Genomic DNA, 57,671 nt, shown 5'->3' on the forward strand with positions numbered 1-57,671 from the left:
CGGGTGGGGGGGGGTGGGGGGGGGGTGGTGGCGGGGGGGGGGGGGGGGGGGGCCCCCCCGCTGCGCGGGGCATTCCCCTACCCGCCCCTTCCCGAAACCGGGGCTCCGCCCCGGACCCCGTACGGCCTTCACGTCGCCCGACCGAGGTCGCGGGCGCCAACTCGGCGGGGCGCGTCCCCGGTGCTGTCAGTGGGCCGCCGGTGCTTCCGCGGTGTTCGGGTCCGGGATCGGTGCCGGTTCCGCCGCAGGGGACTCCGGGTCCGCCGACGGTTCGCGTTCCGGGTTCGTGCCCGGCTGTTCCTGGGCGCTCAGGCGCTGGGTCACACCCACGTTGCGGGCCGCTGCCTTGGCGGCCAGGGCGGACACCGCCGCGTTGAACTGTTCGATCGACGTCGGCTCGTCGGGGCCCAGCAGATACGTCTTCAGCTCGCGCCTCGCCGCCGCCAGCCGGTCTGCCGCCGGGTCCGCGACCGCTGTCAGCAACTCGTCCAGTTCTGCCGCGCTGTTGGACAGGACGACCGCGGCCCGCACCGCGGTGTTCTGCCGCTTGAACTCCTCGACACCCAGCTGCGCCGAGTCCGTCACCGCGTACGGCTTGCCGCTCGCGATGAAGTCCGACACCACGCTGGAAATGTCCGAAACCATGCCGTCGGACTGGTTGAAGCAGTCGTACAGCTTGGGCTCGGCGCCCGTCACGACCTTGTGCTCCCACCACCCGAACGTCCGCCAGTACGCGTCGTTCCACTCCGCCCGCAGCGCCTTCGCCCGGTCCAGGCGGTCGTGGTCGGCGAGCGAGACGCGGGACTCCTCCGACTCGTCGCCGCCCGCGCGGCCCGGGGCCGTGAGCGCGGCGAGGCGCTCCTCGATACCGGTCAACTCGGCCCGCGCGGCGGCCTGTCCGGCCTGCGCGTCGGCGCTCTCCTTCGCCCAGCGGGGCTCCGCCGCGCGCGCCACGTTCGCCGCGTTCACCATCGCCGTGATCCGGTCGTGGACGGCCTTGGCCTTCTTGTCGCGGATCCCGGTGAAGGGGTGCGGCTTGTAGATGACCCGGACCGGCTTCTCGGCCTTCAGCAGCCCCTTGACGATGTTCTCGCCGGCCAGCAGGAGCGAGGTGTTGCCGGGGTTGTCGTCCCAGCCCTCCCACGTGGGCGCGTACAGGATCGTCGGTACGGGGTGCCCCGGCGCGCCCGCGCTCGTTTTGATGGGCGCGAGCTGCGGCCGGCCCACCTCGACGATGTCGTCGTCGCGGACCCCGACGTCGGCCAGCGCGTAACGGTCGCGCCCGGCCCGCCCGGCGGTCCACACCTCGTCGTACACCTTGCTGAACGGGTTGACGCTGGCGATCTTGTCGCTGTCGCCGTGGCCGATGAAGACATGCTTCATGGTCGGGACGCGCAGCAGGTGGATGTTCTTGCCCACGTTGGCCGCGTAGAGCGCGACCCGGACCGACGACAGGTCGAGGTTCATCAGGTGCGTGCCCCCGGGGACGCAGAGCACCGGCAGCCACGTCGGGGCGAGTTGGGTCATGATGGCCCGCTCGCGCAGCAGGACCAGCGGCCGGCCCTCGGACTGCTCCAGCGTCTCCAGCCACATGTTGACCTGGTACGCGGACTCCTTGGAGCCGGAGAAGTACAGGACCACCGAAGGCTGGTACTCCCGCAGCCAGTTGTCGACCGCGCCGAGCACGATCGGCGGCTGCGGCACGCGGCGGCTGCGGCGCAGGTAGGGCACGAGCAGCAGGAGGTAGCCCAGGCCCAGCCCGAGGGTGATGCCGAGCCCCGCGTACCCGTACGCGTCCGTGCCGGACTCGGCGGCGACCAGCAGACCGGCCATCGCGAACAGGTCGAGGTGGAGCATCTTCTCGGCGGAGCGGTTGACCAGGTAGTTCGGCGGGGCGTCCGGGATACGCAGGGCGTGCAGGTCCACGTTGCGGGCGACGACCGGCATGCCGCGGCGCAGCCGGATCAGTGTCGCCAGCGCGCCCTGCGGTGCCTGGACGCCGTAGAAGAGCAGGAAACCGGCGACCGCCGCGTAGAACAGGGGCTGCTCGGCCAGGCCCATCCGGGCCAGCAGCAACACGAGCAGCAACTGGCGCACCAGGAAGCGGATCGACAGACCGGCCCGGACCTTGTTGAGCCGGTTGACCAGATAGCTGTTCCGCTGGTGCAGATATCGGTCCGCGCCGTAGGTCACGGCGCAGGCCGCCGCGAAGAACCAGAGGTTCGGGATCAGCGCTGCGAGCATGACGCACGGGTATCCCAGCCCCAGCAGGGCCGCCGCGGCCAGCTCGGCGCGGCTGCCCACACGGGCCAGGCGAATTGCGGTCGAAATCACGAAGAACCTGCTCCAGGAGAGGGTGCCGGTTATTTCACAGTTGGCGGAAATTGTGAAGTCGGGGCTTCACGCACACGGGCCTCTGCAATTCGCCGAATGGCGACCGCAAAGGCCCGTTTAATGCAAACTTATGGTGAATTATTACACATCTTCCTGGCGGTCAAGGACGGAGGCCAGCGCCTGCTCGAATCCCGACGCCTCGGAAGACGCCTCCCTGGTCGGGTCCTGCTGCCTGACGTCGATCACATGACCGGTCAGCTCGGAGAGCAGAACGTCCAGCGACGTACGGGCCACGGCCTCCGACGAGAGCAGCGAGCCGGCGGGCTCGGTACCGAACGCCTTGGTGCGCATCGGCGTCGCGGTGCGCTCCGGATTGACGCAATTCACCCGGATGCCGTCCCCCGCCCATTCGTCCGAGAGGGCCTGGGTGAGATTCACCATGGCCGCCTTCGTGGACGAATAGAGGCTGTATTCGGCGCGGCCCCTGGTGTAGCTGCTCGATGTGTAGAGGAGCAGCTGGCCCTGGGTCTCGGCCAGATACTTGTACGAAGCGCGGGCGATCTGGACGGGCGCCAGATAATTGACGTTCAGCGCTTCCTGGATCGTCGTGTTGTCCGTCTCGGCGAGTTTGCCGATGCGCAGGACACCCGCCGTGTTGATGACGTAGTCGATGCGGCCCGTCGCCGAGTACGCCTTCGACAGCGCGTCGTCGACATGCTCCGGGTTCTCGACATGGGTGCCGGTGGTGGAGCGGCCCAGCGCGTACACCTTCGCCCCGTACCGCTCGGCGAGGGCCGCGATGTCCGCGCCGATGCCGTACGAACCCCCGAACACCACCAGCGTCTTGCCGGAGAGCAGTTCGCGGTAGGCCGCCTCGTCCGCCTGTACGGGGGCCGCGGTGGAGGCGAGTTGGAACAGCTTGTCGGCGATGAAGACGTCGACCGGCTGCGTCACCTTCATGTTGTACTCGTCACCCGCGACGACGTAGATCGGCACGTCGGGCAGATAGCGCAGGACCACCGAACAGTCGTCGGTGGCCTGGAAGTTGGGGTCGCCCGCCGCGATCTCGTACGCCTTGCGGATCGTGGAGAGCTTGAACGCCTGCGGCGTCTGGCCGCGCCGCAGGCGCGAGCGGTCGGGGACGTCGGTGATGAACTCGCCGTCACCGCCGTGTGTGCGGGTCACGATGATGGTGTCGGCGGACGGGATGGCGACGTCGACGGCCTGATAGCGGCCGAGCGCGTCCACACAGTCCTTGATGACGCGCTGTGACAGAAGCGGACGCACCGCGTCATGGAACAGGACGTTGCGGTCCTCCCCCTCGGCGAGCCCCTCGCCCAGCGCCGAAATGGCCCGCTCCGTCGTCTCGTTGCGGGTCTGGCCGCCCTCGATGACCTTGGTCACCTTGGTGAGGCCGGCCTTGGCGACGATCTTCTCCACGTCGGGCACGAAACCCGGCGCCATCAGCACGATCACATCGTCGATCGAGTCAGACCGCTCGAAGATCGACAGCGTGTGCTCGATGACAGCCTTCCCCGCGATCTTCAGCAGCTGCTTGGGGATCGACAGGCCCACGCGCTGGCCGGTGCCACCGGCGAGCACGACTGCCGTGGTGCGGGGATGGGCTGCATGCGGCACAGACACAGAACGACCTACCTTGAGACGAGTGGGGGACGCTGTGATGGTCGCACTCTCCGTGACCGTCTCGCAAGGCGGACGCCGGATGCCCCTCACCTACAGGAAACCATCTGTTCACCCTCTGGCCAGCCAGATTGGGACCGAGCCCGGCCAACTGCGGCGTGACCGACACCACATCACCACGACCACCAGGCAGTTACCTGCACCGGACCTTTACTTCGCGTCCGCGATTTCCCGAACTCGGTCCATCCGCGATCCGACCTCGGTCCGACCGCCATATAAGCGCTACGTAAGCGAATTCCGCCGCACGTGAGCGGCTTCCGCGATTACCACGCTATTTCTGCGGAGCGTCCGCCACGTTGACGATGAGGTCGTTGGTCCCCATGTACATGATCCGCACCCGCACCCACTGGGCCGGCCGGCTCCTCAGTTTACGGACCACTCGGCGCACCGGTCCCCACGGCCTCCTCTTACGGACTTCCGTGACCGGGTATTCGTAGATCGGCCGCTTCTCCACGACGTCGTCGAGCACCCGCGCGACCTTCACCGGCGCGGCGTCCGGAGCGTACTTGAGCAGCAGGTCCCACGACTCCGACCTGGCCACCTGGCGTCCGGCCGGTCCCGAAGCGGGGAAGGTGAAGCGGAATCCGCGCTCCCCCTCCCGGCTGCCCGCGTACGTCAACTCGACGGCGGGCTTGCTCCGTCGGCGTACCACCAGCGAAGGCTCCTGCGCCATCGTGCCCGCGCCCAGCAACTCGCCCGCGACCGTGATGCGTTTGCCGTCGACACGGATGTCACCGGCCTCCGCGTGGACCGGCCTGACCCAGGCGCGGAGCGCGAGATGTTTCTGGGGCCGTGTCGCGTACGGGACAAGATTGTGGACGGGCTCACCGTGCCGCGCGCGTTCGCTAGCGCTCATCGCACCGCGCTGGTCGATGGAGCGCGCGGCGATCCGTACCCGCCGCCCGGATTCCGGGAGTTCGGCGAAGCACTCCCAGACACCCTCGCTGAACTCCGCGTCCGCCGGAATCGTGACCGAGCCGTTGCCGGACAACGGGAAGACGCGCTCCTGGGTGCGGACATCGGCGCGCACACAGACGAGCTTCAGCCCCTCGTGGACGACGGCCGCCGCCTGCGGCGCGACGAGCGAGAAGGCGAGCGCGCCGCCGGACTCCACCACACAGTCGGCGACCGGCATGAAATCGCCCACGGCCGCGCGCTGGGCGGCGACGGTCCGCAGCTCGCCGAAGAGCTCCTCGTACTTCTTGGCGACCTGGCTCGGATCGAACCGAGAGGCGTTCCGTACGGCCGCCGCGCTCATCCTGCGGCGCAGCGGCTCGTCGTCGATCAGCTTGAGCAGCGCGTCGGCGACCGCGCCGGGGTCCGAGACGGGCACCAACAGGCCGTCCACACCGGGCTGGAGGATCTCCCGGGGGCCGTAGTCGCAGTCGCTGCTGACGACGGGCAGGCCGCAGCGCATCGCTTCCACGAGGGTCATGCCGAAGGACTCGTGGCGCGAGGTGGACGCGGCGATGGCGCCCTTCGCCCACTCAGGCTCGATGGGCGAGACGGAGCCCATGAGCCGCACGCTGTTGTAGAGGCCGAGCCGGTCGATCTGCCGGCGCAGGTTCTCCTTCTCCGGGCCGCCGCCGTAGATCCGCAGGTCCCACTCGGGGCGTACGGCGACGACCTTGGCGAAGGCGTCGACCAGCACGCTGTACTGCTTCTCGGCGGAGAGCCGCCCCGCGGCGACGACCGTCGTGCCCGAGCCCGTGGACGGCTGGATCGACGGCTCGGGAACGCTGTTGGAGATGGCGAGCACACGGGTCGCGGGCAACGGCATCTGGGCGCGGTAGACGGCGGCGTCGCCCTCGGAGACGGTGACGTACGCGTCGAGCGCGTCGATGTGCTGGTACATCTCGTTGCGCAGCGCGGGCTTGTGGTGGTTGTACGTCATGTGCTCCTGGCCGATGAGCACGGCGCTCGCCGGGGCGAACTGGGCGACGTACGCGGCGAGTCCGGGTCTGGTGCCGATGACGACGTCGGCGTCCGAATCCGCGTAGTGGTCCCTGACCCGTTCGTCGGTCAGCTTGCTGTACTCGCGGTAGCGCGCCTCGTTCCGGGGGAAGTACTCGGCGGGCTGGAGATGGAGCGGGTGGTCCTTCTCGTACGCCGGGGACTCCTTCCAGGTGTGGATGAGCGGGACGAGCGTGATGCGCGGGTCGACGTCGAAGAGCGGGACGAGCCGGTGCCTGAAGACCGAGACGATCTCCACCTCATGCTGGTCGGCGAACTCCTCCGCGAGGTTGAGCGTGGTGCGGATGGTGCCGCCGATGCCATAGATGGTGTGGATGAGGAAGGAGATCTTCATCAACGCTCCGTTCGGTGTTCGGAATCCTGGGCGGTCATCCCAAGTTCCCCTTCAGGTCCGGACGGGTTCACGCAGCCGTCACGGCTGTGCCCCGCATGCAAGACGGGTGAACGCGGCCGACGGTTGTGCGAGTACTTGAAAAGAAACCGCATGAGCCATTATTCCGCCCAAATCCGTCAATGCGCGCAGTTGACTTTCGGCCATCCGGGCGCGTTAGGCCGTATGCACATGACGAAGGCCGTGGTCCGCTCCGGATGGAGCGGACCACGGCCTTGGTGACGGCAGAGGGCGGATCGGGGTGCCGGGGGGCGCGACGGCGCGTAATCGTATCGTCACCACTCGAATTCGATGCTTACGGCACCGAACGGGTTCGCACGCGAACAGGCCGGAGCCCGGCCGGAATCGCTAGAACGGCCTGAACTCGTCGTACTCCTTGTCCGCGTCGTCCCGCTCCGCGTCCCGGTCCCTGCGCCGTACGGCGGCCGGGCGCGGCGCGTCGAGCCGGTGGTCCTCGCCACGCCGGCCGAGCATCTCGGCGCCGGCCATCACGGTCGGCTCCCAGTCGAAGACGACGGCGTCGTCCTCGGGGCCGATCGCGACGCCGTCGCCGGAGCGGGCGCCGGCCTTGACGAGTTCGCCCTCGACGCCGAGCCGGCTGAGCCGGTCCGCGAGATAGCCGACCGCCTCGTCGTTGCTGAAGTCGGTCTGCCTGACCCAGCGTTCGGGCTTCTCGCCCCGTACGCGGTAGAGGCCGTCCTCCTCCAGCCCGACCGTGAAGCCCGAGTCGTCCACCGCCTTGGGCCGGATGACGACCCGGGTCGCCTCCTCGACGGGCTTCGCCGCGCGCTGGGCGGCGATGATCTCGGCGAGCGCGAAGGAGAGCTCCTTGAGACCGGTACGGGCCACGGCGGACACCTCGTACACACGCAGGCCGCGCGCTTCGAGTTCAGGCCGGATCATCTCGGCGAGGTCCAGACCGTCCGGGATGTCGATCTTGTTGAGGACCGCGATGCGCGGGCGGTCGTCGAGGCCTCCGTACTGCTTGAGCTCCTCCTCGATCATGTCGAGGTCGGAGATCGGGTCGCGGTCGGACTCCAGCGTGGCCGTGTCCAGGATGTGCACGAGGACCGAGCAGCGCTCCACATGGCGCAGGAACTCCAGGCCCAGGCCGCGGCCCTGGCTGGCGCCCGGGATCAGACCGGGGACGTCCGCGATGGTGTAGACGGTCGAACCGGCCGTGACGACACCGAGGTTGGGGACGAGCGTGGTGAACGGGTAGTCGGCGATCTTGGGCTTGGCCGCGGAGAGTACGGAGATCAGCGACGACTTGCCGGCGCTCGGGTAGCCGACGAGCGCGACGTCTGCGACGGTCTTGAGCTCCAGGACGATGTCGCCCGACCGGCCGGGCTCGCCGAGCAGCGCGAAGCCGGGGGCCTTGCGGCGGGCGGAGGCGAGAGCGGCGTTGCCGAGGCCGCCGCGACCGCCGTCGGCGGCGACGTAGGTGGTGCCCTGGCCGACGAGGTCGGCGACGACGTTGCCGCTCTTGTCGAGGACGACCGTGCCGTCGGGAACGGGCAGGACGAGGTCCTGACCGTCCTTGCCGGAACGGTTGCCGCCCTCGCCGGGCCGGCCGTTGGTGGCCTTGCGGTGCGGCGAGTGGTGGTAGTCGAGAAGCGTGGTCACCGACTGGTCGACGACCAGGATGACGTCTCCGCCACGGCCGCCGTTGCCGCCGTCCGGGCCGCCGAGCGGCTTGAACTTCTCACGGTGGACGGAGGCGCAGCCGTGGCCTCCGTTACCCGCGGCGACGTGCAGCTCGACGCGGTCCACGAAGGTGGTCATGGTGGTGCCTCCAGTACAGACGGAAAATCCTGCGTTCAGACAGTTGAACAAGCGAAGGGCGGACCCGCTTCCCCTACGGGAAGTGAGGTCCGCCCTCGCGAGAAACCGATCGAAATCGCTCTACGGGTACCGAATTACTCGGCGACCGGAACAATGTTCACGACCTTGCGGCCACGGTGGGTGCCGAACTGGACCGCACCCGGGGCCAGCGCGAACAGCGTGTCGTCGCCACCACGGCCCACACCCGAACCGGGGTGGAAGTGGGTGCCACGCTGACGGACGAGGATCTCACCGGCGAGCACGACCTGACCGCCGAAGCGCTTCACGCCGAGCCGCTGAGCGTTCGAGTCGCGCCCGTTACGGGTGGACGATGCGCCCTTCTTGTGTGCCATGTCTCCTCAGTCCCTTACTTCTTCGCGGCCGCGGGAATAGCGGTGACCTTGATCGCCGTGTACTGCTGGCGGTGGCCCTGGCGACGGCGGTAACCGGTCTTGTTCTTGTAGCGAAGGATGTCGATCTTCGCGCCCTTGTGGTGGTCCACGACCTCGGCGGTGACCTTGATGCCGTTCAGGACCCACGGGTCGCTGGTCACGGCGTCGCCGTCGACCACGAGCAGGGTCGAGAGCTCGACCGTGTCGCCAACCTTGGCAGTGGGAATCTTGTCAACCTCAACGATGTCGTCAACAGCAACCTTGTGCTGACGACCACCGCTGCGCACGATGGCGTACACGCGGATCTCACTCTCGCTCGGAACGGGACTCCTGATGCCAGCCGCCACATCCGGATGGGACGAGCGGCCTCCGCCGACGGCGTCGATGACAGCCACCGGCAGGTGAGGTGCTCAGGAGCAGGCGCGCAAAGAAACACGCCGAGGGTCAAGAGTACGGGGCGGCTGTGTGGGGGGTCAAACCAGGCCTTGGCGCCCCAGCCAGGGATCTACCGGCGGCGCCCCGGCGCGGCAGGCAGATGCCCCGGCTGGCTGGACGTGTGGCTCGCAGAGTCGCCGGGAGATCCGGACACCGTGCTGGCGAAGACGGAGCGCAGAGCCGGCAGGGGTGGCAATGGCGGCGGCGGTTGGGTAAGCCGTGGTGCCCGACGACCCGCCGACGGAGGACGGCCGCATCGACGCGTGGGGGCGGCGGGGCGGGCCATGAAGGAGTGAGCGTCGCCCGCGCCGTACCCTTTCAGTCGAGTCGCTCGGCTACGTCGAGCAAATACCGGGGGAGCTTTGAGCGGGCCGCCAGCACCTCGATACCGACGAGACACCCGTCCTCGTCGAAGTCGAGGTTGATCATGCCCCCGACCTCGACCGGATCGCAGGGATACATGCGCGCCACGTTCGGCCGCGCTTTCGGATCGGCGAGTTGGACGTAGGCCGCATTCGCCTTCTGATCATAAGTAACTCTGACGTCGGTCATGATCAGCTCTCCCTCCGAAGGCGGCCGATGTACGACTGCTCCACATTGGTCATCACGGTGTTTATGTTCCCATCGACGGTCTTGGCGACAAACATCTTGGAATTAGGATCGTAGTAGCCCAGATTCCACTGATCCTCGTGCTTGTAAGAGAAGGGCTCTCTTCCAAGAACGGACTGAGCATCCGCTGCCGAATCCCCACGCCGCCTCCGCCGGTGGGCCCTGCGCATCGCGGCGCTACTGCTGTTCACCCCAGTGACGGCCTACGCCTGGTAGTCCCCGGACACCGACTGGCTCCGCGCCTCCCTGTCGATGATCGCGACGTGCTACATCTCGGGGCATCTGGTGGGGGCGGGGGCGAGTGAAGAAGGGCTGACCGGGGGGACTCGGACTTCCCAGAGACAGGAACTCACTACCGGATCCTAAACACCCCTTGCGTATCCACCCGCGCGTAAGGTTCTACCTTATCCGGATGGACAGCTTCAGGAATGAACTCGACTATCTTTCGTACCGATGCGGCGATGTTTCGCATAAACTCCGACAAGAACTGAATCTCAGTTGGGTCTGAGATGAGGCGCGGGCTGCACTGGAAATCAATCAGGTCCAACCTCACAAAATCCGTCGCCCACACCTGGGAGCCTACAGCAACCTCAAGCGAGTAGACGCTGTCGAAGCTCTTACCGAAAGTCTCCGCGCTTAGATTGAGCGCGGCCGGCTCCCCATGAAAAGAGAATTTCATGGGGTAGCCGGATGCGAGCAGCCCGCCAACTGCCGCCTGCCAATCTTTGAGCGTGGTTGATTTCACACAAATTTCGACCACACCTCCTTCCTGACTGAGCCGTTGGAGAAGTGATGATTCCTTTCCCACGCCAAACACCACCTCAAAGCAGTCCCGCTATCTATAACTGGGGTGATCAATGAAACCGATGAAATTTCCACCGCTGGTCCATCGCGCACCCACATCGGGCAACGAAATCTCGATGATATCGCCGTGGTCTGAATGCGTGTAGTCTCGCCTGGCCGACTTCGGATTGATAAGAATATCTTCAAGCAGATATTCCGAAATATCCTTGCGATCTTTACCGGAGTTCAACGGAAGGAGCGTCGAGTCACCGCGACCTGTCGCCTTCGTATGCTTCTGATAGGAACGGGAAGCCTCATGATCGCCTCCCGGTTTCCGGAAAGGCTTGAGGGCACTGCTATAAAGGTCGTCGTTGCTCGGGCCGCAATTGTGCACCAGGACCGGTGTAGCCCCCGCCAGCACATAGTACGTATGCACGCCAGCGACAGTCAGGTTGTACACCGTCGCCTGCTGCGTCCAGCGCGCCACCGCCGTGATCTGGACGTGTGTGCCCGCGCTCGTCCTGAGCCACTGGCCTGGCTTCAGGGCCGTCGCCGTGATCCACTCGTTCAGTTCGGGGACCCAGAAGGGGTGGCCGTCGGTCGCCGTGACCGTGGCCGGCCCGGTGGCCTTCTTGCCGTCCGTGTCGATGGTGACCTTGACGAGGTTCTTCGCGCCCTGGCCCTTGATCTCGGCCGTGACCGTCTTCGCGTAGGTCTTGCCGGTCTTCGGGTCCGTGGCGAGGACCTTGTCGCCGACCCGTACGTCTTCGATGGACTTCGAGGTGCCGTCCGCGAGAAGAACCCGGGTCTCAGGTGTGAAGCTGTTTTTGGTGCAGCTCCCGAGAGCCCCCGCCCTGGGGCCGCCTACCGCGGCCGCCGCCGCGGCTTCGAGGAGGAAGCCCGCGGACATCGACCCGAACTTGGCCTTCACATCCTTGGGGCAGTTCCCCGTGAGCCTGCAGGCCTGCAGGGCCCAGTAACCCAACTGTTCTTCCGCGGCAGCCGGATTGTAATCGGGATTCGTGGGGTCTTCCAGAAACCGCGGCAGACTCCCATTGGTTTGACGGGCAGCGTCCAGGTATTTGTAGAAGCGCTGGGTGAATTCTTTCTTACCGTCCCAGCCCTTCGGGACGACGATGGTCGGGTACACGATCGTCGTGTTCGTTCCGACGACAGACCCGTCACCGTTGATGCCGGCCCCGATGGCGAACTGCCGTCGCGGATCAGGCGCGTTCTTCGCCTGGACATAGCGGACCGGGTTGTTCTTGCCGATGCCGGTGCCGCCGATCGCGACGCCCGCGCCGCAGGACTCGGGCCGGCACAGGCCGGTGGGGTCCGAGGACGTCACGGGATTGCTGCCGGCGTAGGTGTAGCCGTGGAGCGATTCCGAGTCGCTCAGGTTCATGAGCGGGTCGACGCTGATGAAGCGGCCGATCAGCGGGTCGTACTCTCGGGCGCCGAGGTGGACAAGGCCGGTGTCGGCGTCCTTGGTGCCGCCGACGAACCCCTTGTCGCCTGCCCAGTTGCTGGGCTGGGTGCCGCGGGGGGCGCCGAAGATGGTGGTCTTGCGGCGAGTGACCTGCTGGGCGGCATCAGTGGTGACCTGGGTGGTGCCGGTGCCGTGGTGGTCGCTGAACAGGAGCGTCAGCTTGCCGCCCTTGCGGACCGCGATGGGCGATTCTCCGGCGGTGTAGTAGCGGGTGCCGGTGACAGTGCCGTTCTTGGCCAGGTGCAGTTCGTTGCCGGCGGGGAGGTAGAGGGTGGTGCCGGTGGAGTCCTTGCGGATCATCCGCTGGCCCTCGGTGTCATACAGGTAGCTGCTGTCGGCAGTGCCCTGGGTGACGGACTTGAGATGGCCTTCGTCGTCCCACTTCAGGCTCTGGGACTCGGCGGTGCCGATCTTGCGGGTCTCGGTGTTGCCGGCGCTGTCGTAGGTGTATGTCGCCTCGTGCGGGTTGGTGCCTGTCTGGGTGACCTTGGGCAGGTTGTGCGTACCGGCTTCGGGAGCCGCGTATGTGCGCAGGGTGTCGCCGGTGGGGCCGGAGGCGGTCTCGTGCTGGGTTTCGGTCTTGCGGTTGCCGAGCGCGTCGAAGGTGTAGCTGGTCCAGTACGCGTCCTGGCCGCCGACCACGGAGGTGGACGGTGTACCGGCGCACTGCTCGCCCGTGTTGGTCCAGGCTTCGGTGATACGCCGCAGGGCGTCGATGTTGAAGCACTGGGTATCGGTGGTGCGCGTGGCGTCCTGGCCGTAGGCCGTGGCGACAGAGGTGACGTTACCCGCGGGATCGTAGGCGTACTTGGTGTCGTCGATGCGCTGGGGCGCGACCTCACGGTCGGTGTAGGCGCGGGTCAGCGCACCTGTGTGCTCGTCGTACTCGCTGGTCGCCCACAGGTGCTTGCCGAACTCGCCGTATTCCTGGCGGATGTTGCGGCCGTAGTGGTCGTAGGTGTTCGCGGATATGAGCGCGGCGTCGGGCACTCCGACGGTGCTGAGCAGACCGGTGACCGCGGTGTAGGTGGTACTCACCCGCTCCGCCTGCAGGTCACCGATCGCCGGCTGCTCCTGCCGTGTCACCTGGCCGGTGTTGACGTTGTAGGCGGTGGTCCACTTGTAGGTTCCGGCCAGGGCGCCTTCGCTGTCGGGGATGGTGACCTGGGTGAGGACCGGCTGGTAGAGCGAGTTGTACGAGGTGATCGCGCTCTCGTACGCCTTGCCACCGATGTAGCGGGTTGCCTTGGACAGCTGCCCCTTGGCCGGGGTGTCGTAGGTCCAGCCCGCGAGGGCGGTGGAGCCCTTTTTCAGGGAGGTCTTACGGCCGAGGTCGTCGTAGTCCGTGTGGAGAGTGATGCCACGGGCGACATCTGTCGTGTCGGTGGCCCGGTCTCCCTTGTCGTAGACGGTGGTGGAGACGCCCTTGTCCGGGTCGTCGAGCTTTGTCTGGCGGCCCCGGACGTCGTAGGTGTACGTCCACTTCGCACCCGAGGGGTCGGTGACCCGCTCCAGCAGTCCCCGCTCGTTGTGCGTGTACGTGATGGACTGCGACTGCGTACGATCGGCGTTGGTGTACTGCTTCACCTCCGTCGTACGTCCCAGCGCGTCGACCACCTCGGTCGTGGCGGTGCCGCCCTCGGGCGGGACAACCGTGGTCGTGTCACCGGTATAGCTGGTGGTGGTGCGCTTGGTCTCGTCCCCGAACTTCCGCGCGATCACCGCCGTGACACGGCCGGCACCGTCGTACAGGGTGTCGCTGGACGACGGGAACTTCAGCTCCTGGCCCGTGACCGCTACCGGTTCGGGAGCTCCCTCGGCGTAGTACACCCCGGAGGTGCGCCAGGCCAGGCCACGCGTGTCGTAGAGCGTCTCGCTCACCAGACGGCCCGAGCGGTCAGGGGAAAGCTCCTGCGTCTGCACAGGACGCAGCAGACCGTCGGAGAACGCGTATGACGTCTGGTACTGCGAGTCGTGCGTAAGGGACTTGGTGGTGGTGACGACCGGACCGTCCCGCCGCACCAGGTAGTCGTACGCCCGGTTCGGCGAGTCCGGGTAGGTGGCGGCCGAACGGGTGGGAAGCCATGCCTTGGTCACCCGGCCCAGGGCATCGTAGGCGGTGGTGGTCACCTTGTTGTTCGCGTCGGTGACCTGGGTGGGCTGGCCCCGCAGCGGCTCCAGGACCGTGATGGTCGTGTGTCCGAGCGGGTTGGTCTCCACCCTCTGGGTCGGCACCTCGCCACTGGCGGGGGTGACCGTCGTGGTCGTCGTCTTGCCGTAGGCATCGGTGGCGGCGAGAGCGCGGCCGTACTGGTCGTAACAGAGCTCGGTCTTGGACGTACCACAGGTGCTGGGCACCGAGGCGCTGGTGTCGTAGCCGCTGCCCGTGCCAGTGATCCGCTCGGTCTTGGTGACCAGGCCCTTGGACGGTGTCGAACCGTGGGCACCGTTGTCGTAGGAGAAACGAACATCGTCGATGACGTCCTCCGGCCTGCTGACGGCGGCCCCGCACTCCTTCGCGACCGTCTCGGCCCGGGAGACGAGGTTCAGCAGCCGCGTCGCGGTGTTACGCGCGTATGTGCTGGTGGTGCACTTCTCGTCGCCGGTCTTGGCCGTATCTCCCGTTTCGGAGATCGACTTGACCATGCCGTAGTCGTCGAAGTCGGTGGTGCTCCGCGTCGTACGGGTGCCGGTCGACGTGGTGGTCCGGGTGGACACCGTCTGCGTGCCCGTCATCCGCGCTTCCAGGTCAGGCAGTCCCGTGCGAGTGCGGGTCGCCGACGGTGCGGAGCGCCACTGGGTGTAGGAGGTGGCGGAGACCAGCTTGCTCGTGTCGTCTCCGTTGTACGTCAGGGTCTCGCGGGGCTTGCCGGCGAACTGCTCACGGTCGGTCACGACTTCGCCGGTGGAGTCCTTGACCTCCTTGCCGTCGAGGCCGCGGAAGTACCGTCCTTCGGTGAGGGTCTTCGCGTCGAAGCCCGCGCCGGTGCGGATCTGCACCCGGCCGTAGCCACGGGACACCGAGTACGAACGGTCCTCGGCATTCGTGAACTCGTCGGTGCTCTTGGACCAGGCGGCGCCGTCCAGGTAGGAGTAGGAGGTCACCTTGTCCGGTGTGGCGGCCAGGTTGTCACCCTCGCTGACCTGGGTGACGACATAGGAGTTGAACCAGTCGTCCTGGGCCGTCTCACCTTCGAAGGCCCACTTGAAGTGGTAACAGCGGGTGGTGTTTGAAGCGTCCTTGGCCGGCAGGGTGGTGGCGGTGCAGTCCGGCTGCGAGTAGGTGGCGGCTATGGTGCCGCCCGTCTCCGTGGTGATCTGGTAGACGCGCAGCCGGATGAACGGGGCCAGGCCGTCGCCGAGTTTGTCGACCCGGTTGGCCTTCTGCTCACCGGCGAACGTGACCGGGGGGAGGGAGACACTGCCGCCGGCTTTGCCGGTACGGGTGATGGACTCCAGCCACATCGGAGTCGAGATGCCGTCACCGGAGGCGGGGAACCCCTGCTTGAGTGTCCAGGAGTCGACGTCGCTGTAAGCGCCGCCAGTCAGGACCTTGGTGGTGATGGAGGTCAGGCGCTTACGGGACCAGAAGCTGGGCGAGTACTGGCTCTTGCACTCCGTCGCCCCTGACTTGCAGTACAGGTCGAACGGCACGTCGGGCCAGTTCGTGGCATGGGTCTCGTCGAACGTGGTGCAGGTGCTCAGACACCGCTCGTCCACACGGAAGTCGACCTGGCCCATGGCCTTGGAGGTGTAGGCACTGCCGGCACGCAGGCCGTAGTCGATGTGGTCGAGGTAGCTGCCGCGGTCGTAGGAGGTGACGGTGGCCTTGCCGGTGGTTTCGGAGACGTTCCGGCCGTAGTTGTTGGACTCGCTCTTCCAGTAGTAGGCCATCGCGTTGCCACGCGGGTCCACCACGTGGTCGAGCTGCCAGCGCCACGCCTGCTGGCACCATGCGTCGGCGAAGGCGGCCTTGTAGCAGGGTTCACCGGACTGGTTGCCGAACACCGGGACCGTAGATGTGGAGTTGGTGACCGGGTCGTCCGCCGCGCTGCCGTGGTCACTCCAGCCGGGCAGCCGGTTCAGGCCGAAGAAATACTGGGTGCCGTCGGTCGTGGTGATCTTCCAGTGCTCTCCCGCACCGTCGACGCCGGCGGTGCCGCCGTCGCCGTTGGACGCCCCGGTCAGTTTCTCGACCTTCTCGCCCGAGTCAGTCGCCGGGTGCCAGCCCTCGCCCTCCTCATACACCAGCTCCGTGCTCTTGCCACCGAGGGACAGGGTGGCGTTGTCGTTGTACCAGCAGAGGTCACCGACCCTGGTGGTGTTGGTGCCGTCCTTCTTGTCGTCCTCGCACGATTTGTAGCGGCGCTCGATGTAGCCGGGCTCCCACGACCAGCCGTCCCCCAGCCAGGAGGGCTGGTTGTTCGAGGCTGCGGTCCGTCCGTCGACCGATTGAGAGCTGTAGCTCAGATTGATGGACGGCTGGAGACCACCTGGCACGCCGGGCACGTCGATCGGGTGGGACCAGTTGAACGAGCCCGAGGCGCCGCCGGCCGACCAGGAGCCGGACGGCTGCAGCGAGGTGGCCTTGTAGTCGCCGGAGGGGCCGGCGGACTCGGCCGCTGCGGCAAGGACGGTGGCGGTGCCTGTCTCGACGCCGACGGTCGCTGTGAGGCGGCCGGACTTGGTGTCGTTCTCCGTGGCCAGCGGCTTGCCCGTGCGGCAGGCGGGCTTCTTCGGGGTGGTCAGCGCGCAGGCGGGCAGCTCGGTCAGCCGCAGCCGGGAGGCCCAGTCGCCGCCGTACGCACCGCGGAAGGACGAGTAGTCGACCTGGACGCGGGCCCGGCCCGGTCCGGTGGCCGCGTCGGCCCGGCCGACACTGAGCAGCAGGCCGTCGACGCCCGCCGCGTCGGTGGCGGTGCGGTCGGCGACAGCGACCTTCACCTTGGTGAGCTTGGTGAGCTCGGCCGCCTTGCTTGTGGAGGAGGCCGCGACCGAGACAGGGAGCGAATCCGCCTCGCGTACAACGCCCTTGGCCGCTGTCCCGGTCAAGTCGACGGTCGCCGAACCGGCTCGCGGCCAGTTGACCTTCGGGGTTTTCCAACGGTTCGAGGCGGCGGCGTCGGCGCGCTTGGTGCCGCCGATTCCGGCTTTGCGTACGGGTACGGCAGCGGGCTGCTTCAGGGCTGAGAGCGACGTGCCGGAATTCGGCTCGGCCACAGCCGCCGGGACCGCGGAGAGCATTCCCGCCATCACCGAAGTGGCCAGTACGACCACCCATCCCCGCACGCCGAAACGGCTCACGCCCCCACCCCTCGCATAGTGTCAATAATGACCGACGGACAGTAACAGCACAGGTGAAGGCAGTGTCAACCACTCCTTCACAAGTCACCTACGGTGGAAAACAATTGTTTTCCAGACATTCGCCACCGACAGTCGCGCACATCACTTTCCGCAGCTCAACAGGGCCGAGACAGAAAGGAGTCAAAGATCCGTTCCGCCCAACTTGCCACGGAATGGGGATACCTGGCCCCCTCCCAGATGTAAAGATCGCGTGCCGGCCGAGAATTACGCCGTGTCGCTATAGAGTCACCGCTCGGCAATGCCGAAACAGAGGGGAAGGTGTCGTGCGGACGACAAGCCATGGGCAGAGAAAGAGAAACTGGCCGAAACGCGTACTACCAATTGTCCTGGCCGGAGCCGTCATGGCGCCGGCCGTGACAGCGATACCGGCCGCGGCTTCGCCGACTTCCCCCCACTCGGTGTCCGCGAAATCCGCGGCCGCCGATCCCGTCGCCGACGGTTCGACGAGCGAAGAGGACTACGCACTCCAGCAGGCCCAGATCACCGGCCAGCCCTACGAGTTGACGTCGGCACGCACCGAGTCCTCCGACACCTGGGCCGGGCCCGACGGCTCGTTCTCGGTGAAGCGCTACGGCACGCCGATACGGATGCTGCGCGACGGCGCCTGGATCCCCACCGATCCCACGCTGGCCCCCACCACCGACGGAAGAATCGGGCCCAAAGCCTCCACCGTGGCCGTGACCTTCTCCGGCGGCGGATCCGGCGCCCTGCTCTCCGGCGTCAAGGACGGCCGCACCCTGTCGCTGGCCTGGCCGAAACCGCTGCCCGCGCCGACCCTGGACGGCAACGTCGCCACGTACGCCGAGGTGCTGCCCGGCGTGGACCTCCAGCTCAAGGCCGAGGTCGAGGGCTTCTCGCAGCTGCTGGTCGTCAAGACAGCCACCGCCGCCGCCAACCCCGAACTGGCCTCGCTGAAGTACAAGTTGGACACGGTCGGGCTGAGTGTGTCGACCGACTCGGAGACCGGCAGCGTCACCGCGGTCAACCCCGCCGGTGAGACGGTCTTCACCAGTCCGTCTCCGCTGATGTGGGACTCCACGTCGATCAGCTCGGACGATCCCCCGGCCGGGGCCCGCACAGCCAAGGCCGGCGCCGCGGCCGAGGAGGAGACACCCGGTGATCTCTTCGAGCCGGCCCCCGGCGCGAAGGACGCGCAGATGCCCACGACCGTGAGCGGCGACACCCTGGAGATCAAGCCCGACCAGGAGTTGCTGACGGGTGCGGCCACCCAGTACCCCGTCTACATCGACCCGTCCTGGGCCTGGGGTAAGCGGCAGAACTGGACCCGGGTCTACAAGAAGTATCCGAACACGTCCTTCTGGAACACCAAGGAGGTGGTGCGTGTCGGCTACGAGGCCGAGACCAACGGCCTGTCCCGCTCCTTCTTCCAGCTGGACACCAGCAACATCAAGGGCGCCCAGGTCAAGTCGTCGACCTTCCGGGTCAGGAACACCTGGTCGTGGTCGTGCCAGGACAGACCCGTCGAGCTGTGGCACGTCGGCCCCATCTCGTCCAAGACCACCTGGAACAACCAGCCCGCCCAGCACACCAAGCTCTACACCGTCGACGACTCCAAGGGCTGGAGCAAGGACTGCGCCGCTGGCAACCTGGAGTTCGACACCACGGCCAAGGTCCGTGAGGCCGCGTCCAAGAACTGGTCCAGCGTCAACTTCGGTCTGTACGCGTCGGACGAGACCGACACCTTCGGCTGGAAGAAGTTCGACGCGAAGACCGCGGTGCTGGAGACGAAGTACAACAACCCGCCCAAGACGCCGACCGGGCTCGGCACCAATCCCAAGACCTCCTGCGCGAGCGGGGGCCTGATCGGCAACACCCGCGTCAGTCTGTACGCCAAGTACGACGACAAGGACGCCGGCAATCTCACCGCCGAGTTCCAGGTCTTCAAGTCCGGTTCGAGCACGGCGGTCGTGGACAAGTCGATCCCGGCCGCGAAGAACAAGATCTCCACCCTGGTCGTGCCCGATGTCGACCTGCCGACCGGCAGTTACACCTGGAAGACCCGGACGAAGGACCAGGACGGCGCGTACTCCGCCTGGTCGGCCACCTGCAAGTTCACCCTCGACCGGACCCGGCCGAGCAAACCTCCGGTGATCACCTCCGAGGGCAACAAGTTCCCGCCCGGTGACAACGGCTGGCCCGCCGTCACCGGAAAGGCGCGCGAGGAGGGCAAGTTCACCTTCGCGGCCAACGGGGTCACCGACGTGGCGCAGTACAGCTGGTACACGGACTACAACCCCGAGGTGCGCGACGCGAAGCCCGGAGTGCCCGTGACGGTGAAGCCGCCCGGCTACGGGCCGCACTTCATCTACGCCTTCAGCGTCGACAAGGCCGGAAACCGGTCCGACACCGCCACCTATGTGTACTACGCGACGCGTTCACAGGAGCGCGACGGACCGGGAGATCTGAACGGCGACGCCAACCGCGACATCTGGAGCATCGACTCCAACGGCACTCTGCTGACGTACGCGGGCCAGGGCGACGGCAGCTTCTCCGCCGCCACCAACGGCGGCGGCAAGTCCTTCGCCGGCAGCCAGGTCGACTCACGCGGTGACTGGGGCCAGGACGGCTACAACGACCTCGTCTCACTCGAATACGACGACGTGGACAAGAAGCAAAAGCTGTGGACCTATCCCAACGACGGCGCGGGTGTCATCAGTGACGACTTCAAGGAGCTGAGCGTCGCCTGCCCCGTCAAGGACCCGGACCTGGGCTGCGACTACGGCGAGGAGTGGACCGGCGACGACCACTGGCACAACGCCGAACAGGTCGTGTCCGCCGGTGACATCAACGGCGACACCCAGCCCGATCTGCTGGTCAAGCAGGGCAAGCAGCTCTGGGCGTACTACGGCAACCGCGCCACGTACTCCCTCGACGTCGCCCGCGAGCCGGTCCTGGTCGGCAACGGCGACTGGGACAAGTTCACGGTCGTCGCCCCCGGCGACCTCAACGGCGACCAGATCGCCGACCTGTGGCTGCGCGAGAACGCCACCGGCACCATCTGGCGCTCGTACGGCAAGAAGGGCCCTGACGGCCTGCTCGACCCCACCACCTGGGGCAACAGCGCCGGCCGCGTGAAGATCGGCACCGGCTACACCACCGCCGCGTACCCCGCCGTGGGCTCGGTGGGCGATGTCACGGGTGACGGCAGACCGGACCTCTGGGCCCGTAAGACGGACAACACGATGCTCGGCTGGCCGGGGAAGACGCCGTCCTCGGACAACCTTTCCTTCGGCGCCTCGTTCGTCATCGACGGCATCACGGGCGGCTCCCGCATCCCGGCGGGCACGACACTGAACGGCGGCCAGTCGTTCACCTCACGCTCGGCCAAGCTCACGATGGGGGACGACGGCAACCTCGTGATCACCTCCAACGCGGGCAAGACGCTGTGGGAGACGAAGACCTCCGGCAACGTGGGCGCCAAGGCCATCATGCAGACCGGCGGAAACCTCGTGGTCTACAAGGCGGACGGCAGCACGGTGCTGTGGGAGTCGAAAACAACGGCCCCGGAGGGCTTCGCCCTGCTCCAGGACCGCGGCAACCTGGTGATCTACAACGTCAAGGGCCAGTCGCTCTGGAGCAGCGGCACGGCAATCCGCCACGACTACGACGCGGACGGCCGCAGCGACATGGCCGACTGGTACGACTACGCGGACGGGCATGACGCGATCCACGCTTTCCGGACGAATTCGGACGGCTCGTTCAATGCTCCCGTCACGGCATGGACCAGGAGCGCGGGCGGTTGGGACTGGAGCCAGATGAAGATCACATCTGGCGACTACAACGGTGACGGCACCGACGATGTGGCGGCCGCCTATCAGTACGACGACGGAATCAAGCTCTGGACCTGGATCGGCAAAGGCAACGGCACCTTCAACGAGCCGTTCAGTTCCTGGGCCGGCTCGTGGACCCTGGACCGGATGACCCTGCACGCAGGGGACTTCAACGGCGACGGCCGCGACGACATCGGCGTTTGGTACCGGTACACCGACAGCACGAAACTGTGGACCTTCACCTCGGATTCCGCGGGGAAGTTCAATTCCCCCTTCAGCTCGTGGACCACGACGACCTGGGCACTCAGCCGCACCAAATTCACCACCGGCGATTTCAACGGTGACGGGCGGGACGACCTCGGCGCGCTGTACGACTATGACAACGACAGCGTCAAGCTGTGGACGTTCCTGGCCTCCCCGTCCGGCGGTTTCGCTCACCCCGTCGAGGCGTGGAGCAGCACCGCCTACGGTGACTGGGCCCGCACGGAACTCTTCTCCGGTGATTTCAACGGCGACGGCCGGGACGACTTCGCGACCTGGTACGACTTCACCGACGGGCATGACATCGTCCACGCCTTCGCCGGTGCCGCCAACGGCACGGTCAAATCCCCCACCGTCCTCTGGGAGGCGGCGGCGGACCGTTTCTGGCGGACCGAGATGAAGATCATGGCCGGTGACTACGACGGCGACGGCCAGGACGATCTCGGGGCCGTGTACCGGTACAACGACGACTCCACCGTCAAGATGTGGACATGGATCACCGGTCCCGCCGGCACGTTCGGCGAACCGACCGCGAGTTGGCAGTCACCACCCGGTAATTGGTACAGCCGGTCCGAGATCATCGGCCGGTACCTCTGAGGCACCGAGCCTTACTGGCGGCGCCGTTCCATGCCTGCCCCGGTGCCACATACCGGGGCAGGTCCGGGCCGGCCGGCCGCCCTTCGAGCCCGGCGCCGTGGCATCCGCCCGGCACCCCCTAGGGTGTCGTAATGGTCTCCTCCCTTTCCCAGGAGCGCCCCCACGCCCCCGCCGGTGACGGTGTCGGGGAGCGGGATCCGTTCTTCGACAACGCCAAGTACCTGGCCATCGTCCTGGTCGCCGTCGGGCACTCGTGGGAGCCGTTGCCGGGCAGTGGGCGGGTGGTCGAGGCGCTGTACAGCTTCGTCTACGCGTTCCACATGCCCGTATTCATCGTGATCGCGGGCTACTTCTCGCGCGGCTTCGACCTGAGTCCGAAGCGGGTGTGGCGGCTGGTCACCGGCATCCTGGTGCCGTACCTCGTCTTCGAGGTGGCGTACACGCTCTTCCACCGCGCGGTGGAGACCCCCGGTTTCCCGCTGACGCCGGCGGATCCGTACTGGATCCTGTGGTTCCTGCCCGCCCTGTTCCTGTGGCGGATCACCACCCCGTTCTGGCAGCTGGTCCGGTGGCCGGTGGCCCTCTCTCTGGCCATCGCCGCGCTCGCGTCGATGTCGACCGGGATCGGGGACGATCTCCAGCTGATGCGTGTCCTTCAGTTCCTGCCCTTCTTCGTGCTGGGACTCCGGCTGCGCCCCGAGCACTTCGCGTATCTGCGCCGCACCTGGGTGCGGGTCGCGGCCCTGCCGGTCGGTCTGGTCGCACTGCTGGTGGCGTACTGGTCGGTGCCGCGCATGTCCACCTCGTGGTTCTTCCGCAGCTACAGCGCCCGCCAGCTGGACGAGCCTGTCTGGGCCGGAGCGGCGATGACCCTGCTCCTGTTCGCGGTGGCGCTCGTACTGGGCGCGTGCTTCCTGGCGTGGGTGCCGCGCCGCCGTCTGTGGATGACCGCCCTGGGCGCCGGCACGCTCTACGGCTATCTGCTGCACGGCTTCTTCATTCGCGGCGCCCGGTTCCTGGGCGGCTACGACGACCCCTTCCTGGAAACCCCTCCGGGCCGGATCGCGGTGACCCTGGCCGCCGCGCTGCTGGTGACCGCGCTCTGCACGCCGCCGGTACGACGGGTGTTCCGGTACGTGGTGGAGCCCCGGATGGAGTGGGCACGGGCGGCCGGAACGGGCCGGTGACCCCGACGTATGCTCAACCGTCGGAAACGTACACGGAGAGGCGCCAGCGTGAACTACAGGGTCCAGCCCACCGCCCAGGTCGATCAGACCGCGGTGGTCGGTGACGGGAGCAGTGTCTGGGAGCTCGCGCAGATCCGGGAGAACGCGCGCCTGGGTGAGAACTGTGTCGTGGGGCGTGGCGCCTATGTCGGGACCGGGGTGCGGATCGGGGACAACGTCAAGATCCAGAACTACGCGCTGGTGTACGAGCCCGCGGAGCTGGCGGACGGTGTCTTCATCGGGCCCGCCGTCGTCCTCACCAATGACCTCAACCCCCGTTCCGTGGACCCCGACGGCAAGCTGAAGCGCGGTTCCGACTGGGAGGCGGTCGGCGTGAAGATCGAGGAGGGCGCCTCGGTGGGTGCCCGGACGGTCTGCGTCGCGCCCCTGCGTATCGGCCGCTGGGCGATGACCGCCGCGGGTGCGGTGGTCACCAAGGACGTACCGGACTTCGGGCTGGTCGTGGGCGTTCCCGCCCGGCGGATCGGGTGGGTCGGGCGCGCCGGGGTGAAGCTCGTGGAGCGGGACGGGGAGCCCGGTGTGTGGGAGTGCCCCAGGACCGGCGCGCTCCACGACGAGAAGGACGGTGTGCTCACCGAGCGCGCCTGACCCCGATACGACGAGAGGCCCGAACCGTACGGCGGTTCGGGCCTCTTCCGGGGTCTGGCGGGGTCTCAGCCGCCGATGACGACGCGGCGTACCCCGCGCCACGCCTCCGGGTCGGTCGTGCGGCGGCCGTCGACCAGCACCGTGACGTCCGGCAGGTCGGCCGGCTTCAGGTCGCGGTACTCCGCGTGGTCCGCCTGGAGCACCGCCGCCGTGACCTTCTCGCCCTGGTGCGGCGGCAGGCCGTGCGCGGTCAGTTCCTCGGCCGTGTACATCGGGTCGGAGACGTACGGCACGGCGCCCCGCGCGCGCAGCGCGTCGACGGTCGGGAAGACACCGGAGAACGCCGTCTCCTTGACGCCGCCGCGGTAGGCCGCGCCCAGCACGAGTACGTTGACGCCGGTCAGGTCGCCGTACGCCGCCGCCAGCAGGTCGACCGCGTACTCGGGCATCGCCGCGTTCGCCTCGCGCGCCGAGCGCACGACGGTCGCGGTGGGGTCGTTCCACAGGTACATCCGCGGGTAGATCGGGATGCAGTGGCCGCCGACGGCGATGCCGGGCTGGTGGATGTGGCTGTACGGCTGGCTGTTGCAGGCCTCGATGACCTTCTTGACGTCGATGCCGTTCTGGTCGGCGAAGCGCGCGAACTGGTTGGCCAGGCCGATGTTGACGTCGCGGTACGTGGTCTCGGCGAGCTTCGCCAGCTCGGAGGCCTCGGCGGTGCCGAGGTCCCACACGCCGTTCGCGCGCGGCAGGTCTTCGCGTACGTCGAAGTCGAGGACGGCCTCGTAGAAGTCGACGCCGTGCTTGGTCGACGCCTCGTCGATGCCGCCGACGAGCTTGGGGTAGCGGCGCAGATCCGCGAACACCCGGCCGGTCAGGACGCGTTCGGGCGAGAAGACGAGGTGGAAGCCCTCGCCGGGGGTGAGCCCCGAGCCCTCCTGGAGCATCGGCGCCCAGCGGGTGCGGGTGGTGCCGACGGGCAGGGTGGTCTCGTAGCTGACGAGCGTGCCGGCCTTCAGGCCCTTGGCGATCGCCTTCGTCGCCGAGTCCATCCAGCCGAAGTCGGGCACGCCCTCGGCGTCCACGAAGAGCGGGACGACGACCACCACGGCGTCGGACTGCGCGACGGCGGCGGCGGTGTCGGTCGTGGCGGTGAGCAGCCCGGCGTCGACGGTCTGCTTGAGCTTGATGTCGAGGTCGTGCTCGCCGGGGAAGGGCTCCGTACCGGCGTTGACGAGTTCGACGACCTTCTCGTTGACGTCGGCGCCGATGACGCGGTGGCCCTTGGCGGCGAACTGCACGGCGAGCGGCAGACCGATCTTGCCGAGCGCGACTACACAGATGTTCATCGGTTTACTTTCCTCTTGAGCCGGGGCAGCAGGCTTCGTACCCGCGCGCCGAGGGACAGTGCGGGCTCCCACAGCGGAGCCGTGGTGATGACCAGTCGCCCCTTGGGGTTCACGTTGGCCGACGCGCGGTAGGGGACGGCGTTGCCCCAGCGGCGGGCGAGCGGCATCGGCAGGCCGCGGGTGCGGACGGGGATCTCGTACGTGGAGCCGGCGACGTCCACGTAGACCCGGACGCCCGCCTTGACCCTGGTGGCCGGGAGGGGGATCCGTGCGGTCAGGATGGTGCCGCCACCCCCGTCGGACTCCGGAACGCGAGTGAACTCCCCCACCGGCTCGGGGAGTTGGTGGTCGACCGGCAGTCGCCGGGCCGCCGCCTTGTCCGCGCTCTTCGGCATCGCGGTCCTGGCCAGCCGGATCACCGCGGAGTCGGTCTGTCCGGCGACCCCGATCCGTACGGCGACCGTCAGAGAGAGGGAGTCGCCGCTCTGGTCCCACGCGGCGGAGATCAGCCGGGTGCCGTTGGCGAGCCGGCCCGGGACCGCCTCCCCCACCAACTGATATCCCCGGTCGGGCAGTTGGAGTGCCGGGTCGCGCAGCCCCGGGTAGGCGGCGTACGCCTGCCCGTCCTCAAGGAGGAACGGCGGCGCGCCGTGCTCGACCTCGTCGGCGATGGCCTTGGTGAGTTCGGCCACCGCGCCGCGCTGGGCCAGCAGGATCCGCACCCGTCGTTTGACGTCGAGCGAGTCGCGCAGCTCGTCCGTCAGGTACTCGTCGGCGAGTTCGGCTATCCCGGCGCACAGTTCGCGCTGCGTACGGGGGTCGAGCGGGAGGAAGTCGTCCTGGATGAGCTTGGCGAGCTCCCAGGTGAAGTGACGCTTGAGGACGGCGTCACGTTGGGGTCCCGGATCGATCAGACCGGCCGTGTGCCGCATGATGCGGGTGGTGCAGTGCAGCCTGGACAGATGGTCGGCCCGGTAGGTGATGTTGCTCGCGTCGCCGCGCTTCACCGCGTAGTAGTACGTGTAGTCGCCGAGGACGGAGATCCGGGCGGCGCGTACGCACGCCTCGATGGTGAACGGCTGGTCGCTGCCGACCGGCAGGTCCTCGGGGAAGCGGAGTTTGTACTTCTCGACCAGCTCACGCCTGAAGAGCTTGGTGTTGGCGAGGGCGAACGGCAGGTCGGAGCCGTACAGGCTGATGTCCGGATCGCTCTTCTTGTACATCGCCTGGCGGACGTACCGGCCGTTGGTGCCGACCATCTTGCCGATCACCACGTCCGACCCGTGCTCGTCGGCGCAGGCGACCATCCGCTCCAGCGCCTCTTCACCGAGGTAGTCGTCGGAGCCGATGAAATAGACGAAACGGCCGGTGGCGACCTCCAGGGCACGGTTGCTCGGCGCCGCCGGGCCGCCGCTGTTCTCCTGGTGGATGACCTTGACCGTGTCCGGGTACCGCTCGGCGAAGCGGTCGAGTTCGGCGCCGCTGTCGTCGGTCGAGCCGTCGTCGACGGCCACGACCTCAAGGCGCCCGAGACCGATGGTCTGGCCGACGAGCGAGTTCAGGCACTCGGTCAGATACGGCATGGTGTTGTACACCGCCACCACAACCGTCACATCAGGTCTGTCACTCATGCCGCCACCCGGCTCTTCGGTGCCCCGGACTTCGTGCGCGGGCGGCCCAGCAGGCGGGAGTAGACGCCGTCGAGGATGTCGGCCTGGGCCTCCCAGGTCCATTCGGTGAGCAGGCCCTGGTCCTCGTACACGTCGCGGTACTTCTTGGGGTCCGCGAGGACCGCCGTGACCGCGCGGACGTAGGCCGAGACGTCCTCCGCCGTGAAGACCTCGCCCTGCCCGGTCTTCGCGACCATCTCCCCCATCGTCTTCACGTCGCTGACCACGAACGGCAGCCTCGCGTGCGAGTACTCGAAGAACTTCGTGATCAGGGCGATCTCGTGGTTCGGCCAGTGGTGGATCGGGATGACGCCGATGTCCGCCGCCGACAGGAACGGCACGACCTGGTAGTGCGGTACGTACGGGAGTATGTGGACGCGCTCGGCCACACCCAGCTCCGCCGCCCGGATCAGCAGCGACGTCATGTACTCCGACGTCGGCCGCAGCACCACGAACGCCACATGGACACCCGGCAGCCGCGGCAGCGACTCGACCATGATGTCGAGGCCGCGCTGCGGGGCCGCCGCGCCGCTGTAGACCGTGAGCGGGACGTCGGGGCCGATCCCGCACAGAGCGCGCAGGTCCGGCACCGGCTCGGCGGCCTCCTCGGGGGAGATCTCCGCGTCCGGGGCGTTGAGCACGATCTCCGGGGTGGCGGTGAGCCCGTGCCGCTCGACGAGCATCTCGCCGAGCGTCGCCGAGACGGTGGTGACCGCGTCGGCGTACTTCGCGTACTCACGCTCGTGCGCGCACTGGGCGATGTGCCAGCGGGGGTGCGGGTTCCAGGGCTTGATGCCCGGCAGGAACTCGTGCGCGTCCCAGACCAGTTTGATCTCGCGGCCCCTGCCCTTGGCACGGAGCTTCGCCCGCGCGCCCACACCGATCATGCGGAAGTCGTTCGCGTGGATCAGATCGGGTTCGAGGGCGTCGATGACCTTGCCGTACGCCAGTTCCAGGTCCCACAGGAACGGGTCGAGCCGGCGCCAGGCCCGGTCCCCCATCGTGCGCTCCCAGAACGCGGTGGTGAAGCGGTCAAGACGGGACGTCATGTCCTTGCGGCGCTGCTCCAGCGCGCGCGTGCGGCGGGCCCGCAGACCCACCCACTTGCTCAGCGCCTTGGCGGCCAGACGCGGCGGGATCAGGGCCAGTCTCCGTACGGTGGAGCCCGCCAGCTTCGCCTCGATGACCCGGAGGTTGAGCTGGGCGCGCCACGCCTTCATCCGCTGCCTGCGGTAGGCGGCGAGCGGACCCGGCGGGTAGGCGAGGGGGGAGCGCAGGATCGCGCGGCGGTACTCGTGCCGCCTGCGGTGCAGGGGGCCCGGTACGTGCAGCAGCCTGACCTCGGCGTCCCCCAGCCGCCAGGTCTGCTCCTTCTTGGTGGGCGACTTGCCCAGCAGGACGACGTCCCAGCCCGCAGCGGCGGCGGACCGGGCTTCCTTCTGTACGCGTGAATCACCGTTCACGCCGTTGTCGACCAGCATCACGATCCGCCCACGCGGGCCCTCGCGCCGCTGCGCCACCACTTTGTCAGCCGACATGGCTCGCGGGCTCTCCTGTCTCGACAGCCACCGTGCGGCCGCTCGCGGCCGACTCCAGCACCGACGCTGCTACCTCGACCGTACGAAGACCCTGCCGCAGTGTGCAGATGTCGTGGGACTCGCCGAGGACGGCGTCACGGAACAGTTCGTGCTCCACCAGCAGCGGCTCGCGCTTGGGGATGGCGTAGCGGATCATGTCGCCCTCGGCGACGCCGCGGAAGGCGCGCAGCGCCTCCCACTCGGTCGTCACCGCCGCGTTGGAGTAGAAGGTCAGGTCGGCGGTGAGGGTGTCGGCGATGAAGCAGCCGCGTTCGCCGGTGACCGAGGTGAAGCGCTCCTTGAGCGGGCTCAGCCAGTTCACGAGGTGGTTGACCATCGTGCCGTCGGAGAGCCGGCCCACGGCGGAGACCATGTCCTCGTGCGGGCGACCGCTCTTGGACACGGTGTGGGCGGAGATCGAGGTGTACGCCTGGCCCGTCACCCAGCCGGTCAGGTCGATGTCGTGGGTGGCGAGGTCCTTGACCACGCCGACGTCCGCGATCCGGTGCGGGAAGGGGCCCTGACGGCGGGTCACCACCTGGTACACGTCGCCGAGCTCGCCGGCCTCCAGCCGGGCGCGCAGGCTGCGCAGCGCCGGGTTGCAGCGCTCGATGTGGCCGACGCCGGCGACGAGGTCGCGCGACTCGAAGGCCTCGACCAGGCGGCGCGCGCCGTCGACCGTGTCGGCGAGGGGCTTCTCGATGAGCGCGCTGACCCCGGCCTCGGCGAGCTGGATGCCGACCTCCTCGTGGAGGGCGGTCGGGCAGGCGATGACGGCGTAGTCGACGCCGAGCGCGAGCAGTTCGCCGACGGTGTCCAGGACGGGCGCGCCCTGGGCCAGTCCGTTCTTGTCGCCGAGCGGGTCGACGACCCCGACGAGCGTGACGCCGTCGAGTCCGGCCAGCACACGCGCGTGGTGGCGCCCCATCGAACCGAGGCCGATCAGGCCGGCGCGCAGTCCCCCAGCGGTGGTCACAGGTTCTCTCCCAGCTTGTTCACGGCGGTCACGATCCGCTCCAGATCCGAATCGGACAGCGAGGGGTGCACCGGAAGCGAGACGACCTCGGCCGCCGCCCGCTCGGTCTCCGGCAGATCCCAGTGACGTCCGGCCTTCTGGTCCGGCTCCCAGAACGGCCGCAGCCGGTGGATGGGGGTCGGGTAGTACACGGCGTTGCCGACGCCCGCCTCGGTGAGCGCGGCCATGGCGGCGTCGCGGTCACCGCTGATCCGGACGGTGTACTGGTGGTAGACGTGGTGCGCGCCCTCGGCGACCGGCGGTGTCACCACACCGGGCGCGGTGATGTTCTCGGTCAGGTACGCGGCGTTGGCTCGGCGCTGCTCGGTCCAGCCTGCGAGCTTGGTGAGCTGCACCCGGCCGATGGCGGCGGCCACATCGGTGAGACGCATGTTGGCGCCGACGATCTCGTTGGCGTACCGCTGCTCCATGCCCTGGTTGCGCAGCAGGCGCAGGGTGCGGGCGACCTCGGCGTCACCGGTGGAGATCATGCCGCCTTCGAGGGAGTGCATGTTCTTCGTCGGGTAGAAGCTGAAGGTGCCGCCGGAGCCGAAGGCGCCGACGGGCGTGCCGTGCAGGGACGCGGCGTGGGCCTGGCAGGCGTCCTCCACGACGGCGAGCTTGTGCTTGTCGGCAATGGGCATCAGCTTGTCCATCGAGGCCGGGTTGCCGTAGAGATGGACCGGCATGATCGCGGCGGTGCGCGGGGTGATCGCGGCCTCGACGGCGGCCGGGTCGAGACCGAAGTTGCCGGGCTCGATATCGGCGAAGACGACGTCGGCGCCGACGAGCCGGACGGCGTTGGCGGAGGCGGCGAACGAGAACGACGGGACGATGACCTCGTCACCCGGACCGATGCCGAGGGCGAGCAGGAGCAGGTGGAGCGCCGATGTGCCGGAGTTCACGGCCACACAGTGCCGGCCGGCGACGAGCTCGGCGAAGCCTTCCTCGAACGCGGCAACTTCGGGGCCCTGCACAACGCGGCCGGTGCGCAGCACGCGTACCGCGGCCTCGATCTCTTCTTCCCCGATGACCGGGCGGGCAGCGGGGATGGGCCGCACTTCACTGGTCGACATGGACGTCGTCCTCCTTGAACACCGCGAAAGCTCTCTGGGGCAGAGGCCAGGAGTGCAGCGCGCGTCTCATGAGGCCGCGTGTACCCCTACGGCGCGATGGCCGACGCCCTGCCGAGGAATGTGTGGGACAGCTGTCCCTGTACGGGCCGTCCCCGACCGCAGGTTCCGGGCGGGGACTGTCGTCGGCGGGGACCGCCAGTCACATTATCAGGGATTTCCGACAGAATTTCTGGCCTGTTAACCGTTAACCGCACCAATCACATCAACCATGAAACAAAAGACCCGTGCCCCGCCGCTGGATTCCCAGGGCGGGGCACGGGTCGTTCAACTGGCGGTCACCAAAGGTTCAGCTCACGCGCTCAGCCATCCGTGGGTACCGACACGGCGGAGGCCGATTCACGCTCGGCCGCCGATGTCTTCTTGGCCGCGGACTTCGAGGCCGCCTTCTTCGTGGTGGTCTTCTTGGCAGCGGTCTTCTTCGCCGCCGTCTTCTTCGTGGCCGCCTTCTTGGCCGTGGCCTTCTTGGCGGTCTTCTTCGCGGCGGTCTTCTTGACCGGAGCCGAGGAATCCGCGTCGTCGGCGTGGCCGTCGTCGGACTGGTCGGCGGGCGCGGCGGTCTCCGCCGCCGAGTCCGAGTCCACGACAACGACGGCCGCCTCCTCGGCGCCCGCCGGCGAACCGGCCGGAGCCGACGCCTTACGGGTCGCCCGGCGACGGGCACGCAGCGGCGCCGTATCTTCTTCGGCAGACGTGGCGGTCGTGTCGGTGGCGGTCGTGTCGGTGGCGCCCTCGGACCGTACGGCCTCCGGCTCCGCCGCGACGGGCGGCGCCGACGGCTCGACCACGACCTCGGCCGCCTGCTCCAACGCCTCGTCCGACCCGGCCGTCCGCGGCGAACCGGCCGGGGCCGACGCCTTACGGGTGGCCCGGCGACGAGCACGCGGCGGGGCCGCCTCCGGGGCGGCCTCCGCCACGACCGGCTCGGGCTCGGCCACCGGCACGGACGAAGCGACCGGGGCCGGCACCTCCGCCGGCTCCTCGGCCCTGGCCTTCGGCGCGGGCTCCGTCGACCTCGGCGAACCGGCCGGAGCCGACGCCTTGCGCGACGCCCGGCGCCGCGAACGCCCGCCACGGGCGGCCGTCTCGGCCTCCGCGACGCTGCTGTAGAGCTCCTCGTCGGGCACGAACTCCGGCGCGGGCAGCGCGACCGGGGCGGCGGCCTCCGCCGCCACCTCGGCCTCGGACTCGGTCTCCGCGTCCGTCAGGACGTCGGCAGCCGTCTCGTGCTCGTGGTCATGGCTCTGGTCCTGGTCCGCGCCCGACCCGCCGCGGCGCTTCTTAGCGCGCTTGCCGCCACCGCCGCCGTTGCCGGTCGGCTGCTCCATGTGGACGATCACGCCACGCCCGTTGCAGTGGACGCAGGTCTCGGAGAACGACTCCAGCAGGCCCTGGCCCACCCGCTTACGGGTCATCTGGACCAGGCCGAGCGAGGTGACTTCGGCGACCTGATGCTTCGTACGGTCCCGGCCCAGGCACTCCAGCAGCCGCCGCAGCACCAGATCCCGGTTCGATTCGAGGACCATGTCGATGAAGTCGATGACGACGATGCCGCCGAGGTCGCGCAACCGCAGCTGACGCACGATCTCCTCGGCCGCCTCCAGGTTGTTCCTGGTGACGGTCTCCTCCAGGTTGCCGCCCTGGCCGGTGAACTTCCCGGTGTTGACGTCGACCACGATCATGGCCTCGGTCTTGTCGATCACCAGCGAACCGCCGCTGGGCAGCCAGACCTTGCGGTCCAGCGCCTTCATCAGCTGCTCGTCGATCCGGTACGTCGCGAAGACGTCGACCTCGCTGGTCCAGCGGTTCAGCCGGTCGGCCAGGTCGGGCGCCACGTGCTCCACGTAACCGTGGATGGTCTGCCACGCCTCGTCACCGCTGACGATGACCTTGGTGAAGTCCTCGTTGAAGATGTCGCGCACGACCCGGACGGTCATGTCCGGCTCACCGTAGAGAAGGGTCGGGGCGTTGCCGCTCTTCGCCTTCTTCTGGATGTCCTCCCACTGCGACTGGAGGCGCTCGACGTCGCGGCGCAGCTCGTCCTCGCTCGCGCCCTCGGCGGCCGTACGGACGATGACGCCCGCGTCCTCGGGGACGATCTTCTTCAGGATGGTCTTCAGCCGGGCCCGCTCGGTGTCGGGGAGCTTGCGGCTGATGCCGGTCATCGAGCCCTCGGGGACGTACACGAGGTAACGGCCGGGGAGCGAGACCTGGCTGGTGAGGCGCGCGCCCTTGTGGCCGATCGGGTCCTTCGTCACCTGGACGAGGACCGACTGTCCTGACTTGAGCGCGGTCTCGATACGGCGGGGGCCGCCCGCCATGCCCAGCGCCTCGAAGTTGACCTCGCCGGCGTACAGGACGGCGTTGCGCCCCTTGCCGATGTCGACGAACGCGGCCTCCATGGAAGGCAGTACGTTCTGCACCTTGCCCAGGTAGACATTGCCGACGTAGCTGGTGGCCTGCTCCTTGTTGACGTAGTGCTCGACGAGCACGTTGTCCTCAAGGACGCCGATCTGGGTGCGCTCGCCGTGCTGCCGGACGACCATCACACGCTCGACGGCCTCACGGCGCGCCAGGAACTCGGCCTCCGTGATGATCGGCACGCGGCGGCGGCCCTGCTCGCGGCCCTCGCGGCGGCGCTGCTTCTTCGCTTCGAGACGGGTCGAGCCCTTGATGGACTGGACCTCGTCCACGCCCGTACCGGGCTCGGTCTCCTTCGTACGGCGCTCGCGCGGCTCGCGGACCTTGACGACCGTACGCTCCGGGTCGTCGCCGCCGTTGTTCTCGCTGTCGGAGCCACCGTCGGCGCTGCGACGGCGCCTGCGGCGACGCCGCCGGCTGCTGCTGCTTCCGCCGCCCGACTGGCCTGCGGAGTCGTCGTCGCCGTCGTGCTCGTCGGAGTCGGCGCTCTCGGCGGTGTCGGCGGCGCTCTCCGCGGAGCGGTCCTCGTCATCGGTGTGCTCGTCCGACTGCTCGTCGGCCTCGGCGGATTCACCGCGGCGACGGCGACGGCCGCCCCGGCGGCGGCGCCGTGAGGGACGGTCGAACTCGTCGGAGTCCTCGGATTCGGATTCGGACTCGTCGCCCTCGGCGGACTGCTCGGCATCCCGCTCGTCGTCGGCGTCCCGCTCGGCGGCGGAGGCCGGGGCGGGCGCGGGCTCGGCCGCTTCGGCGGACTCGCCACGGCGACGGCGACGGCGGCGGCCCGAGGGCTCGGGGGCGGGCGCGGGCTCGACCGTGGTCTCGTCCTCGATGTCGAGGTCGTCGTCGTCCTCGATGTCGATGGCGGCGGCCATCGCGGCGGCCGTCTCGGGGGTCTGGAACATCGGCTCGGCGAAGACCGGCGCCTGGAAAACGGCCACGGCGGGCCGGGTGGCGCGCCGACGCGACCGCTCGGGTGCCTCGGTCTCGGTGTCCTTCGCGGCGGACGGCGCGGAGCCGTTGCGCTGCTCGGCCTTCCTGGCGGCCCTGGGCTCGGCCTTCGGCTCCGCCTTGGGCTCGTCGGCGGTCTCCGGCGAACCGCCGGTCCTGCGCCGCGAGCGGCCACGGGTGGCGGCCGTCTCGGCGGCCTCGACCTGCGCCTCGTCGGCGGTGATCTGGGTGACGGCGTTCTCGGGGAGGGTCTCGCCCTGCGCGATCTCGTCGTCGGCGTCGGCCTCGACGGGCCGGGGGGTGGTGGCCGGCGCGGTCACCTTGCGGGTGGCGCGGCGGCGCGTACGCGGCGGGGCCGCTTCCTCGGCGACGGCCTCGGGCTCGGTCTCGGTCTCGGCGACCGGCTCGGGGGCGGCCTCGGCGGGAGCGGCGACCTTACGGGTCGCACGGCGCCGGGCACGCGGCGGCGCGGGCTCATCGGCGGCGGCGACAGGCTCGGCGACGGCCTCGGGGGCGGCGGGCTCGACAACAGGTTCGATCACCGGCTCGGCGACCGTCTCGGCCGGAGCGGCGACCTTACGGGTCGCGCGGCGGCGCGTACGCGGCGGCGCGGGCTCATCGGCGACCGGCGCGGTCTCGGGCTGCGGCTCGGCGACGGGCGCGGGCTCAGGAGCGGCCTCGGCCACGGGCTCGACGACCGGCTCCGGCGCGCTCTCGGCGGGCGCCGCGACCTTACGGGTCGCACGCCGCCGGGCACGCGGCGGCGCGGCCTCATCAGCGGCGGCCTCGGCCCGGACCGCGTCCGTGCCACTGCCGGCGTCCGTACCACTGCCGGCGTCCGCGCCGGCTGCCGCTGAGTCGTCCGTCACGTTCGCCGTGACCTTCGCCCCCTCGGCGGCCTCGGCCGCCGCCGACGGCGGCCCCGCCGGACGCGACGCGGCGCGGCGCCTGCGGCGCGGCGGCAGTGTGTCGCTGGGGCTGTTCAGTTCTTCTTCGGTCTCCCGGGTCGTACCGGGTTCGTTCTGGGACATGCGGGCGGTTCTCCCGTCACGCTCCCGGGCGCCACGCCTTGATCCGGTCCGGCCGCGGCCCGCGCTGAGGCGCGATTGCCGCCGTCCGGGGCGCGGGCGCCGCACAGGAGCTGTTATGTCTGGGTCGCCGGTTCCGTACGTACGCGTTGCACGTACGGCCTGGCGAAAGTCTTCGTGGTCAGCGCGCCGCCCGACCCAGGTGGCTCCCGAGTACAAGGGCCGCGCTACAACAACCGTCCTACGCGGAAATCGCACCTTCAGGCGCCTTCGCGGCGGCGGGTCCGGCGGCCGTGGATGGGCCTGCCGTGACTGCCTCGCGGTCGGGCGCGAGCGGGTCGGTCACCGTTCCGGACTCCTCGTCGAAGAGCCCCTGCGCCAGCCTGGTCACCGCTGCGGGGACCGGCGGCGCCAGGTCGGCCACAGCTCGGAGACCGGAAAGGACGTCGTCGGGTCGAACGGCGGGTGTCACGTGCCGAACAACCAGCCGCAGTATCGCACAGCGCTCCCCCTGCGGCCTATCGGCCTGTGGAGGAAGGGTCCGCAGGTCGACGACGGGCTCCCGGGCGTCGAAGGTCCGCATGCCGTTCTTCGCACGACGCTCGACCTCCACCACCTCGGCGGCGAGGAAAGCGGCCACCGCGCGGTCGGCCTCCTCGTACGCCACCCCGTCGAGCCGCAGCTCCCACTCGGAGGCGGTGAGCCGGTCGGCGAGACCCGAGGTACGGGCCTCGACGGCGTCGATGATGTCGAGCCCGGTGGGCAGCGACTCGTCGAGCAGTTCGCGCAGTGTGTGGGGGTCGCGCGGTGCCGCGAGGGCGATCTCCAGATACTCGGCCTCGCTGCCCGTGCCGGTGGGTGCGGCATTGGCGTAGGACACCTTCGGGTGCGGGGTGAAGCCCGCCGAGTACGCCATGGGGACGTCGGCGCGGCGCAGGGCCCGCTCAAAGGCGCGCTGGAAATCGCGGTGGCTGGTGAACCGGAGGCGGCCACGCTTGGTGTAACGCAGTCTGATGCGCTGCACCGCCGGCGCGGGCGGGGGGCCTTCGGGCTGTCGCTTGCCCAGTGGTTCTTCTCCTCGGTGCGGGGTGCGCGCGGTGGCGCACACCCTCGGACGCGCGGCCGACCGGGCGGTCGGCCCCGGAAAACCCGGCTCACACCTGCTTACGCAGGCAGATCTCGGGTGCGGGTACCACGCCGGGGACGGTTGTTGTACCTCCCAGCGTACGCGCCCCGTCGAGTGACGCCTTCACAGGCTCGGCCGGGCGCGGAGCCCCGACCAGGGCGCGCCAGGCGTCGCGGCGGGCCTGCCGGACCGTGTGGCCCGCGGAGCGCAGCGCGCTCCCGACCGCCCGGCCCGTCTCGACGGCGGCCTTCTTGGCCGGGGCCCAGACGTGGTCGCGGACCATGTGCCCGACCGGTGTGCAGACGGTGCGGTAGATCCAGCTCACCGGCTGTCCGACCAGGACCCACGCCAGCCATTTCAGCGCCCGGCCGATCGCGCGCGAGATCTGTCCGGCGATCCGCCAGGCGACGCAGATGGCGTCGGCGATCTCGCGTCCTACGGGGGTGAGGAAGGCGCGGTAGAACCAGCCGAGCGGGGCGACCACCAGGGTGACGACGAGCCAGACGAGGCCGTGGCCGACGGGCGTGAGCAGCGTCTCGTAGACCCAGGAACAGACGAAGGCGATGCCGTGGCCGACAGGGGTGAGGACCGTCTCGTACAACCACACCAGCGGCACCACCAACCCGTACCGCACCACAGGCACCACCACATACCGCCACAGCACCACCCACGGCCACACGAACAGCACCTTGCCCAGGAACCCCAGCACCACGCCCAGCACACGCCCGACCGGGGCGAGCAGCGTCTTGTACGCCCACGAGCAGGCCAGTGCGATACCCCGCCCGACCGGCGTCAGCACGGAGCGGTACACCACCCTGGCGCCGGCGGCGAGCAGGTCCCAGACCATCCGCACGGGGACGACGAGAACGAGCACGACGATCCGGACCGGGATCCGGATGGCCGTGGTCAGACAGCCCTCACCCGGCTCGAACCGTTCGGGTGTCCGCGGCCGGGCCGGCGTCTTGTCCAGATCCATGCCTCCGATGACGCCGCCGGTGCCTGCCCGGATCCCGAATCGGCCGCCCGAGTCGCGTTCGTGCCCGATTCGAGACAGTGGCCGGGAGCCGCGCGCCGAGCCGGGACCGGCGCGGTTGATCAAGCGTCTGCCTCGCTCCGTACACATACCGCGCCGCGTCTGTCAGTTGTCGCCCGCGAACCGTCAGCACACCGAAGCAAACCGCTCGAAAGTGGCTCATCGCGATCACCGAATGACTGTCCGTAATGGATCTAGTGCGATGAGTGACGAACTCCGTACGGTCAAAGCGGCATCAACGCCGTACACATGGAGAATTCGTGACCCGTTTCCGTAAGCGCCTGACCCTGCTGGGCTCGGCCGCCGCTCTCGTCGCCGGGGCGGTCGCGACTCCGGCAAGTGGGTGGAGGGCGTCTTCACCCGGGTCCCCGACCAACCGGCCCTCGTCCACCCCAACGCCAACAGCGAGCTGTCTCCGGCCCGACAGCCGGAGGCAGCTCCGGCGGCCTACTTCCCCTGACCCGCGGGCTGCGCCACCGTCAGCGGCAGCAGCTTCTTGCCCGTCGGGCCGATCTGGATGTCGAGGTCGAGTTGCGGCCAAACATCAACTCCACAATCCACGAGAATCTTCCCTGGTCAGAGCGTTATGGGAGCTGATCTATTTGCCAACGACGGTAGACAGCGGACGCCTCTCACGCCTCGAGACACTCAGGGACCCCGCACACTCCGCAACCTTCGTGGCCTTGTCACGCAACCCGTTGTCAGAAGCATCTATGAAGGACAGCCGCGTCGTCTCGCTCTCTCTAACGAGAGAAGCGCCACCGCTGTAATCATTGTTTCCGAACTGTCCGGGGTACCGCACCCCCGGCCGGGTCCTGACTGCGTGAGGCGTAGTGGAAGCCAGTGAGCGTAAGGACCTTGTCCCGGTCACCGGTGAGGGTGTCGGGGCAGGCGCGGACGATGGCACGCAGTCCGTCGACGTCGGCGCCCCGTCGTCGCGCTGCATGTAGCCGAGCATCGTGGGCGAAGTACACGGGTTGGTTTCCCCTCCGGTCGGGACGCGAGCCGACGGGGTGTCATGTCATCCTCACCGACGCCGTCACCGTGCAGCGCCCGCCCGGATGCCCTACCCGCTGGAGTCCGAGACGGTTCGGGAGTTCGCTGAAGGCCTCGAAGCCGTGGTCGTCGTCGAGGAGAAACGCGCGTTCCTCGAGATCGCGCTCCGTGACCTGCTCTACGGCTCGCAGCAGGCACCACAGGTCCTGGGCAAGAACGATGCCACGGGCGCTGAGCTGTTTCCCGCTTTTGGCGAACTGGACGCCGACCTGATCGCGGGGCGTCTGCACCGGGCCCTCGACGTGTGGGGCATCGACTGCGGCCCCAACCCGGACCAGCGGCCCCAGAGCACCGCCGGCCGCACACAACTGCCGCTGGCCACTCGAGCGCCGTACTTCTGCTCCGGTTGTCCACACAACAGCTCGACCAAGCCGGTCGGCGGATCACTGACCGGAGCCGGAATCGGCTGCCACGCGATGGTCCTTCTCATGCCCGAGTCCCAGGTGGGCGAGGTGACCGGACTCAGCCAGATGGGCGGCGAGGGCCTCCAGTGGATCGGAATGGCACCTTTCGTCGACCGGCGCCACTACGTGCAGAACCTTGGAGACGGCACCTTCGACCACTCCGGCTCACTGGCCATCCGAGCGGCCGTTGCGGCCGGAGTGAACGTCACCTACAAGCTGCTCTTCAACTCAGCGGTCGCCATGACTGGCGGTCAGCGAGCTGTGGGGGCCATGGACGTGCCGCGTATCGTCGATGTCCTGCTCGCCGAGCGGGTTGCCCGAGTGCTGGTCACGACCGAAGACCTCAAACGCTACCGGCGAGTCCGGTTGCCCCGGGGCGTGGAGGTCTGGGACCGATCCCGGCTCGACGAGGCTCAGAGGCTGCTCGCTTCCGTCCCTGGTGTGACGGTACTCATTCACGACCAGGAGTGCGCCGTGGAGAAGCGGCGGCGCCGTCGCCGCGGGAAGGACGCGCCGCCGCAGACCCGCGTCTTCATTAACGAGCGCGTGTGCGAGGGGTGCGGTGACTGCGGAGGGAAGTCCAACTGCCTCTCCGTGCAGCCCGTGGCCACGACGTTCGGGCGCAAGACCCGGATCCACCAAGGATCATGCAACACCGATCTGACCTGCTTGGAGGGCGACTGCCCCGCGTTCATGACTGTCTCGGTGCCCCGCGCGGGCACAGTCGGGATACCCGAGGTTCTCGCGGGGGGTTCGCTCCCGGCGCCGCCGCCGGAGGAGTCGAGGGACGGGATCGGGATCCGGCTCACGGGCATCGGGGGAACCGGTGTAGTGACCGTCTCGCAGATCTTGGCCACGGCCGGGCGACTGGCCGGATACACGGTGCGCTCCCTCGACCAAACCGGGTTGGCCCAGAAGGGCGGCGCGGTCGTATCCGATGTACGCCTCAGCCGAGGTGCGGGAACCAGCAACAAACTCGGGGCCGGCGAGTGCGACCTGTACCTCGGGTGTGATCTGCTAGTCGCCGCCGATCCAGCCAACCTCCGCGTCGTCTCGCCCGGACGCACCACCACCGTTGTGTCCACTAGTGAAGTGCCCACCGGAGTCATGGTGAGTGACCCCTCGGTGTCGTTCCCGGACGTTGGGGCGCTGGTCGCCGGGATCGAGTCGGAGGTTCACGCGATTCGGACCCTGGACGCGCGGGCGCTCGCCCGTGGACTGTTCGGAGACGACCAGTACGCCAACATCTTCATGGTCGGCGTCAGCTACCAGGCTGGGGCGCTCCCGCTGCCGAGTGAGGCGATCGAGCAGGCCATCGAACTCAACGGGGCGGCGGTGGAGACAAACCTTCAGGCCTTTCGCTGGGGAAGGCGGTTCGTGATCGAGCCCAGGGCGGTGAAGGTCGCTGCCGGCCGGCGGACTGCGGCCGGGCGCCGCTGCGTCGACGCCGGTACTGGCCGAGGAACTGGTCGCGTACCAGAACCGCGCCTATGCGAGCCGCTTCACCCGGACCGTGGAAGCAGTATCCCGACGCGAGGAGCAAGTGGCTCCTGGTTCTCGTCTGCTCACCGACACCGTCGCTCGCAACCTGTTCAAACTGATGGCCTACAAGGACGAGTACGAGGTGGCCCGCCTCTGCTCGCGCCCCGGCCTGGCCGACGAGCTCGCCGCCGAGTTCGGCCCTGGGTCCCGTGCCGTATGGCGGCTCCACCCGCCCATGTTCCGAGCGCTGGGCGTCGAACGCAAGATCTCTCTCGGGCCTTGGTTCCGGCCCGTCTTCCGTGCGCTGTACGCGGCCCGAGTGGTCCGCGGCACACCATTCGATCCGTTCGGCCGCGCCCACGTGCGCAGGGTCGAGCGCGCCCTGCTCACCGAGTACGAGGCGCTCGTGCTGAAACTCGTAGGTGGACTCAGGAACGAGAACGTGGAACTGGCGGCGGAGGTTGCCGCACTCCCAGACTTGGTCCGGGGCTACGAAGAGGTCAAACTGACCAACGTGGAGAGCTACCGAGCTGCCCTCGAAACAGGTCTGGCCAAGTTCGAGATGTCCGTACGTACCCTGTGAGGCCGGCACCGTGGTGGCCCTGGCCGGGCAGAGCGCACAATGTCGTGGCCCGTTCTTGATTGTCCGGACTGATTAGGCGGTTCCTCATGAGCACACCCCTCAACAGGGCGTGGATCTGATGGCGGGGCGCCAGGCCCTGCTGGTCGGCGATTACCAGACAGGGATCACGGGTGCGTTCGACTTCTGCGCACCTGTTCTGCCGACGGTCGCCCGACTGGTCGAAGGCGCGCGAGAGAAGGACATCTTCCTGGTATTCTGTGTGGCTGCCCTTCGAGAATCGGGCGTCGACCTGTCGCCGCGCAACCGCGTCATGAACCAGTTCTTCCCGCTCGGTCAGGTCTTCCATGAAGGGGGCCCTGGCCCGCAAGTCGATCCGAGGCTGTCTCCGCAGCGAGACGAGCCGATCGTCACCAAGCGCAGGGCGAGTGCGTTTCACGGAAGCGAGCTCGACCTGGTACTGCGGTCGAACAATGTCACCCATCTTGCTATCGGCGGGGTCGCGACGAGCGCGATGGTCCTGGCCACGACGCTGGCGGCCCTGGACCTCGACTACGACGTCACCGTGATCGGAGACTGCTGCGTCGACCCGGAACCCGCCGTGCACGACTTCCTGCTGCAGCGTGTTCTCCCGGCTCGCGGCGCCGTCGTTGTGGACTCTGACGATTGGCTGGCACTGCTGCCGCGGAGCGGTGCGGGCGGTGGACGCCAAGGGCCCGCAGAGCATCGCACGTCGTCTTGATCCTGCTGTCGGAGTCGCCGCTCCGGGCGCGAACGCGAGCCCCGAGGGCCCCGGGCGGGCACGATGGCGTGCGGTTCGAGCAGTCGCCTGATCCTCGGCGGGGTGCGGTGCGTGGCGGTCCTGCTGCTGAAAACACGGCGAGGGGTTCGGCAACCAGGTGGACGCGCAGGTGGAACACGGCCGCGAGGATCGTCTCGGAAGGTCGAGCCGAGGTGAGCGTCCGCGCCTGACGACGCCGTCCGACGACAAGGTCCCGGCTTGCCGCCGGCGTCGGGACGGCCGCGCATGGTCTGGGGCGCAGGGCGTGGTTCCCGTCGTCCGGAAGACGTGGCGTGTCAGAGGCAGAGCCGCCGTCTCCGCGCCGGCGACGGCGACTCCGGTCGGGCAGGTGTCGAGTTCGGCCATGACACGCGGGCCCGTGCGGGTCGCCGGTCGCGGCGAAGCACCGCCCAGCCAGGCACATGATGGTGCTGGACACATCACCGTACCTGTGCCCCACCCACATCCAACGGCGGCGTCCTCGCGGGTCGGGCGGCCGAGCTCAGCGCTTCACGATGGTGGAGTCGATAACCGACGGGATCTCCATCAAGGCGGCGATGATCTCTTCTCCCCCTTCGGTGGTACGCCGCAGCATGTGCTGGTAGGCCGCGTCGGGATCGCCTTCGCGGATCGCGCGTGCGATCGCCGAGCGTTGGTCGACCCGATCGCGCGACCAGCTGATCTCTCCGAGACAGAGCCGCAGCACATGCTCGAGACCGTCCAACAGTTCAACGATCGTTTGGGCCAGTCGGTCGTTACCGCACGCGTTCGCAATGATCGACTGGAACTCGAAGTGGCCGCGCAGGTACCGATCCACACCTTCTTTGTCGCTCGCGTAGGGGTGCGCCAGCTCGATGTCGGACAGTTCGGTCAGTCGCCGGGCGAGGCCGTCACTCACGCGCCTCCGGGCAGCCAGCTCGGCGGCTTTCGGCTCCAGAATGGACCGGAGCTGGCAGAGGTCCCGCGTCGACCTCAAGGTGACGGGTGTGACCACGTACCCGGCCCGAGGCGCCGGTGCGACCAATCCGTCGTGATGAAGGCGAACAAGAGCTTCGCGCACAGGAGTCTTACTCACGCCGAACTCGGCAGCGAGCATGGACTCTGTGAAGCGGTCACCGGGGCGCAGTTCGAGTTCCAGGATCCGCCGCCGAAGGGTGCGATAGGAGGACTCGGTCTGGTTGGCTGTCGGCGACGCGGGCTTGAGGAGCGCTGGCAGGTGCCGAAGTGTTCCGACGTCGAAAGGGGAGGGGTCGGGGTCTGCTCTCACTCGTGCCGTCCTGGTTCGGGGTGTGGCTGCTTCCGGCAGGCGCCGGGCCACTCAGCGGGAGAGGAACGCGTCGAGCACTGAGTTGTATTTCTCCGGGTTCTCCCAGTACATCGCGTGGGAGCCGCCTTCGTCCGCTTCAAAGATTGCAATCTCCGACCCGGGGATGGCCTCGTGGAAGCGCTGCATGTTCTGCCAGGGATTCTTGCTGATCCGCCCGGCGATCGTCAGAGTCGGGACGTCCACCAACTTCACCGCGTCCCACCAGTCTCCGAAGAGTGCCCATCGGATCAGTTTGGCATGCGCCCACCGCGGCATCTTCAACATCTCATCGTAGAACAGCTGTCGGGCGAACTCGTCCATGTTGTCCGTGACGAACATGTCTGAGAATCGGCGAGTGTATGCGACAGCGTCCGGTCCGGACAGGGCTGCGAGTGTCTGCTCGGCTTCGCTGAACGTGAAGGCTCCGTCTCCGATGCAGCAAGGGGCGTCGTCTGAGAAGACGACGTGGGACAAGCGCGAGGTCCCGTAGATCTCGCAGTACGTCAGGATGATCTTGCACCCGGCGGAGTGGCCGAGAACGGCAATGCTGTCCAAGCCGAGATGGTTGAGGAATTCGTGAAGGTCGCGCGCCAGCCCGTGGTACGTGTAGCCCGCCTCCGGTGCATCTGATTCGCCGTGACCACGCGGATCGAGCGCGAGCACGCGGTAGCGGTCCCGGAGCCCCGACACCTGCTTCGAGAACTTGGCCACCGAGCTTGAGAGTCCAGGCAAGATCACGAAGGGGTGCCCGCTTCCTTCGTCGACGTACCGGAGCGTCGCTCCGTCGTAGGTCCTGAACCCTTGGCGCGACGTGGTCATGTCGGCGTCCTTTCGGGGGGGTAGGTGACGGCACTCCCGCCACCGAAGCAAAGATATCTTAGATCACCTCTGTACATATCTTAATTTCGTGTTCTAGTGTCTGGCGCCAAGGAGCCGCCCCCCTTGAGCTTCGCTGGCTAACGGAGATGCAGATGCGCGTGCGAACCGTGACGGGAATGATCGTTCTGGCGTTGGTCGCGACCAGCGCCTGCAGCGCCGGGGCCGGCGCCGACGCGGACGGCGACGCCGTCGTCATCCAGGTTCCTGCAGATCCGGGAAGCCTCGACCCCCTCCTCAGCTCCACCGGATGGGGTCGCGCCATGATGCGCATGTCCTACGACACGCTCGTGGCCAAGAACGCGGACGGCAAGATCGTGAGCCAGTTGGCGGAGAGCTGGAAGGTGACGGCCGGCGAGGCGACGTTCAAGATCCGGGACGGCGTGAAGTGTTCCGACGGGGAGAATCTCACCGCCGCGGTGGTCGCGAAGAACTTCGAGAAGCTCAAGGACCCCGCGGCCAAGGCTCCCTTCACCGGCTCGTTCCTCGGGTCCACCGACTACTCGGTCACCGCGGACAAAGCCAGCAACACCCTGACACTGAAGTTGCCGAAACCTTTCAGCCCGCTGCTCTCGAACTTGACCACCTATCCCGGGATCTTGTGCCAATCCGGACTCGACGACCCGGTCGGGCTGGGCCGGAAGTCGGCCGGTAGCGGCCCCTACATCCTCACCTCCGCTGCACCCGGCCGCTCCTACGCGTTCAAAGCCAACCCCCACTACGCCTGGGGACCAGGCGGGGCGACCTCCGCCGACCTGCCCAAGCAGGTCAAGATCGACGTAGTCGAGAACGAGACCACGGCGGCGAACCTGATGTTGGCAGGCGATCTGGGTCTCGGAGTCTTCCGAGAAGAGGGCGCCTTCGACAGGCTCCGTGCCTCTCGGTTCACCACTGCTCTGGTTCCCTCGTCCGCGACCTTCGTCCACTTCAACTTCCTCAAGGACTCAAGCCCGGTCCAGGACATCCGGGTGCGACGCGCCATCGCCGGGGTTCTGGACCGGGCGGCCATGAGTTCGGTGGTCACCGGATCGGCTGACCAGGTGACCAACAGTGTGGCTCTGCCCCAGTCGACCTGTCAGTCCGACGTGACGGATGAGGGTCTGGTTCAGTTCGACGTTCCGGCGGCGGAGCGGAGCCTCACTGAAGCCGGCTGGGCCAAGAGGGGCGACAAGTGGGTCAAGAACGGCCGGCCGCTCACAGTGGACGTGATCGTGTCCGGTCCGGCCGCACCTGCCCCGCCGGTCGCCGACTACGCGCTCGATGCCTGGACCAAGGCGGGCATCAAGGTCAACCTGCAGAACGTCGACCAGGCCACCGGGGCGGAACGACGCGCTGAGGGTGACTACGACGTGTGGGTCGGAGCTTGGACAGGCGTGCTCGACCCCGCAATCATCTCGCCCTTCCTGACCTCGCCTGAATCGCCCACCCACTCCTATGTGGCGAACGACAAGTACGCTCGCCTCGCCAAGCAGGCATACGCGCAGGATCCCGGGAGCACCTGCCCGATCTGGGCCGAGGCGCAGCAGGCGCTCAATGAGCAGGTGTCTCTCGTGCCGATGTTCTACGACGCGACACACCTCGTCACCGCCAAGGGCATCGCCGTCCGGCCGTACGCCTCGTTCATCGACCCCAGCAGCTTGCGGAGGTCCAAATGAGGGCACGTACACGTTCGTTCGCAGTCTTCACCGCCGGACTTCTCGCCAGGCTGGCCAGCAGCGTCTGGCTCCTCGCAACGGCATCGTTCCTGCTGGTCCAACTCATGCCGGGCGATCCGGTCGCTCGTCTCCTGGGGCCGACCGCCACGGCCGATGACCGGGCTCGCATGCGAGTCGTTCTCGGGCTGGACGAACCCCTCCCGGAGCGGTACCTCACCTTCTTGCACGACTTGGTCACCTTCACGTTCGGATCGTCCTTCGGAGGCCAGTCGGTGACCGACATCTTGTCCGAACGCGCCATGCCCACGATGGAACTGGCCCTGACCAGCATCGTGGTCACGGGGTTGCTGAGCGTGGTCCTCGGCCTCGGGATGGCTGCGGCCACGGAGGGCGAGAAGCGGCCCTTCGTCTCGAACTCGTTCACCGCGGCAATGGGAGTCATCGCGTCCGTACCGGCCTACGTGTTGGCGGTCGGGCTCGTGGCCGCCTTCGCGGTGATGTGGAGCATCTTTCCCGTCGCCGGTTATGACGGGGTCAGCTCGCTCGTCCTCCCGGTACTGGCGCTCTCACTGCCGGCGACCGCCGTGCTGGCGAGGATCGTTCGCGTCGAGGCGCTGGGAGCACTGCAGAGCGACTACGCCAGGACAGTCAGGAGTAAACAGTTGCCTGGTCACCGACTTTATCTGTTCCACGTGCTGCCGAATGTCGTCGCCGGCGCGCTGACGATCGCTGGGGTCATGTTTGGGTACCTGCTGGGCGGCAGTGTCATCGTCGAGAACGTGTTCCAGTGGCCCGGATTGGGCACCACACTCGTCGCAGCGGTGGACTCCCGCGACTACCCGGTCCTCCAGATCGCGATCATCCTCATCGGAATCAGCGTCCTGCTCGTCAACTCGCTGGTCGACCTGGCGCTGTACGCGGTGGACCCGCGGGTTCGGACCGTATGATGCGCTCTCACCTCAAGAAGCGCGGAGTTCTCCGGTCCATGCTGTCCACGTGGTCAGGTCGTGGCGCTGTGGTGCTGGTGGCGCTACTCGCGCTCGTCTGTGTCTTCGGTCCGCTCGTCATCGACCAGGCCGCCGGCAGTACGGCGCCCGCGATGGCGCGGGAACCCGCGAGCTGGTCGCATCTCTTCGGCACCGACGCTCTGGGGAGAGATGTCGCCTCCCGAGTCGTCTACGCGGCGAGGACGACGGTGCTGTTGTCCTTCTCCGCCGTCGCGCTGGCGGCGATTCTGGGCTACCTGATCGGACTGCTCGCCTCGCTCACCAAGGGCGGGCTGCGTCACGGCATCCTGCTCGGCCTGAACATCTGGCTGGCGTTTCCCCCGATCGTCGTGGCTCTGTTCGTGACGACCGCGCTGAGTCAGACCACGGCAAGTGCCGTCTTCGCTGTCGGACTCGCCTACGTCCCGCTGTTCGCCCGCACCATGTTGAACCTCGCCAACGGCGTCGTGCAGCTCGAGTACATCCATGCCGCCAGGCTTCTCGGTGTGGGTCGGAGGCGGACGCTGCGACGGCACATCGCCCCCAACGTGGCTGCCCCCCTGTGGATCCAGGTGACCACGTCGGTCGGTGAAGCCATGGTCGCACTCTCTGCTCTGAGCTTCCTGGGCCTCGGAGTTCAGGCACCGTCGTACGACTGGGGCAGCTTGCTCGGGGCCAACCTGGACCGCATCTTCACCTCCCCGATGGTCGTGCTCGGTCCGGGGGCCGCGATCACCTTTGTCGGGCTGCTGCTGGCCTTCGTGGGAGAGGCCGGCGCACGGGCCATGGACCCACGTCGCTGGTCCGGCGCCCATGCGGACGTCAGCGAGACGATCCCTCGCGAGAACGGCCCCGTGGATCCGCTCCCGGCCACGGCGATCCGGTCGACTGAGCGCGCCGTCCTGAACGTCGAGGGGCTGCATGTGTCCTTCGGCTCCGGAGGGCCGCGGGCGGACGTCGTCTCGGATGTCTCCTTCGTCGTACACCCGGGCGAGACAGTAGGGATCGTCGGGGAGTCGGGCAGCGGCAAGAGCGTCACCGCCGCTGCCATCACCGGACTTGTTCCGCCGTCCGGGAAGGTCCGGGCGGAACGTCTGGAGCTGGACGGACAAGACTTGCGCGGACACGGCGACGTCGCTCTTCGTCGGTTGCTGGGCACAAGGCTGACCACGGTGTTCCAGAACCCCATGTCCGCGCTGACTCCGACGATGCGAATCGGCCGTCAGATGGTTGAGGCTGTCCGACACCACGGTGGCCTCTCAGCCGCCGAGGCCACCCGGCGGGCGATCGCCTCCTTGACCGAGGTCGGCATCCCGGACGCCGAGCGAGTCCTGCGGATGCACCCGCATGAGCTGTCGGGGGGCATGCGGCAACGGGTGATGATCGCGATGGCGCTGATGGCAGAACCCACTCTGCTCATCGCTGACGAACCCACCACCGCCCTGGACGTGACGATTCAACGGCAGATCCTGGACCTGCTCAAGTCCGCTCAGCGCAGGCACGAGCTGGCGATTCTCTTCATCTCGCACGACTTCGGGGTCGTCCGTGAGGTGTGCGACCGAGTCCTGGTCATGTATCGAGGCCAGATCGTCGAGCAGTTGGCAGTCGCCGAACTCGACGCGGCCCGTCATCCGTATACACAGAAGCTGCTGGCAGCCGTGCCCGACATCACCAGACCCAATCCGCGCGCCATCGCGTCGAAGGGGCCTGCCCGCCGATTCTCGAGGACTCCAGGATGAGCGCAGTGACCGTCGCAGGGCTCGCCGTCGACTACGGCTCCGGGCGGCGAGCCCGCCGTGTGGTCGAAGACGTGCACCTTGCGATCGATGCCGGTAGCACCTTGGGGCTGGTCGGTGAGTCCGGCTCCGGCAAGTCGACAGTGGCAAGGGCGATCGCCGGCCTGGTGCGTCCCGCCGCGGGGACCATCGCACGTCCAACGGGCCGTCGGTCACTGCAGATGGTCTTCCAGGACCCTACGTCGTCGCTCAACCCACGCATGGTCGTCGGTCATGTCTTCGCCGAGGCACTGAGGGTCGGGGGAAACGAGGCCACGCCCGAGGCGCTCGCCGAGACCGTCCACCTGGAGCCACGACATCTGGAGAAGTATCCGCACGAACTCTCGGGAGGACAGCGGCAGCGCGTGGCGATCGGCCGTGCACTCGCGGTGCGGCCGAGCGTGCTGATCTTCGATGAAGTCACCTCCGCGCTGGACGTCTCGATTCAGAAGTCCATCCTCGACATGCTGCTGGAGCTCCAGGACCGCGCGGGGTTCGGCGCGCTGTTCATCTCCCACGACCTGGCCGTGGTTCGTCAGATGTGCGACGAGACCGCAGTCATGTGTCAAGGACGCATCATCGAGCACGCCTTGACGGAGGACCTCTTCTCGGCTCCCCGGGAGCCATACACACAGAAGTTGCTGGCCGCTGTCCCCGGCTCCCCGTACTCCGCGCCCGAGTCGGACGAACAGCTCGGGCCAGAGGGCGGCACTCAATCCGAGGAGGGCAAGCAGTGAACGCGCTCACCGATCTGGGTCGCCTGCCGGCGCTCGAGCTGGCCGACTGGGCTTTCCGGCACAACCCGGCGCTCATCCCGGTCGCGGGTGCTCCAGTCCTGGAGATGCCAGAGCATGTGGTCGACGCGGTGCGCGTCAGTGCCTCACGCACCCACCCTCGTGAGACACAGGGCGCGTTGTCGCTGCGGCACGCGATCGCCGCCATGGTGCGCGAGCGAGACGGCGTCTGCGTCGACCCCGAGCACGAGCTGCTGGTAGCGCACGGCGCTACACATGCCTTGAGCGTCTGCCTCGGTTCCGTGTGCTCGCCGGGCGACGAGATCATCGTCCCGGCGCCCAGCTACTTCTTCGACGGACCCATTGCGAGGGCCGGGGCTGTTCCTCGTCACGTCGCGGGTACCCCGGGTGAAGCCTGGGCACTCGACATCGCGGGGATCGAAGCCGCCGTCACCGCGCGGACGCGTGCCATCTTGTTGTGCAACCCCGTCAACCCCACGGGGCGGGTGCTCACCTCGGCCGAACTGCGTGCGGTGATCCGGATCGCCGGCCGCCACGGGGCACTGGTGATTGTCGACGAGTCGTTCAGCCACTTCGTCTACGACGGAGCCTTCGTCCCGATCAGCGGATTCCGCGAGGAGTACCCGGAGCTGGTGAGCGTGCAGAGTCTCACCAAGAACTACGCGTTTGCTTCCTGGCGGGTCGGCTACCTGGTCGCTTCGGCTGAGCGGATCCGTACCGCCACCCGATGCCTGGAGTGGGAAGCCATCCACGTCGGTGCAGTGCCGCAGGCGGCCGCCGAAGCGGCCCTGACCGGACCGCGCGACTGGATCGACCAAGCGATCGGGCAGTATCCCGCGAAGCGGTCGATGATGGTCGGGATCCTGCGCGACGCCGGTTTCCCGGTCGTGACTCCAGCGGGTGGGGTGGCTGCTTTCGCCGACTTCTCCGTCACCGGCCTGAGAGGTCATGAACTGGAGCGTCACCTGGTGGACCTCGGGATTCTCGCGTTGGCGGGAGACAGGTTCCACGGGCCGGCGAATCATGCCCGGATGTTGTTCGGGGGCGACTTTTCGGCAATCGAGTCAACCGGGCACGCTCTCATGGCGAGCCGGACGGGCCTGCGTACCGGCCACTGAGCACGCCACCTGGTGGCAGTGCGGTGCGAGCCCGCCACCTGCTTGATATCTCAGATGGAGTAATTGGCATATGTTGCCGGCTGTGAAAGCACCGTGTGACAGGAGCGATGAGAGGGACATATGAGCGACGACGAGATGGCCACCGACACACGTGCGGGCGTCACCTGGCTTGTAGCGGCGGACATCGGCGGAACCTTCACCGATCTCATCGCCCTGAGCTCGCGCGGTGAGGTAGTGCCCATGAAAGTACTCTCGACTCCTCCCGACTTTGAGTCGGGGGTGCTCGACGGACTGGGTCTGACGATGACCGCAGGGTCGATCGCGCCTGACGCGGTGTCGGGAATCCTGCACGCGACCACCGTCGCGACAAACACGATCCTGGAAGGTCGCGGATCCCGAACGGCTCTGATCACCACATCGGGCTTCCGGGACGTGCTCGAACTCGGGCGCCTACGCCGACCGTTGCTCTACGACCTGTCCTGGCGCAAGCCGGTGCCGCTCGCGCGACGACGTCATCGCTACGAGGTGCGGCAGCGCATCGCGGCCGACGGGTCGATCCTGCGGGAGGTCGCCGTCGACGAGGTCGGCGAGCTGGCCGAACAGCTCCGTCGTGACGGCATCGAGGCCGTCGCGGTCTGCCTCATCAACTCCCATGTCCGACCTGATCAGGAACGGCTGGTCACAGAACTGCTGAGGTCGCACCTCCCGGACGTCTACGCCACCGCATCTGTGGACTTGTCGCCAGAGGCCGGGGAGTTCGAGCGGAGCAGCACGGCCGTCGTCAACTCCTACGTCGGCCCGGTCGTCCGGGACTACGTTCGCGCCCTGGTCTCGGGCCTGCGCTCTCGGGGGGTGGGTGCGCGCTTGGCGATCATGCAGTCTTCCGGCGGACTCCTGGACGCCCAGACTGTCGTGGAGCGGCCGGCTCAAATCATCGAGTCGGGGCCGGCTGCCGGCGTGATCGCCGTCCAGAAGCTGGCCAGGCTCCTGGAGCTGCAGAACGTGGTCGCCTTCGACATGGGAGGCACGACCGCCAAGGCTTCCCTCATCGAGAACGGTCAGCCGTTCGTCGCGACCGACTATGAGGTCGGCGGCGGGATGAACATCACCCGCAGCATGGGCAAGGGTGCCGGTTACGCACTCCGGGTCCCATCCATCGACATCGCGGAGGTTGGCGCCGGCGGCGGCAGCATCATCGGCGTCGACGCTGCCGGGGTGATGCATGTCGGGCCTGAGAGTGCGGGGTCGCGGCCCGGACCGGCCTGCTACGGACAGGGAGGCACACAGCCGACACTGACCGATGCGAACGTCGTACTCGGATACATCAATCCGGGGTCCATCGCCGGTGGACGCGTGGAGATCTCGCCCGCACTCGCCCGGCAGTCCGTCGAGCCCGCCGCGGAGACCATCGGGGTCACTGTCGAGGAGGCAGCGCAGGGCGCATACGCAGTGGCGGTGTCGAACATGGTCAAGGCGGTCAAGGCCGTGACCAGTGAGCGCGGGCGGGACCCCCGGGCTGCGACGATGGTGGCCTTCGGGGGCGCGGGACCGCTCTACGGCGCGGCCATCGCGCGAGAGCTCGGTATCGAGAAGGTGGTCGTCCCCGTCCACACAGGTTTGTTCAGCAGTATCGGCCTGCTCGTCGCTGACACCGAACTGGAGATGACTCGTCCGTTCCACTCGGAGATGTCCGATCCGGCCGTTCTGGGCAAGGAGTTCGACGAACTCAGCGATGGCGTCGTCGAGGCCCTCAGGCTCGCGGGCGCCGAGTCCGGGATCGAGACCGAACGTATTCTCGACATGCGCTACCGGGGCCAGCGCTTCGAGCTTCGAGTGCCGCTCGTCGATCGCGAGGTCGACGATGCGCTCCTCAAGAACGCTCGAGCCGACTTCCACGCCGAGCACCTGAGGACCTACGGGCGCGAAGGAACTGACGATCTCGTCGAAATCGTCAACTTGAGGGTCAAGGGGTTCGTCCCGAACCCCATCAGCATCGACGAAGCCCTGCGCCTGCCCAGCGAAGGCGCGGCGACGTCGGCCAGGAACACGCGTCCGTGCTACTTCAACTCGCTGATGCCGACGCCCGTCGTGGAGCGGGCGCACCTGAGCGGTGTCCCGGAGCCCGGGCCGCTGATCATCGAGGACATGGACTCAACCACGGTCGTGCCACCAGGAGCTTCTGCCCGGCTCGACTCCCACAACAACGTGATCGTCACGTGGACGAAGGACGAGGACGCAAGCCGATGAGTACATTCACCATTCGGGACGGCGCCGGCTTCGAGGTGTTCCGCAACGCCATCACGGGCCTCGCCGACGAGATGGCGATCACGATCCTCAGGACCGCCCACTCGCAGATCGTCGCCTCGAGCATGGACTTCTCCTCGGCGTTGTGCGACGCCAGAGGCCAGATCGTCGCCCAGGCCAACACCTGTCCGGTGCACCTCGGCTCGATTCCCGATGCGATGGAGGCCGTACTCGACCAGTTCGGTGCCGACCTGTCGGACGGCGATGTCTTCATCCTGAACGATCCCGACCGGGGAGGTATGCACCTGCCGGACATCTTCACCGTCTCGCCGGTGTTCCTGGACGAGCGGCTCCTGGGATTTTCGGTCACCGTCGTCAACCACACCGATGTGGGCGGGTGGGCCGCCGGGTCGATGGCAGTCCAGTCGACATCGATCTTCGCCGAGGGTGTGCAGATCCCACCGGTCCGCCTCGTCAATGGCGGTGTCCTCAACGAGGACCTCCACCAGCTCATCCTGCGCAACGTCCGCGAACCGCATCTGCTTGACGGTGACCTCCAGTCGCAGTTGTCCGCCTGCCATGCCGGTGGTGCGGGCATGCGCGCACTCGCGGTCAAGTACGGCGTCGAGGAGTTCGACCGTCTGTGCGGTGAGCTGCTCAGGTACTCGGAGAGCCTGGTCAGGGCGGCCCTCGTCGAGGCACCCGACGGCGTCTACTCCTTCGAGGACCAGATCGACGACGACGGGATCGAGTCCGGCCCTATCCCCTTCAAGGTCGAGGTCACGCTTGAGGGTGGCGACATCGCCTTCGACTTCACCGGTTCATCGCCCCAGGTCGCGTCCGCGCTCAACGCCACCGCGTCGTTCACTCGGTCTGCGTGCTACGCGGCGCTGCAAGGAGCCCTGGGTTCCGACATCCCCGCGAACAGCGGCTTCTACCGAGCGTTTCGGTTCGTGATCCCGGACGGGTCCATCCTCTCGGGCCGCCGCCCATCCGCTCGGGGTGCCCGAGGGCTCGTGGGTTACCGGCTGATCGATACCGTGCTGGGCGCGCTCGCGCCGGCGTTCCCTGACCGGGTGCCTGCCGCAGGAGACGGAGGCCCGAACTCGGTCGCCGTCGGTGTCGTGGAGGACGACGGGTCATCGGTCATCCTGTGGGACGTGTTGTGCGGCTCGTGGGGCGCCACGGTCGGCGGCGACGGGAACGACGGCATCAGCCCGCTGGGTGCCAACCTGGCGAACACTCCGGTGGAGGAGTTGGAGCAGTCGGGTCACATCCGCATCGACGGGTACGGGTATCTGCCAGACACCGGTGGTCCGGGGACCTATCGCGGAGGAGTCTCGACGTTCCGCGACATGACCGTGCTTCACGACACCGCCACCATGCAGATCCGGTCGGATCGCCGCGACAGCCGCCCCTACGGGCTCGCCGGCGGACTGGAGGGCAGACCCTCGGCGAACGTGCTGAACAGCGGGACACCTGACGAGCAGTTGCTTCCGACGAAGCCGCACCTGACGGTGCGTGGAGGCAGCCGTCACCGGCAGGTGACGGCAGGCGCCGGTGGGTACGGCGACCCGCTCCGTCGAGAGGCAGTGCGTGTGCTGGACGACGTGCTCGACGGCAAGGTCTCCGTCGAGGGAGCCCTGCGGGACTACGGAGTGGTGATCGACCGTGACACCGGTGTCGTCATGGAGCCCGGGACGAGCAACGAGCGGGCCGCGCGCGTGGCCGCGCACTCGGGCAACATGTGACCGCGAACCTGACCGGCAGCTGCTCGGCGCCGGCACGGTTTCCTGGCGATGCCGGGGCACGGCGGTGCGAACACACTCGCCGACGCTGGTCCGGTGACCACGGCGGGCTGCGCTTGCCCGATGCACACCAACGGCGCGCCGGACAGACTGATCGGGGAAAGCCGTCAGCCCCGTGGATCGGCCGGCCGGCCGGACCGTTCGATCTGGTGGTCGCCGGACACGAGAGCGTGTTGTACATGTGGCGGGGCCAGGCGCATGGGCACGGCCCCCGCACGTGCCAATCCTCTCGCCGTCGTTCACGAGGTGTCGCGCCGGCTGTGCGCGGCCGGCGATCTCGACGACACCGAGTTCGCCGCCGTCGTGGCCCGACTCGGCCCGCCCCAGGGGCAGAAAATCGTCTGCCTGGTGAGCCTGCACCGCGCTTTCGCCCCGGCCGCGCCGGTCGCCCGCTCGCCGCTCCCCGACCCAGAAGCAGAGAGGTGGACCACCGTGCTCACTGACGCCGTCCTACGGGACTACCTGCTCCCCGCCGTGCGCCGCCACGGCCCACGCCGGGCACTGGTCGCCGACGGGACGACCTGGACCTACGCCGAGCTGGAGGGGACCGCGCGCAAGCTGGCCGGTCACCTCCTGGACCTCGGTGTCACACCCGGCACACCCGTGGCGCTGATCCTTGGCAACAGCGCCGAGTATGTCATCGCGGACCTGGCGATCGTGCTCCTCGGTGCCGCCAGGGTGCCGCTGAATCTGATGCTCTCGCGAGACGAGCAGGCCTTCGTCCTGGCCGACTCCGAGGCCCCGGTCTGCCTCGTGCTGAGCGACCGGATGGACGCGGTCGAGGCGGCCCGCACACTCGGTGCCGATCCCCGCCTAGTGATCGTGGGCGGCCCTCGCGACTCCTGGAGGCAGGCCCTCGCGCACCCCCCGCTGACGGCCCTGCCGGCGGTGCCGACCGACGCACCCGCCTTGATCATGTACACCGGCGGCACCACAGGCCGGCCCAAGGGCGTGCTGCACGACCAGCGCAGGACGGCTGCGAACCTGCTGTCTCATCTCCTCGAGATGGAGATCCGGGCCGACGACGTCCTGATGCTCACCTCGCCGCTGCCGCACAGCGCCCAGTTCCTCCTCCAGGCCGCCCTCGCCAAGGGAGCCTCGGTGTTCCTCGAGAACCGCTTCGACCCCGAGCAGGTGCTCGACCGGATCGAGCAGGACCGGGTCACGTACCTCTTCCTCGTACCCACGATGATCTACCGGCTGCTCGACGCGGTGACCGCGCGCAAGACCCTCGACAGCGGTTCCCTGGGCACGATCCTGTACGGCGCGGCCCCGATCACCGCCGACCGCCTGAAGCAGGGGCTGCGCACGTTCGGTCCGGTGTTCATGCAGCTCTACGCCCAGTCCGAGGCACCCAACTTCCTCACCCGGCTTCGCCGCGACGACCACCGGCTCGACCCTGCCGGTATCGCGCGCCTCGCCAGCTGCGGCCAGGCCGTGGTGATGGCGGATGTACGGGTCGTGCGCGAGGACGGGAGTGTCTGCGACCCGAGGGAGGTCGGCGAGGTCACTGCGCTCACGCCGTACACCATGAACGGCTACCTCGGCCGTGACACCGAGACGGCCGAGGTCCTGCGCGGCGGCCGGCTGTACACCGGAGACCTCGGATACCTCGACGAGGACGGCTATCTGTACCTGGTCGACCGCAAGAAGGACATGATCATCACCGGCGGACTCAATGTGTACTCGGGCGAGGTCGAGCAGGCGCTCTCCCAGATCCCCGGAGTCAAGCACGTCGCCGTGGCCGGCATCCCGCATCCCGACTGGGGCGAAGCGGTGGTGGCCTTCGTCGTACCGGACGGCACCGAGGTCACCCCCGTGTCCGTCACCGAGGAGGCCCACGGGCGGCTGACAGCTTACAAGCGCCCCAAGGCGGTCGTGTTCGTCCCCGCCCTGCCGATGACCTCTGTCGGCAAGGTCGACAAGAAGGAACTGCGAGAAAGTTGGACCGAATGGTGACACGTGAGGCGCCGCTGATCCTGGGCTGGGGACACACCCCGTTCGGGAAACAGCCGGACCACACCCTCGAATCCTTGATCGTGACGGCCAGCCGGTCAGCGCTGGCGGACGCATCGGTCGCCCCGGGGGAGATCGACCTGGTGGTCCTCGCACACTACAACTCGGGCATGAACCCGCTGGGATTCCCCTCGTCCCTGGCGCTGCAGATCGACGACGCTCTGTTCGGGGTACCGGCCATGCGCGTCGAGAACGCCTGCGCCTCGGGTTCCACCGCGGTTCATGTGGCGCTGAACCATCTGCTCGCCGGTACCGCCCGCAGGGCGTTGGTGATCGGCGCGGAGAAAATGAGCGGCGTGCCCGCTGCCACCGTGGGAGCGGCGCTGCTCGGTGCCGACTACGAGATGGCGGGCAAGACCTCCGACACCGGTTTCGCCGGGCTGTTCGCGCGGGTCGCCGTCGAGTACGAGCGCCGCCACGGACCGGTCGGGGACATTCTCGGAGCGATCGCCGCGAAGAGCCACCGGCTGGGGGCGCGCAGCCCGTTCAGTCACCTGCGCAAGGAGCTGAGCGAGGAATTCTGCTCCACCGTCTCCGAGCAGAACCCGATGGTCGCCGCGCCTCTGCGCCGTACCGACTGCTCCCCTGTTTCCGACGGTGCCGCGGCACTGGTCCTCGGCTGGGAGCCGACCTCGGCGCACCACCCGGCCGTGCGGGTCGCCGGCTGGGCGCACGCGAGCGACCACCTGCCCGCCGCGCGGCGGGACGCACTGGCCTTCGCGGCCACCGAACTCGCCTGGAACCGCGCCCTGACGGTATCGGGCGTGCGGGTTTCGGACCTGGACCTGATCGAGCTGCATGACTGCTTCACCATCGCCGAGCTCAACCTGTACGAGGTGATCGGGCTCGCGCCACGTGGTGAGGGACGGCGGGTCCTGGAGGACGGCACGGTCCTGCCCGGTGGGAGGCTGCCGGTGAACCCGTCCGGCGGGCTGAAATCGAAGGGGCATCCCGTCGGTGCCACCGGTGTCTCCCAGCATGTGCTCGTCTCCATGCAGCTGACGGGGACCTTCCCCGGCGCGCAGATCTCGGACGCACGCCTCGGCGCGGTGCACAACATGGGCGGCCTCGCCGTCGCGAACCACGTCAGCGTGCTGGCGGCAACCGAGTAAGCAACCAGCCAGTACCTCCATATGAGCGCACTGTGGTCGACACATCTCGAACTCCCATTGCTGGGCGTAGTGGGCGGCAAGGCCGAACAGGGTCTGCGCCGGATCCTGCGGAACGTCACTCCGCGTCGGCCTGCGCTCCTCGCGCCCGCCCGGCACCGAGTCCGGCCAGGGGTTTCCGGCTCCATCCCCGAGGTCACGTCATAAGCGGTCGGCCTTCACCGGGTCCCACCCACTGGTCACGCCCCGGGCCGACGCCCGCCATCACCCCCGCCACCCCGCCGGTGGGCCTCTGTCATCAGCGGTGGGAACACGAATCCGCGTACTACGCGCTCCGCGACACAATCATGAACGGCGCTGTTGTCTCAGCATCGTGCCCCACACCCACCGGGACACGCTTCTCGGGACGATCGGCCACCGGATCCCGACCGGTCCGCTTCCGCCCCGCCGGAAACGGCTCAGCACCCGCAAGGCCCAGGGATCCGCGGTGGGGCCTTGCGGGCCCCGGCTGCGTGCCTGGTGGGCCCCGCAAGAGGTCGAGTCGATACTCGCCAGACTCCAGTCCAGTCGCCCCTGGGCATCGGCGGCGGCCTGTAACGCCGTCAGGATCCGGTCCCACGTGCCGTCCGCGCACCAC

General features: G+C 68.2%; 34 protein-coding genes and 2 pseudogenes (1 of these 36 running past the window's edge). 15 read left to right on the plus strand and 21 right to left on the minus strand.

Features of this window, described 5'->3' with window-relative positions:
• Window positions 1-186: 186 nt before the first annotated feature.
• The 9 genes from ACFWV8_RS12240 to ACFWV8_RS12280 form a co-directional block, all read right to left on the minus strand.
• Complete coding sequence (locus ACFWV8_RS12240) at window positions 187-2,334, minus strand: hypothetical protein (protein ID WP_384200190.1); 2,148 nt, start codon at window positions 2,332-2,334, stop codon at window positions 187-189.
• Window positions 2,335-2,475: 141 nt separating this feature from the next.
• Complete coding sequence (locus ACFWV8_RS12245) at window positions 2,476-3,978, minus strand: SDR family NAD(P)-dependent oxidoreductase (protein WP_384200193.1); 1,503 nt, start codon at window positions 3,976-3,978, stop codon at window positions 2,476-2,478.
• 328 nt (window positions 3,979-4,306) lie between these two features.
• Entirely contained in the window at window positions 4,307-6,343 is a 2,037-nt protein-coding gene (locus tag ACFWV8_RS12250; protein ID WP_384200195.1) for a glycosyltransferase family 4 protein, read from the minus strand.
• Between the two features lie 405 nt (window positions 6,344-6,748).
• Window positions 6,749-8,185, minus strand: coding sequence for a GTPase ObgE (obgE, locus tag ACFWV8_RS12255; RefSeq protein ID WP_384200197.1), 1,437 nt, complete (start codon window positions 8,183-8,185; stop codon window positions 6,749-6,751).
• Window positions 8,186-8,319: 134 nt separating this feature from the next.
• On the minus strand, window positions 8,320-8,577 hold the full coding sequence (gene rpmA / locus ACFWV8_RS12260) for a 50S ribosomal protein L27 (RefSeq protein ID WP_329387750.1): 258 nt from the start codon (window positions 8,575-8,577) through the stop codon (window positions 8,320-8,322).
• 14 nt (window positions 8,578-8,591) lie between these two features.
• Window positions 8,592-8,915 carry a 50S ribosomal protein L21 gene (rplU, locus tag ACFWV8_RS12265; RefSeq protein ID WP_078077375.1) on the minus strand — a complete coding sequence of 108 codons (324 nt, stop codon included), beginning with the start codon at window positions 8,913-8,915 and terminating at the stop codon, window positions 8,592-8,594.
• A 454-nt stretch (window positions 8,916-9,369) separates the two neighbouring features.
• Window positions 9,370-9,603, minus strand: coding sequence for a DUF2283 domain-containing protein (locus ACFWV8_RS12270; RefSeq protein WP_384200199.1), 234 nt, complete (start codon window positions 9,601-9,603; stop codon window positions 9,370-9,372).
• Window positions 9,604-10,012: 409 nt separating this feature from the next.
• Window positions 10,013-10,468 carry a hypothetical protein gene (locus ACFWV8_RS12275; RefSeq protein ID WP_384200201.1) on the minus strand — a complete coding sequence of 152 codons (456 nt, stop codon included), beginning with the start codon at window positions 10,466-10,468 and terminating at the stop codon, window positions 10,013-10,015.
• Between the two features lie 27 nt (window positions 10,469-10,495).
• Window positions 10,496-17,236, minus strand: a complete 6,741-nt coding sequence (locus tag ACFWV8_RS12280; protein ID WP_384200203.1) for a polymorphic toxin-type HINT domain-containing protein — start codon at window positions 17,234-17,236, stop codon at window positions 10,496-10,498.
• Window positions 17,237-17,694: 458 nt separating this feature from the next.
• On the opposite strand from ACFWV8_RS12280, the gene ACFWV8_RS12285 reads away from it, so the two are divergent.
• The 3 genes from ACFWV8_RS12285 to ACFWV8_RS12295 all read left to right on the plus strand — a co-directional run bounded on the left by ACFWV8_RS12285 (window position 17,695) and on the right by ACFWV8_RS12295 (window position 23,780).
• The gene (locus tag ACFWV8_RS12285; protein ID WP_384200205.1) at window positions 17,695-21,945 is read left to right on the plus strand and encodes an FG-GAP-like repeat-containing protein; all 4,251 of its coding nucleotides are present in this window, start codon (window positions 17,695-17,697) and stop codon (window positions 21,943-21,945) included.
• A 131-nt stretch (window positions 21,946-22,076) separates the two neighbouring features.
• On the plus strand, window positions 22,077-23,132 hold the full coding sequence (locus ACFWV8_RS12290; protein ID WP_384200207.1) for an acyltransferase family protein: 1,056 nt from the start codon (window positions 22,077-22,079) through the stop codon (window positions 23,130-23,132).
• A 48-nt stretch (window positions 23,133-23,180) separates the two neighbouring features.
• Window positions 23,181-23,780, plus strand: coding sequence for an acyltransferase (locus ACFWV8_RS12295; protein WP_384200209.1), 600 nt, complete (start codon window positions 23,181-23,183; stop codon window positions 23,778-23,780).
• Window positions 23,781-23,845: 65 nt separating this feature from the next.
• Here ACFWV8_RS12295 and ACFWV8_RS12300 read toward each other — a convergent pair whose 3' ends face one another.
• From ACFWV8_RS12300 to ACFWV8_RS12340, 9 genes are all read right to left on the minus strand, one after another.
• Window positions 23,846-25,129 (minus strand): nucleotide sugar dehydrogenase, encoded by a 1,284-nt coding sequence (locus ACFWV8_RS12300; protein ID WP_384200211.1) that lies wholly within the window; start codon window positions 25,127-25,129, stop codon window positions 23,846-23,848.
• On the minus strand, window positions 25,126-26,760 hold the full coding sequence (locus ACFWV8_RS12305; protein ID WP_384200213.1) for a glycosyltransferase family 2 protein: 1,635 nt from the start codon (window positions 26,758-26,760) through the stop codon (window positions 25,126-25,128). Before ACFWV8_RS12305 ends, ACFWV8_RS12300 begins: the two co-directional genes overlap by 4 nt.
• Complete coding sequence (locus tag ACFWV8_RS12310) at window positions 26,757-28,337, minus strand: glycosyltransferase family 4 protein (protein ID WP_384200215.1); 1,581 nt, start codon at window positions 28,335-28,337, stop codon at window positions 26,757-26,759. The genes ACFWV8_RS12305 and ACFWV8_RS12310 overlap by 4 nt, the downstream gene beginning before the upstream one ends.
• Window positions 28,327-29,352: a Gfo/Idh/MocA family protein gene (locus tag ACFWV8_RS12315; RefSeq protein ID WP_384200217.1), complete on the minus strand. Its 1,026-nt coding sequence runs from the start codon at window positions 29,350-29,352 to the stop codon at window positions 28,327-28,329. The genes ACFWV8_RS12310 and ACFWV8_RS12315 overlap by 11 nt, the downstream gene beginning before the upstream one ends.
• The gene (locus ACFWV8_RS12320; RefSeq protein ID WP_384200219.1) at window positions 29,349-30,467 is read right to left on the minus strand and encodes a DegT/DnrJ/EryC1/StrS family aminotransferase; all 1,119 of its coding nucleotides are present in this window, start codon (window positions 30,465-30,467) and stop codon (window positions 29,349-29,351) included. Before ACFWV8_RS12320 ends, ACFWV8_RS12315 begins: the two co-directional genes overlap by 4 nt.
• 359 nt (window positions 30,468-30,826) lie before the next feature.
• Entirely contained in the window at window positions 30,827-34,927 is a 4,101-nt protein-coding gene (locus ACFWV8_RS12325) for an Rne/Rng family ribonuclease (protein ID WP_384200221.1), read from the minus strand.
• A 238-nt stretch (window positions 34,928-35,165) separates the two neighbouring features.
• Window positions 35,166-35,948, minus strand: a complete 783-nt coding sequence (locus ACFWV8_RS12330) for a TIGR03936 family radical SAM-associated protein (protein ID WP_384200223.1) — start codon at window positions 35,946-35,948, stop codon at window positions 35,166-35,168.
• Window positions 35,949-36,078: 130 nt separating this feature from the next.
• Window positions 36,079-37,026: a hypothetical protein gene (locus ACFWV8_RS12335; RefSeq protein ID WP_384200225.1), complete on the minus strand. Its 948-nt coding sequence runs from the start codon at window positions 37,024-37,026 to the stop codon at window positions 36,079-36,081.
• Between the two features lie 1,073 nt (window positions 37,027-38,099).
• The gene (locus tag ACFWV8_RS12340; protein WP_384200327.1) at window positions 38,100-38,369 is read right to left on the minus strand and encodes a hypothetical protein; all 270 of its coding nucleotides are present in this window, start codon (window positions 38,367-38,369) and stop codon (window positions 38,100-38,102) included.
• A gap of 867 nt (window positions 38,370-39,236) precedes the next feature.
• Between ACFWV8_RS12340 and ACFWV8_RS12345 the strand changes: the two are divergent.
• The 3 genes and pseudogenes from ACFWV8_RS12345 to ACFWV8_RS12355 form a co-directional block, all read left to right on the plus strand.
• Window positions 39,237-39,902, plus strand: a pseudogene (locus ACFWV8_RS12345) (2-oxoacid:acceptor oxidoreductase family protein); the annotation flags it as partial.
• A 106-nt stretch (window positions 39,903-40,008) separates the two neighbouring features.
• Complete coding sequence (locus ACFWV8_RS12350; RefSeq protein WP_384200323.1) at window positions 40,009-40,608, plus strand: DUF6537 domain-containing protein; 600 nt, start codon at window positions 40,009-40,011, stop codon at window positions 40,606-40,608.
• 118 nt (window positions 40,609-40,726) lie between these two features.
• The gene (locus ACFWV8_RS12355) at window positions 40,727-41,347 is read left to right on the plus strand and encodes a cysteine hydrolase family protein (RefSeq protein WP_384200325.1); all 621 of its coding nucleotides are present in this window, start codon (window positions 40,727-40,729) and stop codon (window positions 41,345-41,347) included.
• Between the two features lie 541 nt (window positions 41,348-41,888).
• Here ACFWV8_RS12355 and ACFWV8_RS12360 read toward each other — a convergent pair.
• Together ACFWV8_RS12360 and ACFWV8_RS12365 are read right to left on the minus strand one after the other, a co-directional pair.
• Window positions 41,889-42,653: a GntR family transcriptional regulator gene (locus ACFWV8_RS12360; protein WP_384200227.1), complete on the minus strand. Its 765-nt coding sequence runs from the start codon at window positions 42,651-42,653 to the stop codon at window positions 41,889-41,891.
• Between the two features lie 51 nt (window positions 42,654-42,704).
• Window positions 42,705-43,511: an alpha/beta fold hydrolase gene (locus ACFWV8_RS12365; protein WP_384200229.1), complete on the minus strand. Its 807-nt coding sequence runs from the start codon at window positions 43,509-43,511 to the stop codon at window positions 42,705-42,707.
• Between the two features lie 176 nt (window positions 43,512-43,687).
• Between ACFWV8_RS12365 and ACFWV8_RS12370 the strand changes: the two genes are divergently transcribed.
• The 9 genes from ACFWV8_RS12370 (at window position 43,688) to ACFWV8_RS12410 (ending at window position 57,037) form a co-directional block, all read left to right on the plus strand.
• Window positions 43,688-45,223 carry an ABC transporter substrate-binding protein gene (locus ACFWV8_RS12370; RefSeq protein WP_384200231.1) on the plus strand — a complete coding sequence of 512 codons (1,536 nt, stop codon included), beginning with the start codon at window positions 43,688-43,690 and terminating at the stop codon, window positions 45,221-45,223.
• Window positions 45,220-46,170 carry an ABC transporter permease gene (locus tag ACFWV8_RS12375; protein ID WP_384200233.1) on the plus strand — a complete coding sequence of 317 codons (951 nt, stop codon included), beginning with the start codon at window positions 45,220-45,222 and terminating at the stop codon, window positions 46,168-46,170. Before ACFWV8_RS12370 ends, ACFWV8_RS12375 begins: the two co-directional genes overlap by 4 nt.
• Window positions 46,171-46,208: 38 nt before the next feature.
• Window positions 46,209-47,948 carry a dipeptide/oligopeptide/nickel ABC transporter permease/ATP-binding protein gene (locus ACFWV8_RS12380; RefSeq protein WP_384200235.1) on the plus strand — a complete coding sequence of 580 codons (1,740 nt, stop codon included), beginning with the start codon at window positions 46,209-46,211 and terminating at the stop codon, window positions 47,946-47,948.
• A complete protein-coding gene (locus tag ACFWV8_RS12385) occupies window positions 47,945-48,721 on the plus strand; it encodes an ABC transporter ATP-binding protein (RefSeq protein ID WP_384200237.1) in 777 nt (258 codons plus the stop codon). Before ACFWV8_RS12380 ends, ACFWV8_RS12385 begins: the two co-directional genes overlap by 4 nt.
• The gene (locus tag ACFWV8_RS12390) at window positions 48,718-49,857 is read left to right on the plus strand and encodes a pyridoxal phosphate-dependent aminotransferase (RefSeq protein WP_384200239.1); all 1,140 of its coding nucleotides are present in this window, start codon (window positions 48,718-48,720) and stop codon (window positions 49,855-49,857) included. Before ACFWV8_RS12385 ends, ACFWV8_RS12390 begins: the two co-directional genes overlap by 4 nt.
• Before the next feature lie 120 nt (window positions 49,858-49,977).
• A complete protein-coding gene (locus tag ACFWV8_RS12395; RefSeq protein ID WP_384200241.1) occupies window positions 49,978-52,104 on the plus strand; it encodes a hydantoinase/oxoprolinase family protein in 2,127 nt (708 codons plus the stop codon).
• On the plus strand, window positions 52,101-53,852 hold the full coding sequence (locus tag ACFWV8_RS12400; protein ID WP_384200243.1) for a hydantoinase B/oxoprolinase family protein: 1,752 nt from the start codon (window positions 52,101-52,103) through the stop codon (window positions 53,850-53,852). The genes ACFWV8_RS12395 and ACFWV8_RS12400 overlap by 4 nt, the downstream gene beginning before the upstream one ends.
• A gap of 255 nt (window positions 53,853-54,107) precedes the next feature.
• Window positions 54,108-55,868 carry a class I adenylate-forming enzyme family protein gene (locus tag ACFWV8_RS12405; RefSeq protein WP_384200245.1) on the plus strand — a complete coding sequence of 587 codons (1,761 nt, stop codon included), beginning with the start codon at window positions 54,108-54,110 and terminating at the stop codon, window positions 55,866-55,868.
• Entirely contained in the window at window positions 55,862-57,037 is a 1,176-nt protein-coding gene (locus ACFWV8_RS12410; RefSeq protein WP_384200247.1) for a thiolase domain-containing protein, read from the plus strand. The genes ACFWV8_RS12405 and ACFWV8_RS12410 overlap by 7 nt, the downstream gene beginning before the upstream one ends.
• Before the next feature lie 470 nt (window positions 57,038-57,507).
• Here the strand turns inward: ACFWV8_RS12410 and ACFWV8_RS12415 are convergent.
• Window positions 57,508-57,671: pseudogene (locus ACFWV8_RS12415) on the minus strand (IS5 family transposase); its annotated part runs 200 nt beyond the window's last position; the annotation flags it as partial.

The sequence above is a fragment of the Streptomyces sp. NPDC058665 genome (assembly GCF_042714995.1).
In the GTDB taxonomy this organism is placed as follows: domain Bacteria; phylum Actinomycetota; class Actinomycetes; order Streptomycetales; family Streptomycetaceae; genus Streptomyces.

Coding starts and splice junctions, on each gene's coding strand:
- ACFWV8_RS12385 (WP_384200237.1), top strand. CDS start 47,945: ATGAGCGCAGTGACCGTCGCAGGGCTCGCCGTCGACTACGGCTCCGGG.
- ACFWV8_RS12380 (WP_384200235.1), top strand. CDS start 46,209: ATGCTGTCCACGTGGTCAGGTCGTGGCGCTGTGGTGCTGGTGGCGCTA.
- ACFWV8_RS12405 (WP_384200245.1), top strand. CDS start 54,108: ATGGGCACGGCCCCCGCACGTGCCAATCCTCTCGCCGTCGTTCACGAG.
- obgE (WP_384200197.1), bottom strand. CDS start 8,185: ATGACCACCTTCGTGGACCGCGTCGAGCTGCACGTCGCCGCGGGTAAC.
- ACFWV8_RS12410 (WP_384200247.1), top strand. CDS start 55,862: ATGGTGACACGTGAGGCGCCGCTGATCCTGGGCTGGGGACACACCCCG.
- ACFWV8_RS12310 (WP_384200215.1), bottom strand. CDS start 28,337: ATGTCGGCTGACAAAGTGGTGGCGCAGCGGCGCGAGGGCCCGCGTGGG.
- ACFWV8_RS12320 (WP_384200219.1), bottom strand. CDS start 30,467: ATGTCGACCAGTGAAGTGCGGCCCATCCCCGCTGCCCGCCCGGTCATC.
- ACFWV8_RS12335 (WP_384200225.1), bottom strand. CDS start 37,026: ATGGATCTGGACAAGACGCCGGCCCGGCCGCGGACACCCGAACGGTTC.
- ACFWV8_RS12395 (WP_384200241.1), top strand. CDS start 49,978: ATGAGCGACGACGAGATGGCCACCGACACACGTGCGGGCGTCACCTGG.
- ACFWV8_RS12270 (WP_384200199.1), bottom strand. CDS start 9,603: ATGACCGACGTCAGAGTTACTTATGATCAGAAGGCGAATGCGGCCTAC.
- ACFWV8_RS12370 (WP_384200231.1), top strand. CDS start 43,688: ATGATCGTTCTGGCGTTGGTCGCGACCAGCGCCTGCAGCGCCGGGGCC.
- ACFWV8_RS12325 (WP_384200221.1), bottom strand. CDS start 34,927: ATGTCCCAGAACGAACCCGGTACGACCCGGGAGACCGAAGAAGAACTG.
- rpmA (WP_329387750.1), bottom strand. CDS start 8,577: ATGGCACACAAGAAGGGCGCATCGTCCACCCGTAACGGGCGCGACTCG.
- ACFWV8_RS12375 (WP_384200233.1), top strand. CDS start 45,220: ATGAGGGCACGTACACGTTCGTTCGCAGTCTTCACCGCCGGACTTCTC.
- ACFWV8_RS12305 (WP_384200213.1), bottom strand. CDS start 26,760: ATGAGTGACAGACCTGATGTGACGGTTGTGGTGGCGGTGTACAACACC.
- ACFWV8_RS12300 (WP_384200211.1), bottom strand. CDS start 25,129: ATGAACATCTGTGTAGTCGCGCTCGGCAAGATCGGTCTGCCGCTCGCC.
- ACFWV8_RS12250 (WP_384200195.1), bottom strand. CDS start 6,343: ATGAAGATCTCCTTCCTCATCCACACCATCTATGGCATCGGCGGCACC.
- ACFWV8_RS12365 (WP_384200229.1), bottom strand. CDS start 43,511: ATGACCACGTCGCGCCAAGGGTTCAGGACCTACGACGGAGCGACGCTC.
- ACFWV8_RS12400 (WP_384200243.1), top strand. CDS start 52,101: ATGAGTACATTCACCATTCGGGACGGCGCCGGCTTCGAGGTGTTCCGC.
- ACFWV8_RS12290 (WP_384200207.1), top strand. CDS start 22,077: ATGGTCTCCTCCCTTTCCCAGGAGCGCCCCCACGCCCCCGCCGGTGAC.
- ACFWV8_RS12355 (WP_384200325.1), top strand. CDS start 40,727: ATGGCGGGGCGCCAGGCCCTGCTGGTCGGCGATTACCAGACAGGGATC.